Annotated in this window: 49 protein-coding genes and 1 pseudogene (2 of these 50 cut by a window edge); 25 read left to right on the forward strand and 25 right to left on the reverse strand. The window is 70.6% G+C overall.

Translation table 11 applies throughout. The features are described from left to right. A protein-coding gene (locus AB0D59_RS02945; RefSeq protein WP_362559965.1) for an extracellular solute-binding protein crosses the window boundary here: on the reverse strand, window positions 1-830 show its 5' portion. Its footprint begins 658 nt before the window's first position; 830 of the gene's 1,488 nt are visible here — the first part of the coding sequence; the start codon lies at window positions 828-830; its stop codon lies off the left edge, out of view. Between the two features lie 304 nt (window positions 831-1,134). Between AB0D59_RS02945 and AB0D59_RS02950 the strand changes: the two genes are divergently transcribed. Both AB0D59_RS02950 and AB0D59_RS02955 read left to right on the forward strand, forming a co-directional pair. Continuing rightward, window positions 1,135-2,169 carry a LacI family DNA-binding transcriptional regulator gene (locus tag AB0D59_RS02950; RefSeq protein ID WP_362559968.1) on the forward strand — a complete coding sequence of 345 codons (1,035 nt, stop codon included), beginning with the start codon at window positions 1,135-1,137 and terminating at the stop codon, window positions 2,167-2,169. Further along, window positions 2,166-4,127: a DUF2264 domain-containing protein gene (locus AB0D59_RS02955; protein ID WP_362559971.1), complete on the forward strand. Its 1,962-nt coding sequence runs from the start codon at window positions 2,166-2,168 to the stop codon at window positions 4,125-4,127. Before AB0D59_RS02950 ends, AB0D59_RS02955 begins: the two co-directional genes overlap by 4 nt. A gap of 34 nt (window positions 4,128-4,161) precedes the next feature. Here the strand turns inward: AB0D59_RS02955 and AB0D59_RS02960 are convergent, their stop codons facing one another. Both AB0D59_RS02960 and AB0D59_RS02965 read right to left on the reverse strand, forming a co-directional pair. Further along, on the reverse strand, window positions 4,162-5,151 hold the full coding sequence (locus AB0D59_RS02960; RefSeq protein WP_362559974.1) for a glycoside hydrolase family 6 protein: 990 nt from the start codon (window positions 5,149-5,151) through the stop codon (window positions 4,162-4,164). 113 nt (window positions 5,152-5,264) lie between these two features. Further along, window positions 5,265-7,484 (reverse strand): glycoside hydrolase family 9 protein, encoded by a 2,220-nt coding sequence (locus tag AB0D59_RS02965; RefSeq protein WP_362559977.1) that lies wholly within the window; start codon window positions 7,482-7,484, stop codon window positions 5,265-5,267. Window positions 7,485-7,788: 304 nt separating this feature from the next. Here AB0D59_RS02965 and AB0D59_RS02970 point away from each other — a divergent pair, with 304 nt between their 5' ends. From AB0D59_RS02970 to AB0D59_RS02985, 4 genes are all read left to right on the forward strand, one after another. Further along, the gene (locus AB0D59_RS02970; RefSeq protein ID WP_362559980.1) at window positions 7,789-9,129 is read left to right on the forward strand and encodes a GH1 family beta-glucosidase; all 1,341 of its coding nucleotides are present in this window, start codon (window positions 7,789-7,791) and stop codon (window positions 9,127-9,129) included. 63 nt (window positions 9,130-9,192) lie between these two features. Then, window positions 9,193-10,194, forward strand: a complete 1,002-nt coding sequence (locus tag AB0D59_RS02975) for a LacI family DNA-binding transcriptional regulator (RefSeq protein WP_362559983.1) — start codon at window positions 9,193-9,195, stop codon at window positions 10,192-10,194. A 113-nt stretch (window positions 10,195-10,307) separates the two neighbouring features. Then, on the forward strand, window positions 10,308-10,775 hold the full coding sequence (locus AB0D59_RS02980) for a hypothetical protein (protein ID WP_362559986.1): 468 nt from the start codon (window positions 10,308-10,310) through the stop codon (window positions 10,773-10,775). A gap of 656 nt (window positions 10,776-11,431) precedes the next feature. After that, window positions 11,432-12,247: an SAM-dependent methyltransferase gene (locus AB0D59_RS02985; RefSeq protein WP_362559989.1), complete on the forward strand. Its 816-nt coding sequence runs from the start codon at window positions 11,432-11,434 to the stop codon at window positions 12,245-12,247. Window positions 12,248-12,279: 32 nt separating this feature from the next. Here the strand turns inward: AB0D59_RS02985 and AB0D59_RS02990 are convergent. Continuing rightward, window positions 12,280-12,450, reverse strand: a pseudogene (locus tag AB0D59_RS02990) (DUF2637 domain-containing protein); the annotation flags it as partial. Between the two features lie 198 nt (window positions 12,451-12,648). Next, window positions 12,649-14,037 carry a glycoside hydrolase family 43 protein gene (locus AB0D59_RS02995; RefSeq protein ID WP_362559992.1) on the reverse strand — a complete coding sequence of 463 codons (1,389 nt, stop codon included), beginning with the start codon at window positions 14,035-14,037 and terminating at the stop codon, window positions 12,649-12,651. Window positions 14,038-14,262: 225 nt separating this feature from the next. Between AB0D59_RS02995 and AB0D59_RS03000 the strand changes: the two genes are divergently transcribed. The 3 genes from AB0D59_RS03000 to AB0D59_RS03010 all read left to right on the forward strand — a co-directional run bounded on the left by AB0D59_RS03000 (window position 14,263) and on the right by AB0D59_RS03010 (window position 17,815). After that, window positions 14,263-15,687 carry an amidase gene (locus AB0D59_RS03000; RefSeq protein ID WP_362559995.1) on the forward strand — a complete coding sequence of 475 codons (1,425 nt, stop codon included), beginning with the start codon at window positions 14,263-14,265 and terminating at the stop codon, window positions 15,685-15,687. A 285-nt stretch (window positions 15,688-15,972) separates the two neighbouring features. Beyond that, window positions 15,973-16,191, forward strand: coding sequence for a hypothetical protein (locus AB0D59_RS03005; protein ID WP_351744060.1), 219 nt, complete (start codon window positions 15,973-15,975; stop codon window positions 16,189-16,191). Between the two features lie 133 nt (window positions 16,192-16,324). After that, entirely contained in the window at window positions 16,325-17,815 is a 1,491-nt protein-coding gene (locus AB0D59_RS03010; protein WP_362559998.1) for an SPFH domain-containing protein, read from the forward strand. A 78-nt stretch (window positions 17,816-17,893) separates the two neighbouring features. Here AB0D59_RS03010 and AB0D59_RS03015 read toward each other — a convergent pair whose 3' ends face one another. Continuing rightward, window positions 17,894-18,307, reverse strand: coding sequence for a helix-turn-helix domain-containing protein (locus AB0D59_RS03015; protein ID WP_362560000.1), 414 nt, complete (start codon window positions 18,305-18,307; stop codon window positions 17,894-17,896). A 62-nt stretch (window positions 18,308-18,369) separates the two neighbouring features. Here AB0D59_RS03015 and AB0D59_RS03020 point away from each other — a divergent pair, with 62 nt between their 5' ends. After that, complete coding sequence (locus AB0D59_RS03020) at window positions 18,370-19,170, forward strand: alpha/beta hydrolase (protein ID WP_362560003.1); 801 nt, start codon at window positions 18,370-18,372, stop codon at window positions 19,168-19,170. 20 nt (window positions 19,171-19,190) lie between these two features. Further along, window positions 19,191-19,640 carry a type II toxin-antitoxin system PemK/MazF family toxin gene (locus tag AB0D59_RS03025; RefSeq protein WP_351744070.1) on the forward strand — a complete coding sequence of 150 codons (450 nt, stop codon included), beginning with the start codon at window positions 19,191-19,193 and terminating at the stop codon, window positions 19,638-19,640. An 11-nt stretch (window positions 19,641-19,651) separates the two neighbouring features. On the opposite strand, the gene AB0D59_RS03030 is transcribed toward AB0D59_RS03025, so the two are convergent. After that, entirely contained in the window at window positions 19,652-20,479 is an 828-nt protein-coding gene (locus AB0D59_RS03030) for a TIGR02452 family protein (RefSeq protein WP_362560006.1), read from the reverse strand. Window positions 20,480-20,757: 278 nt separating this feature from the next. Here AB0D59_RS03030 and egtA point away from each other — a divergent pair, with 278 nt between their 5' ends. Genes egtA through egtD form a run of 4 tightly spaced genes read left to right on the forward strand, consistent with a single transcriptional unit; the run spans window position 20,758 to window position 25,161 of the window. Then, complete coding sequence (egtA, locus tag AB0D59_RS03035; protein WP_362560009.1) at window positions 20,758-22,086, forward strand: ergothioneine biosynthesis glutamate--cysteine ligase EgtA; 1,329 nt, start codon at window positions 20,758-20,760, stop codon at window positions 22,084-22,086. After that, complete coding sequence (gene egtB, locus AB0D59_RS03040; RefSeq protein ID WP_362560012.1) at window positions 22,083-23,411, forward strand: ergothioneine biosynthesis protein EgtB; 1,329 nt, start codon at window positions 22,083-22,085, stop codon at window positions 23,409-23,411. The genes egtA and egtB overlap by 4 nt, the downstream gene beginning before the upstream one ends. Next, window positions 23,411-24,202 carry an ergothioneine biosynthesis protein EgtC gene (gene egtC / locus AB0D59_RS03045; RefSeq protein WP_362560014.1) on the forward strand — a complete coding sequence of 264 codons (792 nt, stop codon included), beginning with the start codon at window positions 23,411-23,413 and terminating at the stop codon, window positions 24,200-24,202. Before egtB ends, egtC begins: the two co-directional genes overlap by 1 nt. Beyond that, entirely contained in the window at window positions 24,199-25,161 is a 963-nt protein-coding gene (gene egtD, locus AB0D59_RS03050) for an L-histidine N(alpha)-methyltransferase (RefSeq protein ID WP_362560017.1), read from the forward strand. Before egtC ends, egtD begins: the two co-directional genes overlap by 4 nt. Before the next feature lies 1 nt (window position 25,162). Here the strand turns inward: egtD and AB0D59_RS03055 are convergent, their stop codons facing one another. Further along, entirely contained in the window at window positions 25,163-26,425 is a 1,263-nt protein-coding gene (locus AB0D59_RS03055; RefSeq protein WP_362560020.1) for an extracellular solute-binding protein, read from the reverse strand. Between the two features lie 135 nt (window positions 26,426-26,560). Next, entirely contained in the window at window positions 26,561-27,052 is a 492-nt protein-coding gene (locus AB0D59_RS03060; protein ID WP_362560023.1) for an FBP domain-containing protein, read from the reverse strand. A gap of 71 nt (window positions 27,053-27,123) precedes the next feature. On the opposite strand from AB0D59_RS03060, the gene AB0D59_RS03065 reads away from it, so the two are divergent. From AB0D59_RS03065 to AB0D59_RS03075, 3 genes are all read left to right on the forward strand, one after another. Beyond that, window positions 27,124-27,693, forward strand: a complete 570-nt coding sequence (locus AB0D59_RS03065) for a WHG domain-containing protein (protein ID WP_362560026.1) — start codon at window positions 27,124-27,126, stop codon at window positions 27,691-27,693. A 72-nt stretch (window positions 27,694-27,765) separates the two neighbouring features. After that, entirely contained in the window at window positions 27,766-28,944 is a 1,179-nt protein-coding gene (locus tag AB0D59_RS03070; protein ID WP_362560028.1) for a GDSL-type esterase/lipase family protein, read from the forward strand. Window positions 28,945-29,081: 137 nt separating this feature from the next. Further along, window positions 29,082-29,297 (forward strand): dodecin, encoded by a 216-nt coding sequence (locus AB0D59_RS03075; protein WP_089106102.1) that lies wholly within the window; start codon window positions 29,082-29,084, stop codon window positions 29,295-29,297. A gap of 27 nt (window positions 29,298-29,324) precedes the next feature. Here AB0D59_RS03075 and AB0D59_RS03080 read toward each other — a convergent pair whose 3' ends face one another. Then, a complete protein-coding gene (locus AB0D59_RS03080; protein ID WP_362560031.1) occupies window positions 29,325-29,816 on the reverse strand; it encodes a hypothetical protein in 492 nt (163 codons plus the stop codon). Window positions 29,817-29,949: 133 nt separating this feature from the next. On the opposite strand from AB0D59_RS03080, the gene rpmF reads away from it, so the two are divergent. After that, window positions 29,950-30,120: a 50S ribosomal protein L32 gene (gene rpmF, locus AB0D59_RS03085; RefSeq protein WP_362560033.1), complete on the forward strand. Its 171-nt coding sequence runs from the start codon at window positions 29,950-29,952 to the stop codon at window positions 30,118-30,120. A gap of 43 nt (window positions 30,121-30,163) precedes the next feature. Next, complete coding sequence (locus AB0D59_RS03090; RefSeq protein ID WP_362560036.1) at window positions 30,164-31,162, forward strand: LLM class flavin-dependent oxidoreductase; 999 nt, start codon at window positions 30,164-30,166, stop codon at window positions 31,160-31,162. Here AB0D59_RS03090 and AB0D59_RS03095 read toward each other — a convergent pair whose 3' ends face one another. Then, a complete protein-coding gene (locus AB0D59_RS03095; protein WP_362560039.1) occupies window positions 31,163-33,637 on the reverse strand; it encodes an AAA family ATPase in 2,475 nt (824 codons plus the stop codon). A 163-nt stretch (window positions 33,638-33,800) separates the two neighbouring features. On the opposite strand from AB0D59_RS03095, the gene AB0D59_RS03100 reads away from it, so the two are divergent. From AB0D59_RS03100 to AB0D59_RS03110, 3 genes are all read left to right on the forward strand, one after another. Next, a complete protein-coding gene (locus AB0D59_RS03100) occupies window positions 33,801-33,995 on the forward strand; it encodes an antitoxin (RefSeq protein ID WP_362560041.1) in 195 nt (64 codons plus the stop codon). 69 nt (window positions 33,996-34,064) lie between these two features. Then, a complete protein-coding gene (locus AB0D59_RS03105) occupies window positions 34,065-36,401 on the forward strand; it encodes an excinuclease ABC subunit UvrA (RefSeq protein WP_362560044.1) in 2,337 nt (778 codons plus the stop codon). A gap of 43 nt (window positions 36,402-36,444) precedes the next feature. Continuing rightward, a complete protein-coding gene (locus AB0D59_RS03110) occupies window positions 36,445-37,833 on the forward strand; it encodes a DUF3500 domain-containing protein (protein WP_362560046.1) in 1,389 nt (462 codons plus the stop codon). Here the strand turns inward: AB0D59_RS03110 and AB0D59_RS03115 are convergent. From AB0D59_RS03115 to AB0D59_RS03135, 5 genes are all read right to left on the reverse strand, one after another. Further along, window positions 37,788-38,651 (reverse strand): lysophospholipid acyltransferase family protein, encoded by an 864-nt coding sequence (locus AB0D59_RS03115; RefSeq protein WP_362560049.1) that lies wholly within the window; start codon window positions 38,649-38,651, stop codon window positions 37,788-37,790. The two genes, AB0D59_RS03110 and AB0D59_RS03115, sit on opposite strands and share 46 nt — an antisense overlap. After that, window positions 38,651-39,415 carry a GNAT family N-acyltransferase gene (locus AB0D59_RS03120; RefSeq protein WP_362560847.1) on the reverse strand — a complete coding sequence of 255 codons (765 nt, stop codon included), beginning with the start codon at window positions 39,413-39,415 and terminating at the stop codon, window positions 38,651-38,653. Before AB0D59_RS03120 ends, AB0D59_RS03115 begins: the two co-directional genes overlap by 1 nt. Before the next feature lie 318 nt (window positions 39,416-39,733). Beyond that, window positions 39,734-40,483, reverse strand: coding sequence for a succinate dehydrogenase/fumarate reductase iron-sulfur subunit (locus AB0D59_RS03125; protein ID WP_362560051.1), 750 nt, complete (start codon window positions 40,481-40,483; stop codon window positions 39,734-39,736). After that, entirely contained in the window at window positions 40,480-42,429 is a 1,950-nt protein-coding gene (locus AB0D59_RS03130) for a fumarate reductase/succinate dehydrogenase flavoprotein subunit (protein ID WP_362560053.1), read from the reverse strand. The genes AB0D59_RS03125 and AB0D59_RS03130 overlap by 4 nt, the downstream gene beginning before the upstream one ends. Before the next feature lie 2 nt (window positions 42,430-42,431). Then, window positions 42,432-43,103 carry a succinate dehydrogenase gene (locus tag AB0D59_RS03135; RefSeq protein WP_362560850.1) on the reverse strand — a complete coding sequence of 224 codons (672 nt, stop codon included), beginning with the start codon at window positions 43,101-43,103 and terminating at the stop codon, window positions 42,432-42,434. Window positions 43,104-43,222: 119 nt separating this feature from the next. Here AB0D59_RS03135 and AB0D59_RS03140 point away from each other — a divergent pair, with 119 nt between their 5' ends. Beyond that, on the forward strand, window positions 43,223-44,107 hold the full coding sequence (locus AB0D59_RS03140; RefSeq protein ID WP_362560055.1) for a LysR substrate-binding domain-containing protein: 885 nt from the start codon (window positions 43,223-43,225) through the stop codon (window positions 44,105-44,107). Window positions 44,108-44,228: 121 nt separating this feature from the next. Here AB0D59_RS03140 and AB0D59_RS03145 read toward each other — a convergent pair whose 3' ends face one another. The 6 genes from AB0D59_RS03145 to AB0D59_RS03170 all read right to left on the reverse strand — a co-directional run bounded on the left by AB0D59_RS03145 (window position 44,229) and on the right by AB0D59_RS03170 (window position 52,968). Further along, window positions 44,229-45,146 (reverse strand): carbohydrate ABC transporter permease, encoded by a 918-nt coding sequence (locus AB0D59_RS03145; protein WP_362560056.1) that lies wholly within the window; start codon window positions 45,144-45,146, stop codon window positions 44,229-44,231. Beyond that, the gene (locus tag AB0D59_RS03150; RefSeq protein WP_362560058.1) at window positions 45,143-46,069 is read right to left on the reverse strand and encodes a sugar ABC transporter permease; all 927 of its coding nucleotides are present in this window, start codon (window positions 46,067-46,069) and stop codon (window positions 45,143-45,145) included. Before AB0D59_RS03150 ends, AB0D59_RS03145 begins: the two co-directional genes overlap by 4 nt. Beyond that, window positions 46,066-47,469: an extracellular solute-binding protein gene (locus AB0D59_RS03155; protein WP_362560061.1), complete on the reverse strand. Its 1,404-nt coding sequence runs from the start codon at window positions 47,467-47,469 to the stop codon at window positions 46,066-46,068. Before AB0D59_RS03155 ends, AB0D59_RS03150 begins: the two co-directional genes overlap by 4 nt. Window positions 47,470-47,494: 25 nt before the next feature. Then, window positions 47,495-48,592 carry an enolase C-terminal domain-like protein gene (locus tag AB0D59_RS03160; protein ID WP_362560064.1) on the reverse strand — a complete coding sequence of 366 codons (1,098 nt, stop codon included), beginning with the start codon at window positions 48,590-48,592 and terminating at the stop codon, window positions 47,495-47,497. Between the two features lie 49 nt (window positions 48,593-48,641). Continuing rightward, window positions 48,642-51,851 (reverse strand): discoidin domain-containing protein, encoded by a 3,210-nt coding sequence (locus tag AB0D59_RS03165; protein ID WP_362560852.1) that lies wholly within the window; start codon window positions 51,849-51,851, stop codon window positions 48,642-48,644. A 289-nt stretch (window positions 51,852-52,140) separates the two neighbouring features. After that, window positions 52,141-52,968, reverse strand: a complete 828-nt coding sequence (locus AB0D59_RS03170; protein WP_362560067.1) for a FadR/GntR family transcriptional regulator — start codon at window positions 52,966-52,968, stop codon at window positions 52,141-52,143. Between the two features lie 246 nt (window positions 52,969-53,214). Here AB0D59_RS03170 and AB0D59_RS03175 point away from each other — a divergent pair, with 246 nt between their 5' ends. Beyond that, entirely contained in the window at window positions 53,215-53,538 is a 324-nt protein-coding gene (locus tag AB0D59_RS03175; protein ID WP_362560070.1) for an L-rhamnose mutarotase, read from the forward strand. 25 nt (window positions 53,539-53,563) lie between these two features. Here the strand turns inward: AB0D59_RS03175 and AB0D59_RS03180 are convergent, their stop codons facing one another. The 3 genes from AB0D59_RS03180 to AB0D59_RS03190 all read right to left on the reverse strand — a co-directional run. Further along, window positions 53,564-55,708: an EAL domain-containing protein gene (locus tag AB0D59_RS03180; RefSeq protein WP_362560073.1), complete on the reverse strand. Its 2,145-nt coding sequence runs from the start codon at window positions 55,706-55,708 to the stop codon at window positions 53,564-53,566. After that, window positions 55,705-56,517, reverse strand: coding sequence for an SAM-dependent methyltransferase (locus AB0D59_RS03185; RefSeq protein ID WP_362560076.1), 813 nt, complete (start codon window positions 56,515-56,517; stop codon window positions 55,705-55,707). The genes AB0D59_RS03180 and AB0D59_RS03185 overlap by 4 nt, the downstream gene beginning before the upstream one ends. Window positions 56,518-56,866: 349 nt before the next feature. Beyond that, a protein-coding gene (locus tag AB0D59_RS03190; protein WP_362560079.1) for an SCO0930 family lipoprotein crosses the window boundary here: on the reverse strand, window positions 56,867-56,900 show its end. It continues 935 nt past the right edge of the window; 34 of the gene's 969 nt are visible here — the last part of the coding sequence; the start codon falls outside the window, past its right edge; its stop codon occupies window positions 56,867-56,869.

The raw sequence follows: 56,900 nt of genomic DNA on the forward strand, positions 1-56,900 counted from the left end.
TTGGGGTGGAAGAAGCCGCGCTTCTTCCATTCGACGAACAGCTCCAGGAAGTCTGCGTACGAGCGGTCGGTGCCGAACGTCCACTTGCCGACGCGGTAGTCCATGCCGGTTCCGGCGCCGGTGGGGGCGCCGCCGGGTGCGCCGGCGCCGCGTACGAACAGGTCCAGCCACCAGGCGAGGACGCCGATGCCGTCGGCGTTGCCGAAGCCGAGGCCGTACGACGTGCCGCCGCTCTTCTTGGTGATCGTCTGGGCGGCGCTGGTCACCTCGTCCCAGGTCCTGGGTATCTTCACGCTCCCGTCCGGGTTCGTCAGGCCGACGGACCTGAAGACGCCGTGGTGGATGTAGAGCTGGTACAGCGGGCCCGAGCCCTTCAGCGGGGCCGAATAGACCTTGCCGTCAAAGACGTTGGCGCCTTCCAGGAAGGTGCCCTCGGGGAAGCGCGACTGCCACTTCGGTGTCGCCCACTCGTCGAGCGGCCGCAGCCAGCCCTTGGCGACCTGCTCGGCGACGCTCGGCACCTGCGGGATCATGAAGACGTCCGGCGGGTTGCCGCTGCGGTTGGCGAGCGCGACCAAGTCGGCGTACTTGGCGTTCTGTTGGGTGGTTTTCTTGACGCTGACGCCGCTGTCGCCCTTCTGGAAGAGCGCTATCTCGTTGTCGACCCAGGGGGCTTGGGTGACGTACCAGTCCCAGTAGGTGAGCGCGTCCGCCGACGAGGAGGGGGAGCCGGAGCCGCATGCGCTCAGGCCGCCGCCCAGTGCGAGGGTGCCGGCGCCGAGTGCGGCGGTGCGCAGGAGGCCGCGTCTGGAGACGTTCGACGATGTCATCTGGTGTTCCTCCGAGGCGGAGAAGGGGATGCCGATCGGCGTGTAACGTTCAGTGAACCGTTTACAGTAACCGGGACGCTAAGGGTGCATGTCACGACCGTCAAGAGGTTCGACGATGCTTGACGAGTCGATCCTCGCGGCGCCAGATGCCCGGCGGGCCTGACCTCTGCCAGGGCATAGAGAAACTCCGACAAGTTGTGTAACTTTTTCATCGGTGTTACTTACATCGGCTGTTCACCGGGGCGAGGAGAGGCAGAGCATGGCTCAAGGTCGGGGTTCCGCAGGGCGGGCGACGATTCGTGACGTGGCGTCGCGCGCGGGCGTGTCCGTCGCCACCGTCTCGCGGATCCTCAGCGGGGCGTACACGGCGCCCCCGGCGACGCACGAGCGGGTCATGCAGGCCGCGCGCGACCTCGACTACGTGGTCAACGCCAACGCCCGTTCCCTCACCACGGCTTCGGGGATGGTCGCGATGGTGGTCAACGACATCACCTCGCCGTTCTTCATGAACGTCGCCTCCGGGGTGGAGGAGCAGGCCGTCGCCGACGGCCGGGTCTGCCTCGTCTGCTCCACCCAGGGTGTCCCGGAGCGCGAGCTGTCGGTGATCAACCTGATGCGTCAGCGCGGCGCGGAGGCGATCATCCTGGTCGGCGGCATGGCCGAGACCGAGGAACATCTCGCCCAACTCGCCGCAGCCGCCCAGGGGATGGACCGGGTAGGCGCCCGCCTGGTGCTCTGCGCCCGGCCGTGGAAGGGCGCGAAGGCGCCGGTGGACGTGGTGGAGTGCGACATGGAGAGCGGCGCCTTCGCCGCCACCAGCCACCTGCTCTCCGCCGGCCACACCCGGGTGGCCCACCTGGCGGGTCCGCACGAGTTCAGCGTGGCGGGCCAGCGCCTCGAAGGGTACGAACGGGCGCTGCGCGCGCACGGCATCAAACCCGACCCGGCGCTCGTCGCCGAGACCGACATGACGCGCGAGTCCGGATACGAAGCGGCCTGCCGCCTGCTCACCGGCACCGACGCCACCGCCATCTTCTGCGCCAGCGACATGAGCGCCGCCGGCGCCATCGCCGCCGCCCGCGACCTGGGCCGCTCGGTCCCCGACGACCTCTCCGTGGTCGGCTTCGATGACATCCCGCTCGCCGAGGACCTCTACCCGCGACTGACCACCGTGCACGTCCCCCAGCAGGAACTCGGCCGCTCCGCCACCCGCCTCGCCCTGCACCGCCGCCCCACCGATCCGCCGAGCCGCCGTGTGGTGCTCGGCTCGCACGTCGTCGTACGCCAGTCGGTGGCGCCCCCCGCCCGCCTCAACACCGTCGGAAAGGCGGACAGTTGATACCCGAAGACCGGTTCCTCTCCCCGTACACCGGCTGGACGCGTGCGCACTGGGAGGCGCTGGCCGACGCGCAGCTGGCCGCCGTCCGCCCGTACGCCACCGACCGGCACGCCCTGCTCCATCTGCCCGGCCCCGCCAGCCGCAACGGCCGGCACAGCGACGGCCTCGAAGGATTCGCCCGCACCTTTCTGCTCGCCGGCTTCCGGCTGGCCCAGTCCGGCGACAACGACTTGGGCGACCACGCCAGTTGGTACGCCGAGGGCCTGACCGCCGGCACCGACCCGAGCTCCCCGGAGCGCTGGCCGAGCCTGCGTGAGTGCGGGCAGGCCAAGGTGGAGTGCGCGTCGGTGGCGATCGCGCTGCACGAGACGCGGCCGTGGATCTGGGACCGGCTGGACGACGGCGTACGGCAGCGGATCGTCGCCTGGATGACGGACCTGCTTCGCAGCGACGTCCCCGACAACAACTGGGTCTGGTTCCGGGCGATCACGTCGGCGTTCCTGCGCTCGGTCGGCGCGCCATGGAGCGCACCCGACATCGACCATGCGATCGCACGGACGCAGGAGTGGTACGCGGGCGACGGCTGGTACGCCGACGGGGGCGGCACCGGCGGCGCGCTCCGGCACTTCGACTACTACTCGGGCTGGGCCATGCAGTACTACCCGCTGTGGTACTGCCGCATCTCCGGCACCGACGCGGACCCCACCCTGCTCCCCCGCTACCGTGCCCGGCTGCGCCGCTACCTCGACGACGCCCAGCACCTCGTGGCGGCCGACGGCGCCCCGCTGTACCAGGGCCGCTCCCTCACGTACCGCTACGCGATGCTGTGCCCGCTGTGGACCGGCGCCGTCTTCGACGCCACTCCCCTGCCGGCGGGCCGCACCCGCCGCCTGGCCAGCGGGGTGCTGCGGCACTTCACCGAAGCCGGCTGCTTCGACGGGCGCGGGCTGCAACCGCTGGGCTGGCACGGGGAGTTCCCGGCCATCCGGCAGCCGTACTCCGGGCCGGGCTCGCCGTACTGGTCGAGCAAGGGCTTCGCCGGACTGGTGCTGCCAGCCGAGCATCCGGTGTGGGCGGCGAAAGAGGAGGCGCTGCCGATCGAGACCCGGGACGTGCGGCGGACGCTGACCGCCCCGGGGTGGCTCGTCTCCGGCACTGCCATCGACGGGGTCGTACGCGTTGTCAACCACGGCAGCGACCACGCCGTTGGCGACGGCGTCGACGCCGAGGCGGACGACCCGGCCTACGGCCGCCTGGCCTACGCCTCCCACGCCGCGCCCGACAGTACGGAGGCGAGCCTGAACGACCCGCTCGACTCGCACGTCGCCCTGCTCGACGCCGACGGGCGGCCCTCCCACCGCCGACCACTGACCCGGTTGCATCTCGGGGTGCGTACCGCAGTCTCCCGCCACCGTGCCCACTGGCCGCTCGGCCCGGTACCCGCCCCGTACGCCCACGACCCCGCGCCCTCTTTCCGTACGGGCCCGTGGATCACGACGGCGTCCATGCTGAACGGCCCACTGGAGGTACGGCTCGCGCGCGTCGACGGCCCGGTTCAGGAACCGCTGCGGCTACGGCTCGGCGGCTACTGTCTGGCCGCCGCCGAACCGCCGCTCGGGTACGAGGAGACCGGGCCTGTCGCCTGGGTGCGGCGCCCAACCGGCTTGTCCAGCACGGTGGTTGCGCTGCGCGGTTTCGACCAGGCGGGCATCGCCACCGCGCGGGACGCCAACGCCTTCGGCCCGCACTCGGCAACGCCCTGGCTGGCTACGGCCGCGGAGGTCGAACCGGGCGCTGTGTACGCCGCGTTGATCTGCCTCTCCGGAACGGTCGAGGGGGCGTGCGCGGCCGACGGCGTACGGCTGGAGGTCTGTCACGACGGTGACGGCACCGCGCTCGCCTCCGTCACCTGGCCCGACGGCACCCAGGACAACGTGCGCCTGGAGCCGCCGAGTTGACCTGCAGGTCGCGATCAGGTGCCGTACGCCCGAATCACGTGCCGTCGATGAGACGGACGGCGATCGCGGGACTGAACTGCCCGGCGGGGACCGTCGGTGCGATGCCGCACTGTCCGTCGGAGTTGCCCGGTGTCTTGACCCACAGCAGCAGGTCCTCGCCGCCGCCCACGCGCGCGGTGACGCCGAGTTTGCGCCCGGCCGGATTGCACCATTCGCCGTTGGAGCCATTGCCGTTGCGGCTGGTGTCGACGACGAAGTGGGAGCCGCCGCCGAGCGCCGAGTTGATCGAGTTGCCGTAGGTCTCCGAGGACGAGGTGGTGTAGAAGTTCGAGACGTTCAGGGAGAAGCCGCGGACGTTGGCCACGCCCGCGGACTTCAGCCGGCTCGCCATGGTCGCGGGGGCGACCCAGTTCGTGTGTCCGGCGTCCAGGTAGGCCCAGGTGTTGGGTGCCTTCTGCTGGAACATCTGGGCGGCGTAGGCGAGCATCGCGAGGCGGTCGCTGGTCTGCGCGCTGGTCAGGCAACTGAAGTCCGACAGGGCGTCCGGCTCGATGACGACCACCGCGGGGCGGTCGCCCACCGCTGCCGCGAAGGTCGAGATCCAGGTGCGGTACTCGGCCACGCTGCCCGCGCCGCCGGACGACTCGCCGCCGCACGCGTCCCGGAGCGGGATGTTGTACGCGACGAGAACCGGCAGCTTGTCGTGGCTGTCGGCGGCACCGACATAGCCGGCGACGGCCGGTCCGATGCCCCCGCTCTCGGCGGCGAACCAGCGGGCGATCGGCTGGGAGGCGATGGCCGACTGAATGCGTGCGGTACGGGTGTCGGAGGGGTTGTTGCGGACCCAGACGGCCGGGCCGGAGTCGGGGTTGGAGTAGAAGCCGCTCGTCAGGGAGATGGGGTCGGCGGCGGCCGCCGGACCGGCCGCCAGGAGCGGCGTCGGTGCAACGAGCAGGCAGATCAGGGCGGTTCGGAGCGTAACGGTTTTGAGTGAGGCGGTTTTGAGCAGGGCTTTCCAGCGCATGGTGAGTCCCTCTCTCTGGGGGCGGGGCTGCCGTGGCCCCTCGGCTCGGCCCCGTCCGCGCTCGTCCGAGCGCGGACGGAGCCACGGCGGTACGTGCGTTCAGGCAGCGGTGCTCAGCGCGCGGAGTCGGCGGCGAAGGTCGCCACCCAGGCGAGCGCGGAGTTCCAGTTGATGGCGATCTCGTTGGTCGAGTACGAGTAGATGTCGTCGATGTAGCAGGTGGCGGGGGCGCAGCCGACCAGGTTCTGTTGCGCGACCGGGTCCTGGAGGGCGGAGTCGGGGCCGCCGGCCAGTGAACCGGGCGGCGGGCTGGGCAGCCTGGGGTCGATCTGGTGGGCCCAGATGCGGTTGTGCTGGTTGTGGCTGGCCTGGGTGCCGTAGCCGGTGACGAAGGACTGGTTCAGGGCGTTGCGGCCGAGGAGGTAGTCCAGCGACTCCAGGGCGGCACTGCGGTAGGTGTCCCGGTGGGTCAGGTCGTAGGCGGTCGCGATGACCATGGCGTCGTTCGCGGTGACGCTGTTCGAGCCCCAGACGTAGGCGCCGTCGGTGGGCAGGTTGGGGTTCGGGTAGCCCTGCGACCGCTCGTCCCGTACGAACCCGTCCGCGACGGCGAGGACCCGCTTGCGGGCGGCGGCGACCATGCGGTGGGGGAAGCGGCCCGGCAGCCGGACGACGGTGAGATCGGCGAGCGCGCCGGTGTCGCGCCAGGAGAACCCGGCCGAGGTGATCTGCGTATCGATGTGGGACAGGTAGGCACGGTCGCGCGTGGTGGCGTACAGCTCAGTGGCGGCCCATGAGAACTCGTCGGACACGTCCGTGTCGGCGTACGCTCCGCCGCCGACGCTGTCGCTGCTCGGGGCGTACACGTCCGGATGCGCGAGCGCGGCCTTCCAGGCGGTCTCGGCGGCGGTCAGGCACTTGCGCGCGAAGGCCGCGTCGTAGCGGGCCCACACCCGGGCGCACTGGGCGGCCGCGGCGGCCAGGTTGAGGGTGGCGGCCGTGGACGGCGGGTGCAGGTAACGGGGTTGGGAGTCCTGGTCGGGTTGGGTGGGCAGGGCGCTCCAGGCCAGGTCGTGGACCTTGTGGTGGGCCATGCCGGCCAGCGGCTGGCCCGCCGGCACCTGCATGCTGAGCAGGAACTCGGTCTCCCAACGGGACTCGTCGAGTACGTCCGGGTCGCCGTTGTGGTTCTCGGGGATGCTCAGCAGTCCGTCGTGCAGGCCGGCGGTGTCGCCCTCGGCGCGCGAGCGTTCGTAGGAGTCCATCAACTGCCAGGCGGCCAGCGCCCCGTTGACGACGTACTTGCCCTGGTCACCGGCGTCGTACCAACCGCCCCGGACATCCAGGGAGTAGTCGCACGTGCCGGGCAGACACGGCACGTCGGTGTCGCCCTTGTTGGGTACCACGCCGACGTGTCCGGCGGGCCGGGCGTAGGCGTCACCGGCGTACCGGGCTTCGATGGGCGTGCCGCTGCGGACGGCGTAGAAGTAGCCGAGTGCGTCCTTGCGCAGGGTCGTGTAGGGGTTGTCCGCGATGGCGAACGGATAGCTGGTCGCCGTACCGACCGCGAGCGTGTATCCCGTACCGGCCGTATGGACCGAGCTGAAGTCGGCGATGTGCACATGGTCGCCGGAGGCGGCGTCCGTGCCCTGGACGTGGGTGCGTCCGGTCTTCACGACCGCGCCCGAGGCGTCGAGCAGGTGCCAAGGCACGGGCGTCGCCGAGGCGTCGACGATGGACGCCTTCTTGGGACCGTGGACGGCGTAGCCGTACTGGTTCGTACGCACCGGGGAGCCGAAGTCGCGCCCGCCGCCGGGTGGTGTCGCGCCGCCGGTGAGGGAGACGTCGTCGAGGCACAGGGTGAACGGCTGGGTGGCGCCGCCCTGTTGGAAGGACAGCTGGGCGTGCAGGTCGGCGCGGGTGGAGGTGCCGGTGAATTGGAAGGTCTTGGGTGTGGTGGTGACGGCGGCCGTCTTGTTCAGGGCGGTCGTGACCGGAGCGGTGGGCACCTGCAGTACGGCGTGGATCGACACGTCCCGGGTGGCGGAGGCGGTGAAGCGCAGCGTGTAGGGCCGACCGGCCTCCAGGGGGATGTCGTTCTGGCCGATCATGGAGTCCCACACGTTGACGGTCCCCGCGGGGACGTCGGCGCACAGCCGGCCGAGGTCGATGGTGGACGGCGTGTTGGCGCTGCTCCACCAGGGGGTCTTCACGCTGTCGAACGTGCCGTTGAGCACCCGTTCGTAGTCCGCGGCGTGCGCGGGCGTCGCGGCCAGGGCGACGGTCAGGACGGGTGCGAGGACGGCTGCACCCCATCTGGCTCTGTGGGACATACCGGGCCCTTCTCGATCGCAGGGTTCCCGGCTCGGTGCGGCGTCAGTGCCAGATGTTCGGTGGGGGCGCCGAGGCTGTCAAGCCTTCGAACACAGGAGTCTTTTCTGTGTTCGAACACTTCACAGGCCGAACGTGCCGCTCCTAGTCTGCGACTGTAAGCGCTTCCAGTTTTCTCTGGAAGTATCGCGCAAGCACCGGCCGAGCTGCGGCGTCAACCCAGTTCAGAGGTGTGGTACGCACCAAGAGCGACAGCATTCCGATTGTTATCGCTCTCAATTTCCCGCAGATGGAGGTTCAACTCCAGTGAGCACGTTCGATCCCGGCTTCCTGTGGGGCGCCGCCACGTCGAGCTATCAGATCGAGGGCGCGGTCGCGGAGGACGGGCGGGGTCCCTCCATCTGGGACACCTTCGCTGGCACCCCGGGCGCCGTCCGGGACGGTGACACCGGAGCCGTCGCGGCCGACCACTACCACCGCTTCCCCGGGGACATCGCGCTGATGGCCGAACTAGGCCTGCGCGCCTACCGTTTCTCCCTCGCCTGGCCCCGGATCCAGCCCACCGGCTCCGGCCCGGTCAACCAGCGAGGCCTCGACTTCTACCGTCGCCTGACCGACACCCTCCTCGACCACGGCATCGAGCCCTGGCCCACCCTCTACCACTGGGACCTGCCCCAACCGTTGGAGGACGGCGGCGGCTGGCCGGTCCGGGACACCGCCGAGCGGTTCGCCGAGTACGCCGCTCTCACGTACGCGGCGCTGGGCGACCGCATCACCCACTGGACCACTCTCAACGAGCCGTGGTGCTCGGCCTTCCTCGGCTACGCCACCGGCCGCCACGCCCCCGGCCGCCGCGAACCCGCGGCCGCCGTACGTGCCGCCCACCACCTGCTGCTCGGACACGGCCTGGCCGCGGAGGCCCTGCGGGGCGAGGCCCGCGTCGGCCTCACGCTCAACCTCACCCACGTCACCCCGCTTCACGCCGAGCCCGCCGACCTGGACGCCGCCCGCCGCGTCGACGGCATGCAGAACCGTCTCTTCCTCGACCCGCTGCTGCGCGCCACCTACCCCGACGACGTGCTCGACGACCTCCACGAGGTCACCGCCTTCGAGCACATCCACGACGGCGACCTGAAGAGGATCGGGGCTCCGCCGGACTACCTCGGCATCAACTACTACGCACCGTTGCTGGTCGCCGCCGGCTCGACGCCGACCCGATCCGCCTATGTGGGCTCACCGTTGGTCCGGATCGCCGACGGCGGCCGTCCGAGAACCGCGATGGGCTGGGAGATCGACGAGAGGGGACTCCTGGATCTCCTCCTGCGCCTCAAGAACGACTACCCGGCCATCCCCCTGTACATCACGGAGAACGGTGCCGCCTTCGACGACGTGGTCCAGCACGACGGGGTGCATGACACGGACCGGATCGCCTACCTGGACGGCCATCTCCGCTCCTGCGCACAGGCGATCAGCCGTGGCGTGCCGCTGCGGGGCTACTTCGTCTGGTCGCTGCTGGACAACTTCGAGTGGTCCTTCGGCTACGCTCCCCGCTTCGGCATCGTGCACGTCGACTACGCGACCCAGCGCCGCACGCCCAAGGACAGCGCCCGCTGGTACGCCGAGGTCATCCGCCGCGGCAGCCTGTGACACCGTTCGCGCTTACAGTGCTGCTACTCGCCACCCCGTCCGTACGAACAGGAGCAGCCCCACATGACCAGACGGCCGCCGACGCTCGACGAGGTGGCGCTGCGCGCCGGGGTGTCCGTCGGAACCGTCTCGCGCGTGATCAACAACCGCCGGCACGTCAGCACGAAGGCACGGCAGGCAGTGGAGAGCGCCGTGGCGGAGCTGGGCTATGTGCCCAACGTCGCGGCCCGCTCGCTCGCCTCGCAGCGCCGCGGCGCGGTGGTGCTGGCGATCTCCAGCGACGACCCCGCGCTGTTCGCCAACCTCTTCTTCGCGGAGGTGATCACCGGCGTCAACGCGGTCATCGAGGAGACGGACCTGGAACTGCTGCTGGTCCTGGCCGCCTCGGAGCGGGGCCGGGCCCGGCTCGCCCGCATCCTCCAGTCCCGGGGTGCGGACGGCGTCATGCTGCTGGCCCTGCGCGAGAACGATCCGCTGGCCAAGGTGGCCGAGGCAGGCGGCGTCCCCGTCGTACACGGAGGTCGGCCCCTGGACCGGGCCCCGCGCTGGTACGTGGACGCCGACAACCGGGGCGGGGCCCGCCAGGCCGTGGAGTACCTGATCTCGACGGGCCGCCGCGCCATCGCCACCGTCACCGGCCCGCTCGACATGCATGCCGGCGTCTCCCGCTACCTGGGCTTCCGCGAGGCGGTCGCCGTGGCCGGCCTGACGGACCACCGCGTGGCCCACGCCGACTTCAGCGAGGCGGGCGGCGCCGCGGCGACTGCCCGCCTGCTCGACGAACACCCGGACCTGGACGCGGTGTTCGTCGCCTCGGACGCCATGGCGGCCGGCGCCCTGCGCGTCCTGCGCGAGCGCGGCCGCGCCGTCCCCGAGGACGTCGCGGTCGTCGGGTTCAACGACATCCTCACAGCCCAGCACACCCAGCCGGCCCTGACGACGATCCACCAGCCCATCGTGGCCCTCGGCCGCGAGATGACCCGCATGCTGGTACGCGTGCTGAGCGGCGAGGAGCCGACGCCTCTCATCCTGCCGACGGATCTGGTCATCAGGGGATCCGCGTAGCACGGCTGTCCGTACCTGTGGGAGCGCGCGGCAGAGGTCCGCGATCGGTACTGCCGCCGGTAAAGGACTCCTTAGGGCGCAGTGTTCTCGGGATGTACGTGGCGCAACAGGTTATGGACGAGAAGACGGCGGAGGTGCTTTCCAGGCTAGCGCCGGTCCGTGAACTCGCCAACACGTCACAGGACATGACGGTCTCCGAGCTACGAGACCTGCGCTCCATGAGGTTGATGCAGGAACTGTTTCCGGTGGATCCGCGCAAACGTCACCTATTGCGGCGCGCGCTAAGCGAGAACCCACCATCCCCGCTCAAGTCAGGAGAAATCAATCAGCGGGCGCGCACGTGGTCCGCGCCGACCTCCGAGAGCTACCCGGCACCATGGAACCCACGTGTGAGCGAGGTCTTTTCGACCCGGGCCCGGGAGGGAATCGTCCTCTCCGGGCGCAGGCTGCCAGATCTACTCGCCACCGCGGACACCGATGACGCCACCTTCGACGAACTGGTGTCCTATCGGGCGGCGCACTGGCTGGCCGCCTTCGCGATCTTCGAGGCCGACCGAGGCTCTCTCAATAGACGCTGCTGATCAGACGAGCGTCAGCGGCCGGGCACCCTCGGCCCACCCTGCAAGGAGGTCGTCTAATGCAAGAGGACGGTACGTGATCTGATGTCCGTTTTCCTGTTTCGGGAGGGCAAGCTTGCTGGCCTCGGCGTCGTCGGGCGGCTACGGCCGCGCGCGACCCGCCTCCTGCACCCTGCTCGTTCTGACGAACCTCGAAAGTCAACCGCTGACAGGTGATCCACTCCGCGCTCAGTCACCGACAACCAGCGTGAGCACCCCGTACATCGGTCACACCAGCCCTTTGATCTGCGACTTCAAGTTGACGGAGGCTGGCGGCCTTGCGCAAGATGCGCCACCAGCCTTCCTGAAGATGGAGTCAGCAGTCGCAGGAGGACACGTTGTCGGTGACGACGTAACTGCCCCCATCCGGATTGGCCATCTCGATCTTCTGAAGAGACTTCTGGTAGAAGGCACTGTTGCGGGAGGAGGTCGTCATGGTGACCTCGTGTCCGTCCCGCACCCGCAGACCGCCGTGGACCCAAGTCCTCTCCGGCCCGCCTGTTCCGGGACGCGACGATGGCGGTGTGCGGCAGAATGGCGCCCACCGAAGTGCCGTAGCGCAGCTGTGACCGCAAGTGCACGATTCCATGCGGTCCTTGGGCGTGCGAGGAGAGGAAGACGTGAGCGAGAACCAGAGCGCCGACGCCGCAGTGCAGCGACTCGATACTGGGACGGCGCACAACGCTCGCGTCTGGAACTACTGGCAGGGCGGCAAGGACAACTACGAGGTCGACCAGCAGGTAGGCGATCACGTTGCCGGAATGATCCCCGTCATCCGCGACATCGCGCGCGCCGACCGGGAGTTCCTTGGCCGCGCCGTGCGCTGTCTGGCAGAGGAGCACGGCATCCGTCAGTTCCTCGACATCGGCACGGGCCTGCCGGCCCTGGAGAACACCCACGAGATCGCCCAGCGGATCGCCCCCGAGTCGCGGATCGTGTACGTCGACAATGACCCCATCGTGCTCTCGCACGCCCGCGCCCTGCTGACCAGTGCCCCGGAAGGCGCCACCGACTACATCGACGCCGATGTGCACGACCCGGACACCATTCTGCGCATCTCCGGACGGACACTCGACTTCACCAAGCCCACCGCGCTGATGCTGCTCGGCATCCTCAACTTCGTCCTTGACGGTGACGAGGCGCGGGCCATCGCACGTCGGATCGTGGAGGCGCTGTCCCCCGGTAGCTTCCTCGTACTGACCCATCCCACCACGGAGCCCGAACTCGGCGGCGACCTCCAGCTTGAGGCGATGGAGTTCTGGAACGCCAACGCCAAACCGCCGGTCACCGCCCGCAGCAGCGAGGAGGTCGCCCAGTACTTCGACGGGCTCACGTTCCTGGAGCCCGGGCTCGTGTCCTGCTCGCTGTGGCGGCCGGAGCCCGGCGAAGAGCCCACGGTCGTACCCCAGCTGGGAGCCGTGGCACTGAAGCCGTGATCTCTCGCTTCACCTCGCCGCCGCCGCATGATCTCCTGCTTCAGCAGGCCTAGCGTCGACAACAGCAGCAGCCCGTCCACCGGCAACGGCCACAACGACGCGCTCACCCGGTCCACCCCGCCCCGCAGAGCGAACGACCGCTGATGAACATATGACGCATAAGCGGCAACTCCTGCCACAACCAGCGCGCCCAGGGGCCGCACCCACGCCTCGACGTCGAGCGCCCGGCGAGCGATCTACTGCTCGCCAGGCCCTTCCCACCTGGTCACCCGGCCCGCCCCCACCCCGCGCCCAGTGCACAACCAGTGCACATTTCCGCGGGAGATCCCGGGAAATCGAGGGAACTCGCGGAACTGGTGACGGGCCGCCAGAACGTCCGACCAGGTCAGCAGCAGCGCAGGTCAGGCCCAGGATGTCACCGGGACGAAGGAACTGTCCTGGCGGAACAGGTCCGTGCCGTCCGTGAGGGACACGCGGAGTTGGTAGTTGTAGTGGCGCAGGTAGTAACCGGGGTAGTTGTACGACTCGAAGCGCACCGAGCCGCTGGTCGTGCCCGTGCGGGCGAGGAACGTGGCGTCCCGCGCGAACGTCGTCGTCCCGTCGTTGGCATCGAATCGGCCGCGGAAGTCGTAGTGCCGCAGATAGTTGCCCGACGCGTCACGGAACGAGTAGCCATTGGCGTCCGCCAGGCCCGCGACGACCGTGAAGGTGGCCGCCTGCTTGTCGGCGGCGGTGCTGGAGCCGGTCACGACCGGGAGGTTGAGGAGGGCGGACTGCTCCTCCCAGCACCTCGTCGTGTAGTTGACGGACTGGAAGGAGCGGGTCGCGTTCTTCGTCACCGATGCGCCGCCCACCACCGTCTCCTTGATCACCGTGAAGTGGCGGGCCGTGCCGGAGAGCGTGGGCAGGGCGGCGGGCGTGCTCCAGGTCGCGAACGTGTCGTAGCTGTCGCTGGAGTAGTAGGTGCCGTCGCCGTAGCCGTCGAAGAAGATCCGCCAGCCGCCGTTGTCGAGCTGGATCACGGACGGGCCCTCGCGGTAGCTGCCCCAGCCCGCCCAGTCGCCGGTCCTGGAGATCGTGTAGGGCCCCTTGAGGCTGGCGGCCGTGCCGTACTCGATGTACTTCGCCGTCTCGTTCTTCGTGAACGCGTGGTAGGTGGAGCCGACCTTCACGATGTACGTGTCGATGTGGTTCGAGCCGATGCCGGACAGGGCGACGGGCGAGGTCCAGGCCGTGAGGGCCGAGTTGGTGGCCGTCAGGACGTACGGGGTGAAGATCCACTCGTCGTCCGTCGTCGAGCAGGAGACGATGACGTTGACGCTGCCGTCGCTGTCCACGAACCACTCCGGCGCCCAGGCACGGGACAGGTCGGTGATCGGGACCGTGTAGTCGTACAGGAAGGTCCAGTTGACCCGGTCGGCGCTGCGGGCGAAGCCGATGGTGGTGCTGACGTCCTCCCAGGTGTGGGTGGTGTAGGTCAGGTAGTAGTAGCCGTTCGTGTGCTTGAAGATGCTGGCGTCGCGGATGCGGTTGCTCGGCGGGGTGTAGGCCGAGGACTGCAGGAGGCGGAAGTCGGCCGCGTCGTCGGACTGGTAGACGTTCACCGTGCCGTCGTCGCTGTTGAGGAACGGGACGATCGTGTAGCGGGTGGCGTAGCCGCTTGCGGGCGCGGCGGCCTCGGCGGTACCGAGCAGTCCGGGCAGTTCGCCCAGGACCAGGGCCGACGCGGGCAGGGCGGTCAGCGCGCGGAGCAGGGTGCGGCGGGACGGGGTGGGGGGACGTGTGGTCACGGGCGGCTCTCCCTGGGCTTGGCGCGGACGCGGGTACACCCCGACGTCCGTCATCTCGAACACGGTTCGAGAATGCGAGCAGAAAGTAGGAGGAGTAGCAGGTTCACGTCAATGACTTGAACGGGACTGGGGCGTGACTGGGTGCCGGCTGTGCGGAATCCGTACTGCGTGACCCGACTCGACGTTACTCTCCGGTAAGCACCATGATTCCGGAGGTGGGTTCTCATGCCGTACGACCGTTCACCGGGCCTTGCCGAGTCCGTACGCGCCCTGGCGGCCGGTGAGTTGACTTCCCGTCAGCTTGTCGAGGAGTGTCTCGCGCGGATCGAGGCCACCCAGGGTTCCCTCAACGCCTTCCGGATCGTCCGCACATCCGCCGTGCTCGCCGAAGCCGACACCGCCGACCGGGAGTTGGCCGACGGGGTACGCCGTCCGCTGCTCGGGGTGCCGGTCGCGGTGAAGGACGACACGGACGTGGCCGGCGAACCGACCGCCTTCGGCTGCCGGGGCGACTTCCCGCCGGTGGCGAAGGACGGGGAAGCGGTACGACGGCTGCGCGCGGCCGGGGCGTTGATCATCGGCAAGACCAATACCTGTGAGCTGGGACAGTGGCCGTTCACCGAAGGGCCGGCCTTCGGCGCCACCCGTAATCCCTGGCATCCGCGGCACACCCCGGGCGGGTCCTCGGGCGGGTCGGCGGCGGCCGTCGCGGCGGGGCTCGTCCCGGCCGCGCTCGGCTCGGACGGCGCCGGATCCGTGCGCATACCCGCCTCCTGGACTCACCTCGTCGGCATCAAACCCCAGCGTGGCCGTATCTCCACCTGGCCGCGCGGCGAGTCCTTCCAGGGCATCACCGTCAACGGCACCCTGGCCCGCACGGTCGCCGACGCCGCCCTGCTGCTGGACGCGGCGAGCGGCAACCATCCCCAGGACCCGCACCGGCCCAGGGAGTTGACGGTCTCCGACGCGGTCGGCCGCGACCCCGGGCGGCTGCGGATCGCGCTCTCCCTGAAGCCGCCGTTCACCGCGCTGCCCGCCCGTCTCCAGCCGGACGTCCGCGCCCGGATCCTCGAACTCGCCGAGAGACTCGCCGCGTTGGGCCACACCGTCGAGGAGGCCGACCCGCCCTACGGCCAGATCGGACTCACCTTCGTTCCGCGCGCCACGGTCGGGATCGCCGAACGCGTCCGCGAGGTACCGGTGCCCGGCCTGCTCGACCGGCGCACCCTGGAGGCGGCCCGCCTGGGCCGCCTGCTCGGCGGGGCCCCGCTGCGGGCCGCCCGGCGCGCCGAGAGCGCCCTGCGGCACCGGATCGGCGGCTTCTTCGCGTCGTACGACGCGATCCTCGCGCCGACCACCGCCGCTCCCCCGCCCCGCGTCGGCGCCATGCTGGAGCTGGGTCAGTTCGCCACCGACCGGGCGATGATCGCCGCCTGCCCCTACGCCTGGCCGTGGAACGTCCTCGGCTGGCCAGGGGTCAACGTGCCCGCCGGGTTCGTGGGGGACGGGCTGCCGGTGGGCGCGCAGTTGCTCGGCCCGGCCGACAGCGAGCCCCTGCTCGTGTCCGTCGCCGCCCAACTGGAGGCCGAACTGCGCTGGCACGAACGCTGGCCGGCCCCGGCCATGGTCACGGACCCACCGGCCGCATGACGGAACTGCGGCGCACGACCGCGCCCGACGACCCGCGGCTGACGGCCCGCGCCCGCCCACGACCCACGCCCTGCGACTGACGGCCCGCGCACGCCCCACGACCCACGCCCTGCGGTTGACGGCCCGCGCACGCCCCACGACCCACGCCCTGCGGTTGACCGCCCGCGCACGCCCCACGACCCACGCCCTGCGGTTGACCGCCCGCGCCCGACGACCCGCGGTCCACGACCCACACCCGACGGCCCGCGGCTTTCCCGTGGCTTGACCGGGCCGTACCCTCTGACCATGGACGATGCGTCGATGGTCGGGCTCATGGGGCGGGTCACCGGAACGATCGGGCCCGGGCTCGTCGGCGAGGTGATCGTCCGGGTGCGCGGGGGCGCCGAGCACTTCCTCGCCTACTCCGCCGACGGCGGCACCCGGATCGAGCCGGGCACGGTGGTGATGGTGGTCGAGTACCTTCCGCCGAGGACGGTCTACGTCACGCCCGCATACGACAGTTGAGCAAGCGTAGCCCCAGGTGAGGGGTGTATGCGTCAAGATTGCAACAAGGATCCGTCAGCGTCTTCACCCCGCGCTTGCACGGGCGCACACTCCCTTCGTTCGGTGCCGAAAGGGCACCATGCAAAGGGGGCGTATGCCGATGGTTGTCGGCGTCGTTGCGGGGGTGGCGGTTCTCGCCGTTCTCGTGTTGATCGGTGTGTTCAAGATGATGTGGCGGGTCGCCGAGCCGAACGAGGCGCTCATCATCTCCGGTTCGAAGCATCGGACCGAGGGCCTTGAGGAAGGCATGGGGTTCCGCATCGTCACGGGGCGCGGCACGCTGGTGCTGCCGGGCGTGCAGGCGGTGCGCAAGCTCTCCCTGGACCTGAACGAGACCGAGTTGTCGGTGGACTGCGTGACCCAGCAGGGCATTCCGCTGCGGGTACGGGGCGTGGTCATCTTCAAGGTGGGCGACGACTTCGTGTCGATCGCCAACGCGGGCCGCAGGTTCCTGGACCAGCAGAAGATGATGTCCGAGCGGGTGCACAACGTGTTCGCCGGTCATCTGCGGTCCATCGTGGGCGGGTTGACGGTCGAGGACATGATCCGCGACCGCGAGAAGCTCACCGGACAGACCCGGGCCGCCTGCGGCACGGAGATGGAGAAGCTGGGGCTCATCGTCGACTCCCTGCAGATCCATGAGATCGAGGATCCGACCGGGTACATCAAGAACCTGGCGATGCCGCACGCGGCCGCCGTCCAGCGGGACGCGCGGATCGCGCAGGCAGAGGCGAATCGTCTCGCCACCGAGGCGGAGCAGGCGTCGTTCGCCCGGATGGCGGAGGCCACCCGGGACAGCGAGATCCTCCAGGCCGGCTACCAGGCCGAGCGCGACAAGGCGGCGGCCCAGTCCCGCCAGGCCGGTCCGCTCGCCGACGCGGCCGCCCGGCAGGAGGTCGTCGTCCAGGAGACGCGGGTCGCCGAGCTGGAGGCGCACCGGCGCGAGCAGCAGCTCCAGGCGGACGTCCGCAAGCCGGCCGACGCCAAGGCCTACGAGAAGCGCACGCTGGCCGAGGCCGAGCGTGACGCGCGTATCTCGGGGGCCCAGGCCAAGGCGAAGGAGACGGAGCTGGCGGCGGCGGCCGAGGCGACCCGGGTCAAGGCGGCCGCGGGCGCCGAGGCCGAGGCCACCAAGGCCCGGGGTACGGCGAGCGCCGCCGCGACCCGCGCCACGGGTGAGGCCGAGGCGGCCGCCGCACAGGCCAAGGGTCTGGCGGAGGCCGAAGCGGCCAAGGCCAAGGGCCTCGCGGAGGCGGAGGCCATCAAGGCCCGTGCCGCCGCCCTGGCCGAGAACCAGGAGGCGGTCGTCGCCCAGCAACTCGCCGAGAACTGGCCGGAGATCGTCAAGGCAGGCGCTTCGGCCTTCGGCAACGTCGACAACATGGTGCTGCTCAACGGTGCCGACGGGATGGGCGAGATGTTCGCCAAGGCGCTCACGATGGGCGGTACGGGACTGGGACTGGCCCGCCAGCTGCTGGCGTCGATGAACCAGAACGGGCAGACCTCGACCGGGACTTCGCCGATTCTCAACGGGGTCACGGCCCCGAAGACGCAGAAGGTGCCGGTGGAGCAGGACGGCGAGTAGCCGAGAACGGAAGACCGGCGAGTAGCCGACAGCGGTGGACAGGAGGTGCCCCCGGCCGGACCGGGGGCACCTCCGTGTTCACTCCTGTTCGTTGAGCCGCCGCAACAGCTCCAGCAGGGTGGTCCGCTCCGCGGCCGTCAGATTCGCGAAGCATCCGGCCAGTACCTCGCCCGCCACCCCGTGCCCGGCCGCCAGCATCCGCTCGCCGTCCGGGGTCAGATGGTGCTGGAGGCGCCGCCCGTGGCCCGGCCGCCGTTCCACCAGGCCCTGCGCGGCCAGGCGGCCCACCAGCGTGCCGAAGGCCTGCTCGCTCTGGAAGGTGGCGGCGGCCAGCTCGCGCGCCGAGGCGCCCGGCGACCGGTCGATGGCGCGCAGCGCGTCCCACTGCGCGAGGGTGGTGCCGACGGCCGACAGCGCGCTGTCCAGCGCCCGGTGCTGCCGGTACTGGGTCTGTTTCACCGCTCTTCCGAGAACTTGCAGCTCATCGTGCATGGGCCAAGTCTAACCGATGACTAAGCTTGTTTATATAAAGATGTTTAGTTAGAGTCCTCGGCATGACGACGAACCGCACCGCCCAGGTGTATCCCGACCTGCCCATCTCCCTGACCGAGGCCGGTTCCGGCCGCCCGGTGCTCGTCCTGCACGGAGGCGGCGGCCCCGCGACCGTCGCCGGTCTCGCCGGCCGCCTCGCCGAGTCCGGCCGCGTCCTCACCCCGGTCCACCCCGGCTGGGACGGAACCCCCCGCCCCGGCTGGTTCACGAGCGTCGACGACCTCGCCGTCGCCTATCTGCACCTGCTCCAGGACAGCGAGTTGAGCAACGTCCTGGTGGTCGGCTCCTCGCTGGGCGGCCAGCTCGCCGCCGAGATGGCGATACGCGACACGGCCGGGCTGATCACCGGCCTGGTCCTGATCAACGCGGTCGGCGCGGGCATCGAGGGCGAGCAGGTCACCGACTTCTTCGCGCTGGATCCGCGCGCCCAGGCCGAGCACTCCTGGCACGACCCGGACCGCTTCTACGTCGACCCGGCCACCCTCCCCGCCGCCGAACTCGCCCGCCGCCAGGCCAACATGGCGACCATGCGGCTGCTCACCGACGGCGGCCGGATGACCAGTGCGAAGCTGCTGCCCCGGCTGGGCCGGGTGCCGCAGCCGGTGCTGGTGATCTGGGGCGAGAGCGACCGTGTCGTCACCCCCGCCTACGGAGCCGCCTACGCGAAGGCCTTCCCCCAGGGCCGGTTCGAGCCGATCCCGGGTGCCGGCCACCTTCCGCACATCGAACGCGCCGACGTCACCGCCGAGTTGGTCGAGGCGGAGCTGCGCCGCACCGGTACCCCGTCTGTTCTCGCAGGCTGAGGCCCCCTTAGGGTGCCCTCGTGACTGCGCTTACCGACGACGAGAACATCCCCGGCCGTTACGGCCCCACCGCGACCACCGAGGCCGACCCGCACGAGGTCGGCAGGGTGCGCACCGAATACTCCCCCGCCCACGACGGCGACCCCGATCCCGGCGAGATCGTCTGGACCTGGGTGCCCTTCGAGGAGAACGACGGGCGGGGCAAGGACCGGCCGGTACTGGTCGTCGCCCGGGAGGCGGCCGGCACGCTGCTCGCCGTACAGCTGTCGAGCAAGCGGCACGACAACGACCGTGAGTGGGTGGCGATCGGCAGCGGCCCCTGGGACCGGTCGGGGCGCGACTCCTGGGTGGACGTGGACCGCGTGCTGCGGCTCCACGAGGACGGCATGCGCCGGGAGGCGTGCGCGCTGGACCGGGGCCGCTTCAACCTCGTCCGCAACCGGCTGCACGAGCGCTACGGCTGGAAGTGAGCCGCTAGGCGCTAGGCGTCGAGGGCGGCTTCCCGGAACACCTCGGTGAAGGCCGCCAGGACCACCGATCCCGGCGTACGGTCCAGGACCCCGAACACCACGTGCTCGAAGGTCCGGGCGAACCGTCCACCGGGGCCCAGCAGCCCCCGGAAGGCCCCCGCGACCTGCCGGGGGTCGTTCTGGAAGACCCCGCAGCCCCAGGCGCCGAGGACCAGCCGCCGGTAGCCGTGCGCGGCGGCCACCTCCAGGACCCGCTCGGCCCGGGCGCCGAGGGCGCCCGGCAGCTCACCGGTGCGTTCCGGCGTCGTACGGCGGATCACGCCCGCGTTGGGCGCGGCGGACGTCAGGAAACCGGCGCGGTAGGGCTCCGTGAGGAGGCGGCCGCGGTCGTCACGGAAGACCGGGACGGCCGGGGAGTGGATCACCCGGTCCGAGTAGAACGGGTCGCGGTGGGCGCGGTGGTGGTCGTAGAAGGCTCTGGCGTGCAACTGGCAGGCGTAGAGCGCGGAAGCACGGCACAGGGCCTCCTCCTGCGCCTGGGCGCCGTTCAGATAGCCGCCGCCCGGGTTTCGGGCCGAGGCGAAGTTCAGGACCGCGACCGGGGCGTCGGCCAGCCGGCGGGCGGCCTCCAGGCTGCTCTCGCCGGTGACCTCGACGACCGTCCGCACCGGGGTGGTCGCCGGAACCGGCACCGGTTCCGGGCCGTGGATCCGCGTCCCGGCCTGTGCGGCCGCGATGTCGGCGGCCAGGAGGACCTCCCGGCCGTCGGGGGTCCGGTAGGCCCCCGCCGCCACGATCTGTTCGGTCTCCTGGGCGATCCCGCGCAGGCGCGCGCTCATGGCGCCACCCCCGTGGGCGCCACGACCGCGGCCCGCGCGGTCTCCCCCGTCGTGCTCATGTACGCATCCTGGGTGATGCTGGTGATGCGGTGCAACGGAGTTTCCCGCGCCCGAAACGGTTCCGGAACGTGCAAGGAAGCAGAGGTTACCGATCTGGAACGTCCCGATAGGTGCCCTTGTGCGAATCGGCGTGAAGGTCTTGGGTGGGACGGACGTGCCGTCCCGGACCCATCCACGGCCGGGCCGGCGGCATGGTGGAATCTCAGGAGGATCCCGACATGTCCGACTCGATATCCGACGGCGGCGACTGTACCGACGGGTCGGTGAAGACCGACTTCTCGGACGACCGTACCGCTGTCACCGAGGCCGAGGTGGAGGCCCTGGTCAAGGGCATCTGCTTCAAGACCGGCCCACCCCGCACGCTCGGGGTCGAAGTGGAATGGCTGGTCCACGAGCTGCGGCAGCCGCAGCTCACCGTCACACCCGAACGACTCGAAGCGGCCTACGCCGCACTGCGCACGGTGCCCCTGGGGTCGGCGCTCACCGTCGAACCCGGCGGTCAGCTGGAGCTGAGCTCGCCGCCCGCCGCCTCCCTGATGGAGTGCATCGGCACCGTCTCCGCCGATCTGGACGCCGTACGGGCGGTCCTGGCCGAGCTGGGTCTCGGTCTCGTCGGCGCCGGCCACGATCCCTGGCATCCGCCCCGCCGCTTCCTGCGCGAGCCGCGCTACGACGCGATGGAGGCCTGCCTGGACCGGACCGGCCCGGCCGGCCGGCACATGATGTGCGCCTCGGCCTCCGTACAGGTCTGCCTGGACGCCGGTCAGGAGGAGCCCGGCCCGCTGGGGCACACGCGCCGCTGGTGGCTGGCCCATCAGCTGGGCCCGGTCCTGGTGGCCGCCTTCGCGAACTCCCCCCTGGTGGGAGGCCGGCCCACCGGCTGGGTCTCCACCCGGCAGCTGCTGTGGATGGAGATCGGCGCGGGCCGCGCGGGAGCGCCCCCGCTGGCCGGCGACCCGCGCACGTCCTGGGCCCGGCACGTGCTGGACGCCCCGGTGATGTGCGTACGGCGGGACGGCGGCCCCTGGGAGGTGCCCGACGGGCTCACCTTCCGGGAGTGGACCCGGTCGGGGTCGCCCACCGGCGCGGATCTCGCGTACCACCTCACCACGCTGTTCCCGCCGGTCAGGCCGCGCGGCCATCTGGAACTGCGGATGATCGACGCGCAGCCCGGCGACGACGGCTGGATCGTGCCGCTGGCGGTGACGGCGGCGCTGTTCGACGACCCGGAGGCCGCCGAGACGGCGTACCGGACGGTGAAACAGCTGGCCGAGCGGGCGGAGCCGCGACCCGCCCCGCACAATCCGCTGTGGATCGACGCGGCCCGGACCGGGCTCGGCGACCCGGAGCTGCACGAGGCCGCCGTCGCCTGTTTCGCGGCGGCGCTGGAGGCCCTGCCCCGGCTGGGCGCGACCCCCGAGGTCGTGGCCGCCGTGGCGGCGTACAACCACCGGTACGTCCGCCAGGGCCGCTGCCCGGCCGACGACCTACTGGACCCCCTGCGCGGCACATCGGGCCGCGCCCACGGGAAGGACATCCCCGCATGACCGCCCCCGAGACCGACATCGACATCGAGACCCTGCGGGACCGGGCCCTGAAGTCCCTGATCACGGCCCGGGACCGCACCACGCTCCTGACCAGCTGCGTGGAGGAGCCGGACCTCACCGCCCAGCACTCCCCGCTGATGTCCCCGCTGGTCTGGGACCTGGCGCACATCGGCAACCAGGAGGAACTCTGGCTGCTGCGCAACGTCGGCGGCCGGGAGGCGATGCGCCCCGAGATCGACAGCCTCTACGACGCCTTCGAGCACCCGCGTTCCGAGCGGCCCACGCTGCCGCTGCTGCCGCCCGCCGAGGCCCGGCGCTACGCGGCGGAGGTGCGCGGCCGGGCCCTGGACCTGCTGGAGGGCTCGGCGTTCAGCGGCGGCACCAGGCTGACCGAGGCGGGGTTCGCCTTCGGGATGATCGCCCAGCACGAACAGCAGCACGACGAGACGATGCTGATCACGCATCAGCTCCGCAAGGGCCCGCAGGCCCTGACCGCCCCGGACCCGGACCCGGCGCCGCCGTTCACCGGCCCGGCCGAAGTCCTGGTCCCCGGCGGCCCGTTCACCATGGGCACCTCCACCGAGCCGTGGGCGCTGGACAACGAACGCCCCGCGCACCGGCGGGAGGTGGCGCCCTACTGGATCGACACCACCCCGGTGACCAACGGCCGGTACCTGGCGTTCATCGAGGACGGCGGCTACCAGAACGAGCGCTGGTGGACACCCGAGGGCTGGGCGCACATCCGGCAGCACTCGATCGTCGCCCCGCACTTCTGGCACCGTGAGGGCGACCAGTGGCTGCGGCGCCGGTTCGGGGTCACGGAGGTCGTGCCGCCCGAGGAGCCGGTGCTGCACGTGAGCTGGTACGAGGCGGACGCCTACGCCCGCTGGGCCGGCCGCCGGCTGCCCACCGAGGCCGAGTGGGAGAAGGCCGCACGGCACCACCCCGGCGAGAACCGGTCCCGGCGCTACCCGTGGGGCGACGCCGAACCGGCACCGGCGCACGCCAACCTCGGCCAGCGGCATCTGCGCCCCGCCCCGGCGGGCAGCTATCCGGAGGGCGAGTCGCCGCTGGGCGTACGGCAGTTGATCGGCGACGTCTGGGAGTGGACGTCCAGCGACTTCCTCCCCTACCCCGGCTTCAGCGCCTTCCCGTACAAGGAGTACTCGGAGGTGTTCTTCGGCCCCGAGTACAAGGTGCTGCGCGGCGGCTCGTTCGCCGTGGACTCGGTGGCCTGCCGGGGGACGTTCCGCAACTGGGACTACCCGATCCGGCGGCAGATCTTCTCCGGCTTCCGCACCGCCCGTACCGCGGAGACGGTCTGATGTGCCGTCACCTGGCGTATCTGGGCCCCGAGGAGCCGCTCGGCCGGCTCCTCGTGGAGCCCGGGCACTCCCTGTACCGGCAGTCGTGGGCGCCCCGGCGGCAGCGGTACGGGACGGTCAACGCCGACGGTTTCGGGGTGGGTTGGTACGCCCCGCAGGATCCGCAGCCGGCCCGCTACCGTCGGGCCGGGCCGATCTGGGCCGACCAGTCCTTCGCCGACCTGGCCCGGGTGGTGCGCGCCGGCGCGCTGCTGGCCGCCGTACGGGACGCGACCCTGGCGGGCGCGGACGCGGAGGCCGCGGCGGCGCCGTTCGCCGCGGGCCGCTGGCTGTTCAGCCACAACGGGGCGATCCCCGGCTGGCCGCAGGCCGTGGCGTCCCTCCTGCCGCTGCTGCCTCCGGCCGACCTGCTGTCGATGGAGGCGCGCACCGACTCGGCGTTCGTCTGGGCACTGGCCCTGCACCGGCTGCGGTCCGGGACACCGCCGGGCCCCGCCCTGGCCGAAACGGTTCTCCAGATCGCCGAGGCGGCCCCGGCCGCCCGGCTGAACCTTCTGCTCACCGACGGCGAGACCATCGCCGCCACCGCCTGGGGCGACAGCCTCTGCTACCTCTCGGAACCCGGCCACCGCACCGTCGTCGCCTCCGAGCCGTACGACGACGACCCGCGCTGGCGGGAGGTCCCCGACCGCACGCTGCTCATCGCGAGCCGCCGGGGCGTCACCCTCGCCCCGGTCGAGAACCCGGTCGAGGCCCCGGCATCCGTATCCCCGAAGGAGCCCTGTACGTGAGTCCCCTCCGTGTCACCCGCACCCTTCCCGAGGACGCGACGGACGCCGCGCTGCGCGCCGATGTCCTGAACGGTCTCACCACCACCCCCAAGACACTGCCGCCCAAGTGGTTCTACGACGCCCGGGGCAGCGAACTCTTCGAGCAGATCACCGAGCTGCCCGAGTACTACCCGACCCGGGCCGAGCGGGAGATCCTGCTCGATCGGTCCGGCGAGATCGCCGCCGCGAGCGGTGCCCGCACCCTGGTGGAGCTGGGCTCCGGCTCCTCCGAGAAGACCCGCCTGCTGATCGACGCGCTCACCTCTCTCGAGGTGTACGTGCCGGTCGACGTCAGCGAGAGCGCGCTGACCCAGGCCGGCCAGGCGCTCATCGAGGAGCGGCCGGCGCTGTCCGTGCACGCCCTGATCGCCGACTTCACCGGCCGGATGAGCCTGCCCGAGACCCCGGGGCCGCGGCTGCTGGCGTTCCTCGGCGGCACGATCGGCAATCTGCTGCCCGCCGAGCGGGCCGAGTTCCTGGCCTCGGTGCGCAGGCTCCTCGCGCCCGGTGACGCGCTGCTCCTCGGCACCGACCTGGTCAAGGACGAGGACGTTCTGGTCCGGGCGTACGACGACGCGGCCGGGGTGACGGCCGAGTTCAACAAGAACGTCCTGGCCGTCGTCGACCGGGAGCTGGGCGCCGACTTCGACCCGGACACCTTCGACCATGTCGCCCTGTGGGACGCGGACGAGGAGTGGATCGAGATGCGGCTGCGCTCCCGGGTCGCGCAGACCGTGAAGGTGCCCGCGCTCGACCTGGCGGTGGACTTCGCGGCGGGCGAGGAACTGCGCACCGAGGTGTCGGCGAAGTTCCGGCGGGACGGAGTGACCGCGGAACTGGCCGCCGCCGGGCTTGAGTTGACCAACTGGTGGACCGACGCGCAGGGTCGCTTCGCGCTCTCCCTCAGCGTCGCACGCTGACTCACCCGAAGTCCGGCGCGAGCAGTTCGGTGATCCGCCGGGAGGCGCGGCGAGCCTCGGTCACGGGGTCCGCCCCGCTGAGCACTTTGGTCATGTAGCCCTTGATCGGGTTGTCGGCCTCGACCGCCGGCCAGTCCGGGGTGTGGGGGGTCGCCCGTCCCTGCGCGGCTCCCGCCGCCATGGCGGCGACCCCCTCCGACCCGGCGACCGCGCCCGCCAGCGTGGTCTTGTTGGGCACGTAGTTCATCGTGCGGGCCAGTTCGGTGTCCCACTTGGCTCCCGCGAGGGCGCCGACGACGGCGGTCGCGTCGTAGGGCCGGTCGGTGTTCTGCGGTACGACGAGGTCGGAGCCGCCGGTGAAGACGGCCCCGGGGTGGTCGGCGGTGCGGCCCGGTACCGGGAAGTAGCCGATCTCGTCCTTGAGTTCGGGGTTCTCCTGCACGATGGACTGGGCGAGGCCGGGCACCGCGACGAGCTGCGCGACCTGACCGCCCGCGAACACCTGGGCCTGGGGCGGGTGTTCCTCGTCGGCGTCGACGGGTCCTTTGCCGAGGGCCTGGAGCCGCCGGTAGAAGTCCATCCCGCGCAGCGCGGCCGGGCTGTCCAGGGCACCCTTCCAGCCGGCGTCCGTCTCCTCGGCGAGATCGCCGCCCTCGTCCCAGACGAACCCGGAAAGTGTGTACCAGTCCTGTCCGGCAAGGTAAATCCCCTGGTTCCCGCCCGAGTTGAGCTTCTCGGTGTCGGCCAGCCACTCGTCGCGGGTCTTCGGCGGGGAGGTGATGCCGGCCTTCTCGAAAAGGTCCTTGCGGTAGATGACGACGCGGTTGGCGGCGTACCAGGGGATGCCGTACTGCCGCGATTCGTCCCGGCCGGGTTCTGCGAGGCCGGGCAGCCAGTGCTCCTTGCCCCAGTCCCGCATCGACTCCAGGGTGAGGTCGGTGAGCCGGCCGCCCTCGACGTACTGCGGTACCTGGGTGTTGCCGACCTCGATGACGTCGGGAGCGTCCGCGGAGTCGGACGTGAGCGCCGCCTGCACCTTGTCCACGACCCCGGTCCACTGCTGGATACGGATGTCGAGGCGGATGTCCTTGTGGGTGCGCTCGAAGTCCGCGGTGAACCGGCGCAGGAACTCCGGCGACGCGCTGTTCTGCATCAGCCACACCGTGACGGTGTGCCGCCCGCCCGATCCGCCCGGCAGGACGCCACAGGCGCTGAGCAGCGCGGCGGACACACAGACGAGGGCGAGCGGGCGACGACGTCTCACGAGGGGTTCCTGTTCTGTCTGGCGGACAGGGGAGAAGGCCCGACGTGGGGGAACGAGCACGGGTGCTCGTACGGGTGTAGCGGATTTTGGTATGGACCAATGCGCAGGGTCAAGGGCGCAGGCCCAATGGCCGACTCAGGCGGTGACCCTGGCGACGAACGCCGCGAGGTTCGCGACGGTCCGCTGGATCTTCTCCTCCAGGGTGAGCGACTCGGGCAGGCGCGCGCCGACGCCCGCGTCCTTCCTGCCCCGTACGTACAGCGGGCAGGCGAGGTCGCTGCAAATGTAGACGCCCACGGAGTTTCCCTGCTGCCCGGCCTTGCCGGCTTTCGCGGCGACCATCAGCGAGACGCCTCCGGTGTGGGTGGTCAGGCACACCGAGCACATGCTGCGCCGCGTCTGCCAGGACGTGGTGCCCGAGGAGCGCAGGGCGAGTGCCACCGGGCGGCCCTCCAGCTCGACGGCGAGGTAGGCCCTGTCGGGCGCCTGGGGGTCCCGCCAGCCGAGGAAGTCCAGGTCGTCCCACGGCCGGTCGGCCAGGTCGTGGGGGACGGACAGGCGCTTGGCCTCGCCCTTGGTGCAGTTCACGAAGGCAGCGCGGATCTCCCGCTCGTTCAGGGGTCTCATGTGCCGTAGGCTAATTTGCCTAAACCTTTTAGGCAAACGCGTTATTGTTGTCGCCAGACAGAAGGAAGGCTATGGCTAGAGCAGGGCTGACCCCGGAGCGACTGACCGTGGCGGGGGCGGAGCTGGCCGACGAGGTCGGCTTCGACCAGGTGACCGTCTCGGCACTCGCCCGGCGGTTCGACGTCAAGGTCGCGAGTCTGTACTCGCATCTGAAGAACTCCCAGGAACTCAGGACCAGGATCGCCCTGTTCGCGCTCGAGGAACTCGCCGACCGGGTCGCCGACGCCCTGGCCGGGCGGGCCGGCAGGGACGCCTTGGCCGCCTTCGCGGACGCCTACCGCGACTACGCCCGGGAGCACCCCGGCCGGTACGCCGCCGCCCGGCTGCGGCTCGATCCCGAGACCGCGGCCGCCAGTGCCGGGGTGCGGCACGCCCAGATGACACGGGCGATCCTGCGCGGCTACGAGCTGACGGAGCCGGACCAGACGCACGCGGTCCGGATGCTGGGCAGCGTCTTCCACGGCTACGTCAGCCTGGAGCTCGCCGGGGGTTTCGAGCACAGCGCCCCCGACGCGCGGGAGTCGTGGGCCTGGATCGTGGACTCTCTCGACGCTCTCCTGCGGAACCGCGCCACATCCTGACCGGCGGCGGTGCGATGCGCCGCGCGCCTCCCCGCTGAACCATCCGGACCTATTGATCAACAGGCTGAGGCGATGAGCACCGAACACGACTGGATCACCACACCTGTCACCGTGGACATCCTGCGCGGCTTCCTCGACGTGGAAGCGACCGCGCACGGTCTGCTGCCGCATCGGCTGCCCGCCCGGGCACGCCGGCAGATCCCCGACAACCAACTGGCCCTGGCCGAGGCCCAGCCCTCCGGCGTGCGGCTGGCCTTCCGCACCCGGGCCACCACCGTCGAACTGGACACGCGGCCCACCAAACGGGTGTACCGCGGGTTCCCGGCCCCGGCGGACGGCGTGTACGACCTGCTGGTCGACGGCCGCCTCACGGCCCAGGCCACGGTGGCCGGCGGCAACGTGCACACGATCACCGACATGTTCACCCAGTCCGCCGAGCTGACAGAGGGCCCGGCCGCCACCGCCCGGTTCACCGGTCTCCCCGCCGGTGACAAGGACGTCGAGATCTGGCTCCCGCACACAGAGATCACGGAGCTGATCGCCCTGCGCACCGACGCCCCCGTCGAGCGGGCGCCGGAGAGCGGGCGAAGGGTGTGGCTGCACCACGGCAGTTCCATCAGCCACGGCTCGAACGCCACGCATCCGACCGCCATCTGGCCGGCCCTGGCAGCCGCCCAGGGCGAAGTGGAGCTGGTCAACCTGGGGTTCGGCGGCAGCGCGCTGCTCGACCCGTTCACCGCTCGTGCGATGCGGGACACCCCCGCGGACCTGATCAGCCTCAAGATCGGCATCAATGTCGTCAACTCCGACGCCATGCGCCTGCGTGCCTTCGTCCCCGCGGTGCACGGCTTCCTCGACACCCTGCGCGAGGGGCATCCGACCACGCCTCTGCTGGTCGTGTCCGCCCTGCTGTGCCCGGTCCAGGAGGACACTCCCGGACCGCTCGCGCCCGACTTCGACGGCCGAACCCTGCGGTTCAAGGCGACCGGCGATCCGGCCGAACGCGCCGCCGGGCGCCTGACGCTCAACGTCATCCGTGCCGAACTCGCCCGGATCGTCGAACAGCGGGCGGCCGACGACCCGAACCTGCACTACCTCGACGGCCGTGACCTGTACGGCGAGCAGGACTACGCGGAGTTCCCGCTGCCCGACGAGGTCCACCCCGACCAGGCCGGCCACCGGCGCATCGCCGAGAGCTTCGGGCGGCTCGCGTTCGGCTCCGGCGGCCCCTTCACCGTCGAGACCGGCTGATCGGCCGATCGGCTGACCGGCCGATCGGCGACCGGCGACCGGCGACCGGCGACCGGCGACCGGGGTCACGATCACCGACGCCTCGCGCTCCGCTCCCGGATGCGGCACCTTGGAGGGACGACGAGAGGAGCATCCCGATGCCGAACCACACCTACCGGGTCACCGAGATCGTCGGCACCTCGCACGAGGGCATCGACCAGGCCATCCGCAACGGTGTCGCACGCGCCAACCAGACCCTGCGCAACCTGGACTGGTTCGAGGTGACGCAGGTCAGGGGCCAGATCGAGAACGGGCAGATCGAGCACTACCAGGTGGGCCTGAAGGTGGGCTTCCGCATCGACGACGAGGGCTGACGACCGCCGGACCCGTGCCGGGCGGGCTCAGGTCCGACCCTCCCCCTCCTGGGCCTGCTCCAGCGCGGCCGAACGGTCGGCCCAGCGGGCCCGCACCACGGTGAACCCGGCCCGTTCGGCGTCCTCGCACACCAGCTCGTCGTCGTCGACCAGGACGCGGACCTCACGCCGTTCGGCGAGGCGGCGCAGGATCTCCAGCTTGGTGTGCCGGGCGGGCCTGCGATCGGCGTTGCGCCGCATGTGCACACGCCCCTCGGGCAGCCCATGGGCGGCGAGCCAGTCCAGGGTGTCGCGCCGACAGCGGTCGGGCCGCCCGGTGAGATAGACGATCTCGCACTCCTTCGCGGTCGCCACGGCCAGCGCGATCCCCTCGGCGAGCGGCGGATCGTGCGGCGCGGCCGCGAAGAACGCGTCCCAGTCCCGGGGCTTGCGCTCCAGGAACCGCTGCCGGTGCCCGGTGTCGGCGAGGGTGTTGTCGATGTCGAACACGGCGATCGGACGCTTGCTGCTGTCGGTCACGCGGTAACCCTAGTCGGGCACCGGCATCGGCCCTGGGCACCGGACCGGCCAATTGCTTATGGGATCCATTTTCATATAGCGTCCTCGGTGTCGTCCGGACGGCACCACCACAGCAGCACCGAGGAGGATCCCCATGGCCGTACCCAAGCGGAAGATGTCGCGCAGCAACACCCGACACCGCCGTGCCCAGTGGAAGGCGAGCACCCCGGCGCTCGTCCCGGTGACCGTCGGCGGTGTCCGCCACCTGGTTCCGCAGCACCTGGTCAGGGCCTACGAGCGCGGTCTGCTGCGCCCCGGGGACTGACCGGCGGCGGGAATCCTGGGGCCGCTTTGGTGTTGAACCCTCTGTGAACGCGCTGATCGCCGGGACCCGGTTCTCCGTCCTCGACCGCTCGCGCACCCGGGAGGGACACACCCCCGGTGCGGCGCTGCGGGACACCGTGGCGCTGGCGCGCGAGGTGGAGGCGCTCGGCTATCACCGGTTCTGGGTGTCGGAGCATCACGGGGTGCCCGGGGTCGCCGGTTCGGCGCCGACCGTGCTGGCGGCAGCCGTCGCTGCCGCGACCCGCACCGTCCGGGTCGGCACCGGTGGTGTCATGCTGCCGAACCACCGGCCCCTGGTCGTGGCCGAGCAGTTCGGGGTGCTGGAGTCGCTGTTCCCCGGGCGGATCGACATGGGGCTCGGCCGGTCGGTGGGTTTCACCGACGGGGTCCGCAAGGCGCTGGGCCGCGACAAGGACGACGCCGAGGACTTCGCGGCGCAACTCGGCGAGCTGCTCGGCTGGTTCGAGGGCACCTCGCCGACCGGGGTGCGGGCCCGCCCGGCTCAGGGGCTGCGGGTGCCGCCGTTCGTGCTGGCGATGGGCGAGGGCGCCGACATCGCGGCCCGCGCCGGACTGCCGATGGTCATCGGCGATCTGCGCAACCGGGAGAAGATGCGACGCGGCATCGACCACTACCGCGACCGCTTCCGCCCCTCCCCCTGGGCGGCCGAGCCCTATGTCGTGATCTCCGGAACCGTCGCCGTCGCCGGTACCCCCGAGGCGGCCCGTCGGCTGCTCGTCCCCGAGGCTTGGTCGATGGCGTACTCCCGCACCCACGGCACCTTCCCGCCGCTGCCCCCGGCCGAAGCGGTCGAGAGCAGGGCGATGACCGTGAAGGAGCGCGGCTTCTACGAGTCCGGGCTCACCGGACACCTCGCCGGTACCGAGGAGCAGGTCGCCGACGAGCTGGCGTCGGTCCTGAAGGAGACGGCCGCCGACGAGGTCCTGGTCACCACGAGCAGCTACGACCGCCCGGCCCTGCTGGACTCCTACCGGCGGCTGGCCGCGTTGGTGCGGGCCTGATCAGCCGACCTCGGCCGGCTTGTCGGACCTGATCACGATCTGGCCGCCGGCCGCGTCCACCACCGCCCGGTCGCCCGCCGTGAGCTGGCCGGAGAGCAGCAGGTCGGCGAGGCGGTCGTCGACCTCGCGCTGGATGGTGCGGCGCAGCGGGCGGGCACCGAAGTCGGGTTCGTGACCGAGGTTGGCAAGCAGCCCCGCGGCCGGGTCGGTGACTTCGAGGCCGACCTCCTGGGCGTGCAGGCGGCGCCGGGTGTGCTCCAGCAACAGGTCCACGATCTGGCGCAGTTGGGTGCGGTCCAGGCCGCGGAAGACGATGATCTCGTCGATGCGGTTGAGGAACTCCGGCCGGAAGTGCTGCTGAAGGGCCGGCATCACGGCCTCACGGACCTTGGTGTAGTCCTCGGTGCCGGCGGCCAGGATGCGGTCGGCGCCGATGTTCGACGTCATGATGACGACGGTGTTCTTGAAGTCGACGGTGCGGCCCTGGGAGTCGGTGAGCCGGCCGTCGTCCAGCAGCTGGAGCAGGGTGTTGAAGACGTCCGGGTGCGCCTTCTCCACCTCGTCGAGGAGCAGCACGGCGTACGGCTGCCTGCGCACCGCCTCGGTGAGCTGGCCGGCCTCCTCGTGGCCGACGTATCCGGGCGGGGCGCCGACCAGCCGGGAGACCGTGTGGCGCTCCTGGAACTCGCTCATGTCGAGGCGGATCATGCGGGCCTCGTCGCCGAAGAGGGCGGCGGCCAGGGCGCGGGCCAGCTCGGTCTTGCCGACGCCGGTCGGGCCGAGGAAGAGGAAGCTGCCGACGGGGCGGTTGGGGTCGCTCATGCCGGCCCGGGCACGGCGGACCGCGCGGGCGACGGCGGTGATCGCCTCGTCCTGGCCGACGACCCGCTCGTGCAGGTGCTCCTCCAGCTTCATCAGCCGCTCCCGCTCCTCCTCGGTGAGCTGGGCGACCGGGATGCCGGTGGTACGGGAGACGACCTCGGCGATGTCCTCGGCGGTGACCTTGGGCGCGTGCTCCTCGGCCGTGCCCGCCTGTTCCAGCTCGGCCTCGGTCTCCCTGATCCGGTCGCGGAGTTCCCTGGCGCGCTCGTACTCCTCGTCGGCGACGGCCTGGTCCTTCTCCCGGTTCAGGGCGGCGATCCGGTCCTCGATGTCCCGGGTGTCGGTGGGTGGGGTCTTCGAGCGCAGCCGGACCCGGGCGGCGGCCTGGTCCATCAGGTCGATCGCCTTGTCGGGCAGGAAGCGGGAGGTGATGTACCGGTCGGAGAGCTCGGCCGCCGCGACGACCGCCTCGTCGGTGATACGGACCTGGTGGTGGGCCTCGTAACGGTCGCGCAGGCCGCGCAGGATCTCGATGGTGTCGTCGACCGTGGGCTCACCGACCAGGATGGGCGCGAACCGGCGTTCCAGGGCCGCGTCCTTCTCGATGTGCTTGCGGTACTCGTCGATCGTGGTCGCGCCGATCAGGTGCAACTCGCCGCGCGCGAGGGCGGGTTTGAGGATGTTGCCCGCGTCCAGGGACCCGTCGCCGCCCCCGCCGGCGCCGACGACGGTGTGCAACTCGTCCAGGAACAGCACCAGCCCGTCGCTGTGCTCGCGGACCTCGTCGAGGAGTTTCTTCAGCCGCTCCTCGAACTCGCCCCGGTACTTGGTGCCGGCCACCATCCCGGCCAGGTCCAGGGAGACCAGCCGCTTGCCCTCCAGGGTCTTGGGCACGTCCCCGGTGACGATCCGCTGCGCGATGCCCTCGACGATGGCGGTCTTGCCGACGCCGGGGTCACCGATCAGGACGGGGTTGTTCTTGCTGCGCCGGGAGAGCACCTCGATGGTCTGCTCGACCTCGTCGTCCCGCCCGATCACCGGGTCCAGTCGCCCGGCCCGGGCATCCTCGGTGAGATCACGGCCGTACTCGTCGACGGTCGGCGTGGTGCTGGGCTTCTTCCGCTCCGCCGCGCTCTCGACCGGCATCCGGGTCGGCTCCCAGCCGCTCTCGCCGAGCGTCCGTCCGGCCGTCGACTCCGGGTTCGCGGCGAGCGCGCGCAGCAGGTGTTCGGGGCCGATGTAGGAGGCACCCTCGGCGCGGGAGATCTGGTAGGCGTCGAGCAGGGCGCGCTTGGCGGCCGGGGTGAGGGTGGCGGGCTCCGTCTTCTCGCCGCCGCCGTGGCCTGCGGTGAGTCGCTCGCGAAGCTGGTCGGGGTCCGCGCCGGCCTCGGTGAGCAGCCGCCGGGTGGAGTCGTGCGTGGTGGCCGCGGCCAGCAGGTGCCTGGCGTCCAGCTCCTCGCTGCCCTCGCCGGCGGCGAGGCCGCGGGCCTCGGCCACCAGCTCGCGCGCCCGCTCGGACAGCAGGCTGCCGATGTCGACGCGCTGCGGGCGGCGGGCCGGTGCGCCCGGTCCGGATCCGCCGAAGAAGCGGGACATCAGCTCGTCGAAGTCTTCGAAGGGACTGCGTCCGAATCCGAAACCGGGAGTGCTCATGGGGCCCGGGCCTTTCTGCGGTCAGCTCTGCGCTCAGCGGGATTCCGCGGCTTCCAACCTCGCACAGGCACGCCGGGCCCGCATGGGGACGCCCGCCGAGATGCGAACCGGGCCGAAGCCGGTGACGCTGGTGGGGAAACCTCAACCAGCGAGGAGGGCTGCCATGTCCATGCTGGACAAGCTCAAGGGGATGCTCAAGGGCCACGAGGACCAGGCCAAACAGGGCGTCGAAAAGGGCGGCGACATGATCGACCAGCGGACCGGGAACAAGTACCAGTCCCAGGTCGACATGGGCCAGAAGAAGGCCGACGACTACCTCGACCAGGAGCGGAACCGGAACAACCCTCCGCATCCCTGACGGACCGCACGGGCTAGACTCGCGGGGTTTGTCCCTGCCCGGCGAGTCGTCCGTACGGAGCCTCCCCCGATGCACAGCCCCCACGATCCGTACGTCCGCGTCCGTGCCGCCCGTGAGCACAACCTCAAGGGCGTCGACGTGGACATCCCCCGGGACGTGCTGGCCGTCTTCACCGGTGTGTCCGGCTCGGGGAAGTCGTCCCTGGCGTTCGGCACGATCTACGCCGAGGCCCAGCGGCGCTACTTCGAGTCGGTCGCACCGTACGCGCGCCGACTGATCCACCAGGTCGGGGCGCCGAAGGTCGGTGAGATCAGCGGGCTGCCGCCGGCGGTCTCGCTCCAGCAGCGCCGCTCGGCCCCGACCTCCCGCTCCTCGGTCGGCACGATCACCAACCTCTCCAACTCCCTGCGCATGCTCTTCTCGCGTGCCGGGGACTATCCACCGGGCGCGGAGCGGCTCGACTCCGACGCGTTCTCCCCGAACACGGCGGCAGGCGCCTGCCCGGAGTGCCACGGCCTGGGCCGGGTCCACCGTGCGACGGAGGAGTCGCTGGTCCCCGACCCGTCGCTGTCGATCCGGGACGGCGCGATCGCCGCCTGGCCGGGTGCCTGGCAGGGCAAGAACCTGCGGGACATCCTCGACGCGCTCGGCCACGACGTGGACCGGCCCTGGCGCGAACTGCCGGCCGAGGAACGGGAGTGGATCCTCTTCACGGACGAGCAGCCGGTGGTCACCGTGCACCCGGTCCGGGACGCCGACCGCATCCAACGGCCCTACCAGGGCACGTACATGAGCGCCCGCCGGTACGTCATGAAGACCTTCTCGGACTCCAGGAGCCCGGCGCTGCGGGCGAAGGCGGAAACCTTCCTGACCAGCGCGCCCTGTCCGGTGTGCGGCGGCAGGAGGCTGCGGCCGGAGGCTCTCGCCGTGACCTTCGCGGGCCGTACGATCGCGCGACTGGCCGGGCTCCCCCTGACCGAACTGACCGGACTGCTCGGCGGCGGCTCCCCGTCGGAGACCGCGCGGGTGCTCACCGAAGATCTCACCGCCCGCATCGCGCCGGTCGTCGAACTCGGCCTCGGCTATCTGAGCCTGGACCGGGCGACCCCCACACTCTCGGCGGGCGAGCTCCAACGCCTGCGCCTCGCGACGCAGTTGCGCTCCGGGCTGTTCGGTGTCGTGTACGTCCTGGACGAGCCGTCGGCCGGGCTGCACCCGGCGGACACCGAGGCGCTGCTCACGGTGCTGGCGCGGCTGAAGGCTGCCGGGAACTCGGTGTTCGTGGTGGAGCACCACCTGGACGTGGTGCGCGGCGCCGACTGGCTGGTGGAGGTGGGGCCGGGCGCCGGTGAGCACGGCGGCCGGGTGCTGCACAGCGGGCCGGTGGCGGAGCTGGCCGGGGTCGCCGAGTCCGCCACCGCCCGCTACCTGTTCGCGGCGGAGCCCGCCCCGGCACGTCGACTCCGCTGTGCCGACGGGTGGTTGAAGGTCGGCCCGGTCACCCGGCACAACCTGCGCGCGGTCACCGCCGAGTTCCCGCTCGGTGTCCTCACCGCCGTCACCGGAGTCTCCGGCTCGGGCAAGTCGACGCTGATCGGCGAGATCACCGAGGAACTCGACGGGGTCGGCCGGCTGGTCTCCGTCGACCAGAAGCCGATCGGCCGCACCCCGCGCTCCAACCTGGCCACCTACACCGGCCTGTTCGACGTCGTACGGAAGGTGTTCGCGGCCACCGACCGGGCGCGGGAGCGTGGTTACGGCGCGGGACGGTTCTCCTTCAACGTGGCCGGAGGGCGCTGCGAGACCTGTCAGGGCGAGGGTTTCGTCAGCGTGGAGCTGCTGTTCCTGCCCAGCACCTACGCGCCCTGCCCGGACTGCGGCGGGGCCCGCTACAACCCCGAGACGCTCGAAGTGCCGTACCGGGGCCGGAACATCGCCCAGGTGCTGGACCTGACCGTGGAGAGCGCGGCGGAGTTCCTCGCGGACATCCCGGCCGTGGCGCGCAGCCTGCGCACCCTGCTCGACGTGGGGCTCGGCTATCTGCGACTGGGCCAGCCGGCCACCGAGTTGTCCGGTGGCGAGGCCCAACGGATCAAGCTGGCCAGCGAGTTGCAGCGCGGCCGACGCGGTCACACCCTCTACCTCCTGGACGAGCCGACGACGGGACTGCATCCGGCCGACGTCGAGGTGCTGATGCGCCAGTTGCACGGGCTGGTGGACGCCGGGCACACGGTCGTGGTGGTCGAACACGACATGGCGGTCGTGTCCGGCGCGGACTGGGTGATCGACCTGGGGCCGGGCGGCGGGGACCGGGGCGGCCGGATCGTCGCGGCGGGCCCGCCGGCGGACGTCGCGCGGACCGCGGGCAGCGTCACGGGGCCCTATCTGTCCCGGTGCCTCCCCTGATGATCTTCAGGAATGCTTCAGGTTGCCCCTGGAGTTTGGGCGTATGCATGGACACCACCCCCGCACCCCCGAAGCCGAGCGCACCCGCCGCTGGTTCATGAACAAGGCGTTGCTCGTCGGCGGTGCCGCCGCGCTGGCGACCATGACCGGCTGCTCCACCGGCTCGTCCGACACGTCGAGTTCGGCCTCCGGCGCGCCCAGCGGCGGTATGCCCTCCGGCGGCCCCGGCGGTGCCGGCGGCATGGGCCCCGGCCAGTCCGAGGTCAAGTACAAGGACTTCGTGGGCCTCACCACGGACGGCAAGGTCGTCGACGACCTGTACTCCATCCACTCCACCGACGTCTCCACGGACAAGGTCGTCAAGGCCGCGCAGGCGTTCCTCGACGGGCTCAGCCAGAAGGAGCGCAAGTCCTCCACCTTCGACGTGGCCGACGACGAGTGGCTGGCCTGGAGCAACGTCGACGGCTATGAGCGCAAGGGCGTCCGGATGGGTGACATCGCGGACGCGAAGCGGGAGTTGGGCTACGCGCTGCTCGGCGCGGCGCTGTCCGCGAAGGGGCTCACCCAGACCCGCAACATCATGAAGCTGAACGCGTTCCTGGGCGACTACAACGGCGGCAACCGGGAGACGCTCACCGAGGGGGCCTACTTCTTCACCTTCATGGGCACCCCGTCGACGAGCAAGCCGTGGGGTTTCCAGTACGAGGGCCACCATGTGGCGATCAACTACTTCGTCCTCGGCGACCAGGTCGTCATGACGCCGACCTTCATGGGTTCCGAGCCGACCTCGGCCACCTACCAGGGCGAGAAGATCACCCTGTTCAAACCGGAGACCAAGGCCGGTCTGGCCCTGCTGCGCTCCCTCACCTCGGCCCAGCGCGGCAAGGTGATCGACGCGGAGGTCAGCAAGTCCGGCACCGACATGAAGGCGGGCGCGGGCGCCGACAACCTCAAGCTCGCCTACCAGGGCCTGCCCGGCTCCGAGCTCACCTCGGCCCAGCGGGACAAGCTCCTCGACCTGGTCGGCGTCTACGTCGGCTACATGGACGACGGCCACGCCGGGGTGAAGATGACGGAGGTGGAGAAGCACCTGGACCAGACGTACTTCTACTGGCTGGGCGAGACCAAGGACACCTCGGCCTTCTACTACCGGGTGCACAGCCCGGTCGTCCTCATCGAGTACGACGCCCAGTCGCCGCTGGCCTACGGCACCACGACCGGCGGAGGCGGCCAGCCCTCGAGGCAGCCCACGGGTCAGATGACCGGGCAGCCCACCGGTGGCATGCCCACCGGCCAGCCGGGCGGCGGCGGTGGCATGGGCGGCCCGGGCGGCACGCCGACCCAGCAGCACATCCACACCGTCATCCGCACGCCCAACGGCGGCGACTACGGCGTCGACCTGCTCAAGCTCCACTTGGAGACCGACCACTGAGAGCCCTTGCCCGGGCTCACCAGAGCCGCGTGCGTCCAGGCCGGCCCGTGGGTCACCGGCTGGGCGGCGCGGGCGAGGGTGCGACGGTCCGGGTGGCGGCCGGCCGGTATCAGCGGCCGTATGTCCACCTCGGCCACCAGGCCGCGGGTCGACACCACTCGCCACAGGGAGGCCAGCAGCGTGTCCTCGCCGACATAGGCGGGCACGGTGCTGGCCTCGCCGGCTTCCAGCCGGTAGTGCAGCCGCACCGGCTGCACGGGCGCGCCGGCGTCCAGGGCGGCCTGGAACACGGCCCGGCGGAACCGGCCCTGGGCCCGGCCGCACCAGGTGCTGCCCTCCGGGAAGGCGACCACCGCGGCGCCCTCCCGCAGCGCGCCCGAGATCCGGCCGACCGTGTCCGGCAGCGCGCGCAGCCGGTCCCGGTCGATGAACAGCGCCCCGGCGCCGGCCACCAGCGCGCCGGCCACCGGCCACTCGCGGATCTCCCTCTTGGCGAGCATCCGCGCGGGCCGTACGGCGGCCAGCAGCGGGATGTCCATCCAGGAGATGTGGTTGGCGACAAGGAGCACCCCGCCGCTGTTCGGCGCATGGCCGGTGGTCCGGACCCGGACGCCGGCGGCCCGGACGACCAGCCGGGAGAACCGGCGTACCCACTCGGTGGGGATCCGCCCACCAAGCGGCAGCAGCATGATCGCAACCAGCATCAGGGCCACGACCGCGGCGAACCGCAGCACGGCGCGGGGAACGACCATGAGGGACCCCGCGGACTCCACGCACGCGCCGGGGGTGCAGGGCGCGCTGGGCAGCCAGACGCTCATCAGGCCGGGACGAGCGAGAGGAAGTGCCGCAGATAGCGCGCGTTGACCCGGCGCATCGACAGCAGGACGTACATGTCGGCGACCCCGAAGTCGGGGTCGTGCGCGGGCTCGCCGCACACCCACGCGCCAAGGCGCAGGTAGCCGCGGAGCAACGCGGGCAGTTCGGTACGGCCCTCCGGGGCCGGCCCCTCAGGCACCCAGGGGCGCAGCGGTCGTACCCGCAGTTCCTCCGGGGCGAGGTGCTTGGCCTGCACCCGCTCCCAGGTGGCGGCCGCGAGAGCGCCGCCGTCAGCGAGCGGGACGGAGCAGCAGCCGGCCAGCCACTCGTGGCCGCGGTCCACCATGTACCGGGCTATGCCGGCCCAGATGAGGCCGATGACGGCGCCGTCGCGGTGGGCGGGGTGCACGCAGGAGCGGCCGACCTCGACCAGTCCGGGGCGGATGTCGGCGAGCGGGCTCAGGTCGAACTCGCCCTCGGAGTACAGGCGGCCGGCGACCGCGGCGCGCTCGGGCGGCAGCAGCCGGTAGGTGCCGACGACTTCGCCGGTGAGGGCTTCCCGGATCAGGAGGTGGTCGCAGAACGCGTCGAAGGCGTCCACGTCCAGACCGGGTTCCGGCCCGTCGAGCCGGGCGCCCATCTCTCCGGCGAACACCTGGTAGCGCAGTCGCTGCGCGGCCCGGACGTCGTCCTCGTCACGGGCGAGCTGCACCAGATAGCCGGAGTCCCCGGGCGGGGCGGCGAGAGCAGGGGGTGAGGCGGGCATGGCGGTCATGGAGGTCTCCTGCGCCGAGCGGTAGCTGAGGAAATCTGCACCTGCTTTCTTCCTTGGCAGGCTGGACTCGGCGTGACGTGCGCGGGACCCGTGGATGTGCGGCTGCTGAATGCCGGGATTCGGTGGCTGACTCACCCCCGCGCGTGTGCCTGTGGACGCGCTGCAGCAACGCTACCGTGACCCGGCCGGGACGTTGCGCGCCCTTGGCGCGACGGTTGGCGAACGACGAAACGGGGCCGGGGAGCACCAGCCCCGGCCCCGCCCGTCCGCACTTGTCGGCGAACGTTCATCTACGCGCCTCCTACGGCGCTACCGCTTTCCCGCCTTCCGGGTGGCCCGCAGCCACTCCTTGTTCATGCTCGTGATGGACACCAGCGGGATCCCCTTCGGGCAGGCCGTCGCGCACTCCCCTGTCAGCGTGCACCCGCCGAAGCCCTCGTCGTCCATCTGGGCCACCATGTCCAGCACCCGCGTCTCCCGCTCGGGCGCCCCCTGCGGCAGTACGTTCAGATGGTTGATCTTGGCGGAGGTGAACAGCATCGCCGCCCCGTTGGGGCAGGCCGCCACACACGCCCCGCACCCGATGCACTCCGCGTGCTCGAACGCGAAGTCGGCGTCGGCCTTCGGCACCGCCGTGGCGTGCGCCTCCGGCGCGGCCCCGGTCGGCGCGGTGATGTAGCCGCCGGCCTGGATGATCCGGTCGAACGCGGACCGGTCGACCACCAGGTCCTTGATCACCGGGAAGGCGGACGCCCGCCACGGCTCGATGTCGATCGTGTCGCCGTCCTCGAAGGACCGCATGTGCAGCTGGCAGGTGGTGGTCCGCTCCGGACCGTGCGCGTCCCCGTTGATCACCAGAGAGCACGCGCCGCAGATCCCCTCACGGCAGTCGTGGTCGAAGGCGACCGGATCCTCGCCGCGCAGGATGAGTTCCTCGTTGAGGGTGTCGAGCATCTCCAGGAAGGACATGTCCGACGAGATGCCGTCCACCTCGTACGTGGACATCGCTCCGTCGGCGTCGGCGTTCTGCTGCCGCCAGACGCGCAGGGTGAGCTTCATGCGTAGCTCCGCTGGGTGGGGTGGACGTACTCGAAGACCAGGTCTTCCTTGTGCAGCACCGGGGCGTCCCCGGTACCGGTGAACTCCCAGGCGGCCGCGTAGGAGAACTCGTCGTCCCTGCGGGCGGCTTCGCCGTCCGGCGTCTGGGACTCCTCGCGGAAGTGACCGCCGCAGGACTCGGCGCGGTGCAGCGCGTCGAGGCACATCAGCTCGGCCAGCTCCAGGTAGTCGACGATGCGGTTGGCCTTCTCCAGGGACTGGTTGAACTCCTCGCCGGTCCCGGGCACCTTGACGCGCCGCCAGAACTCCTCGCGGATCTGCGGGATGCGCTCAAGTGCCTTGCGCAGCCCCGAGTCCGTCCGGGCCATACCGCAGAACTCCCACATCACTTCGCCGAGTTCACGGTGGAAGGAGTCGGGGGTGCGGTCGCCGTCGACGGAGAGCAGCAGGTTCAGCCGGTCCTCGGTCTCCGCCAGCACCTCCTGTACGACGGGGTGTTCGGGCGTCACCGGGTCCTGGTGGGGGTTGCGGGCGAGGTAGTCGTTGATGGTGGCCGGCAGTACGAAGTAGCCGTCGGCCAGGCCCTGCATCAGCGCACTCGCGCCGAGCCGGTTCGCCCCGTGGTCGGAGAAGTTGGCCTCGCCGACCGCGAACAGCCCGGGGACGGTGGTCTGGAGGTCGTAGTCGACCCACAGTCCGCCCATCGTGTAGTGCACGGCGGGGTAGATCCGCATCGGCACCTGGTACGGATCCTCGTCGGTGATCCGCTGGTACATGTCGAAGAGGTTGCCGTACTTGGCCTCGACGGCATTCCGCCCCAGCCGCGCGATGGCGTCGGCGAAGTCCAGATAGACGCCCTGTCCGCCGGGCCCGACGCCCCGCCCCTCGTCGCAGACGTTCTTCGCGGCCCGGGAGGCGATGTCACGCGGGACGAGATTGCCGAAGGACGGGTAGATGCGCTCCAGGTAGTAGTCGCGCTCGTCCTCGGGGATCTGGTTGGCGGGCCGGGTGTCGCCCTTGGCCCTGGGCACCCAGATCCGGCCGTCGTTGCGCAGCGACTCGCTCATCAGGGTGAGCTTGGACTGGTGGTCGCCGGTGCGCGGGATGCAGGTGGGGTGGATCTGGGTGAAGCACGGGTTGGCGAAGTAGGCGCCGCGCCGGTGCGCCCGCCAGACGGCGGTGGCGTTGGAGTTCATGGCGTTCGTCGACAGGTAGAAGACGTTGCCGTAGCCACCGCTCGCCAGGACGACGGCGTCCGCGAAGTAGGTGTCGATCTTCCCGGTGATCAGGTCCCGGGCCACGATCCCGCGCGCCCGCCCGTCGACCACGATCACGTCGAGCATCTCGGTACGCGGATGCATCTCCACGTTCCCGGCGGCGATCTGCCGGCTCAGCGCCTGGTAGGCGCCAAGGAGCAGCTGCTGGCCCGTCTGGCCGCGGGCGTAGAAGGTGCGGGAGACCTGGACACCGCCGAAGGACCGGGTGTCGAGCAGACCGCCGTACTCGCGGGCGAACGGCACGCCCTGGGCCACGCACTGGTCGATGATCTCGACGGAGATCTGCGCGAGCCGGTGGACGTTGGACTCCCGGGCCCGGAAGTCGCCGCCCTTGACGGTGTCGTAGAACAGCCGGTGGACGGAGTCGCCGTCGTTGCGGTAGTTCTTCGCCGCGTTGATCCCGCCCTGCGCGGCGATGGAGTGGGCGCGGCGCGGGGAGTCCTGGTAGCAGAACTGGACGACGTGGTAGCCCTGTTCGGCGAGCGTGGCCCCGGCGGAGCCGCCGGCGAGACCGGTGCCGACGACGATCACGGTGTGCTTGCGCCGGTTGGCGGGATTGACCAGCTTGGCCTCGAAGCGGCGGGTGTCCCAGCGCTCGTTGACGGGGCCGGAGGGGGCCTTGCCGTCGGCGACGGCTTCGCCGGTCGTGTAGTTCACGTAGTCGGTCATGTTCAGCTCACCACTCCGGTCATGACACCCACGGGTACGGCGATGAAGCCGGCCGTGAGCAGCAGCGCGAGGACGTTGGCCGTGGCCTTGAGGACGCGGTCGCGGGTGCGGCTGCCGACGCCGAGGGTCTGGGCGGCGCTCCAGAAGCCGTGCCGGACGTGCAGGCCGAGCGCGAGCATCGCGACGATGTAGATGACGTTGCCGTACCAGGTGGAGAAGGTGTCCACGACGTTCTGGTACGGGTGGCCCTCCTGGAAGCCGCCGGAGTGCACGGTGCCGGTGGTCAGGTCGAGGATGTGCCAGACGATGAACAGGGCGAGGATGATCCCGCCCCAGCGCATGGTGCGGGTGGCGTAGCCGGCCCGGGGCCTGCTGTGCACGTACTTGGTGGGGCGCGCCCTGATGTCACGGCGGCTGAGCTGGTAGGCGGACGTGGCATGCGCGACCACGGCGACGACCAGGACGATCCGGATGAGCCAGAGCGTCCACTCGTAGTGCATGAAGGGTTCGCCGATGGTGCGCAGCCAGTGGGCGTAGTGGTTGAACTCGCCCGCCCCGAAGTAGATCTTCAGGTTGCCGATCATGTGCACGACCAGGTAGAGCAGCATGATCAGGCCGCTGACGGCCATCACGGTCTTCTTGCCGACGGAGCTGTCCCACATCGTGCGTGCCATGGACGGCCGTCGGTCCGTCCGCGTTGCCAGAGCCATGTTCAGGACGGTAGAGCCCGGACACCCGATCGGTCCAAGACATGGTCCGGCTCGATTCCATAGCCAGAAGCTATCGTGTCACCATGCAGTTCCAGCAGCTTCAGTACTTTGTCGCCGTCGCCGAGACCCGGCACTTCACCCGGGCCGCCGAGCTGGTCCATGTCGCCCAGCCGTCGCTGTCCCAGCAGATCAGGGCGCTGGAGCGGGAGCTGGGGGCGGATCTCTTCCTGCGGGCGAGGGGCAACATCACCCTCACCGACGCGGGCGAGGCCCTGCTGCCGCTGGCCCGGCGGATCCTCGCGGACGCGGACACCGCCCGGCACGAGGTGCAGGAGCTGGTACAGCTGCGGAGCGGGCGGGTGCGGCTGGGGGCGACGCCGAGCCTGTGCACCGGGTTGCTGCCGGACGTGCTGCGGGCCTTCCACGACCGGTATCCCGGGATCCAGCTGCTGATCGAGGAGGGCGGCTCCCATGACCTGGTTCGGGAGCTGGCGCGCGGGGCGCTGGATCTGGCGCTGATCGTACTGCCGCTGCCGCCGGCGTCGCCCGCGCTGACCACGGTGGAGCTGTTGCGGGAGGACCTGGTGGTGGTGTCCTCGCCCGAGGCGACGGTGCCCGGGCGGGGGCGGGGCGGGGTGAAGATCTCCGACCTGGAGGGGGAACGGCTGGTGATGTTCCGGCACGGGTACGACCTGCGGGAGCTGACCGTCGCGGCGTGTCGCTCCGCCGGCTTCGAGCCGGGTTTCGCTGTTGAGGGGGGTGAGATGGACGCGGTGCTGGGGTTTGTGCGGGCGGGGCTCGGGGTGGCCGTGGTGCCTCGGATGGTTGCCGCTCGTTCGGGGCGGGGGTTGCGGGTGACGCCCTTGGCACGGCCGGGGTTGCATCGGACGATCGCGTTGGCGCACCGGAGTGATGTGGCTCCGCCTCGGGCGGCGCGGGAGCTTCAGAGGATGCTGTTGGAGAGGTGACGGAGCGTGGTCGGGTGCGGGTGCTTCGTGGCTGGTCGCGCCCACGCGGCGGAGCCGCATGTTGATACAGCCCCGCGCCCCTTACGGGGCGCTGTGGGCGGCGTGCCTTTCCAGGCGCCGTTCATTCCTTGGTGGCCCCCGCGAGCATCCCCGACACCAGTGTGCGCTGGGAGAAGAGGAAGAGGACCAGGACCGGCAGGATCGCGATGATGATCGCCAACGCCAGTTCGGGGATGGTGATGTTCAGGCCCGCCCCGGCCACCGGGTTGAACGACGGGGTGGAGGTGAGGAGTTGGTTGAGGCCTACCTGGACCGGGAACTCGTTGCTGTTCGGGAGGACCAGGTAGGGGAGGAAGAAGTTGTTCCAGTTGCCTACGAAGCTGAAGAACGCGACCAGGCCGATCACCGGCTTCGCGAGCGGTAGCGCTATGCGGGAGAAGAGCTGCCATTCGGTGCAGCCGTCGATCCGCGCCGCCGACAGCAGGTCCCTGGGCAGGCTGCTGCCGAAGTAGATGTACACGAGGTACACGCCGAACGGGTAGAAGGAGAAGGGCAGGATCACCGACCAGACGGTGCCGATGAGGTGGAAGCGGTTGAGCTCCAGGAAGACCGGCAGCACCAAGGTGGCCTGCGGCATGATCATGGTGACCAGGGTGATCACGAGGAGCGTCTTGCGACCCCTGAACTTCGTCAGGGCCAGCGCGTAGCCGGCCGGGACGCTGACGGCGAGAGTCAGGACGAGTGAACCGCCCGAGTAGATCGCCGAGTTCTTCAGCCAGGTGAGCATCGCGCCGTCCTGGAAGGAGAAGAGATGGTGCCAGGCCGCACCGATCTGCCCGAACGATCCGAAGGACAGAGGATTGTTCCGGACCATCTCCCCCGCCGTCTTGGACGGGGCGAGCAGCAGCCAGACCACCGGCAGGACGAAGAACACCAGCAGGAAGGCCAGCAGCAGGGCCACGACCAGGAAGGAAAGGGCTCGGGACGGCCGGACGACGCGTCGGGGCGCCGCTGCCGGGGGCAGAGTTGATTGCGTCATGACTCATCCAACTTGAACAGGTTCGAGCGGGCGACCAGCAGGCCCGCGGCCAGGAGTCCCACGGCCAGCAGGACGACGGAGATGGCGGCGGCGCCGTTGAAGTCGCCCTGCTGGAAGGCGTACACGTAGGCGAGCTGGTTGGGCGACCAGGTGGGGCTGACCCGGCCGAGGCTGGCCGTCTGGAGCAGCTGGGGTTCGACGAACAGCTGGGTGCCGGTGGCGAACGCCATGATGGTCATGTAGACGATCCACTGCCGGATCATCGGGATCTGGATGTGCCAGGCGGTCCGCCAGGGTCCCGCGCCGTCCATCCGGGCGGCTTCGAGGACCTCGTCGGGGATGTTGTTGAGCGCCCCGTACATCACCACCATCCAGCCGCCCGCGCCGGTCCAGAAGGCGATGAGCATGAGGATCCACGGCAGGTTGGCGGGGGCGAGGACGGCCGCGAAGGTCTGCATGCCCATGCTCTTCAGCAGCCAGGACACCGGGCTGACGTCGGGATCCAGCATGAACAGCCAGACCAGGACGCTGGCCACCCCGGCGAGGGCGCCGGGAATGTAGTAGAGGAAGCGGAAGAGGGCCGAGGTACCGGGGCGGACCCGGCCGCGCAGGATCACGGCGACCAGGACAACCAGGACCACGAGCGCGGCCAGCCACAGCAGCAGGTAGATCAGCATGTGGGTGAAAGCCGGCCCGAAGCGGTAGTCCTGGACCACCTTCACGAACTGGTTCAGGCCGGTGAACTGGCCCCGGTCGTTGGTGAACGCCAGGTAGAAGGAGTACGCGGTCGGCACGATACCGAAGGCGAGCAGCAGCAGCGCGTAGCCGGCGACGAAGAAGTAGCCCGCGCGGCCGCTGCGCCGCGGCGGGGTGCCGCGACGCAGCGGGGAGACGGCGACGCGCTCGGTCTCCAGCAGGGTCACTGGTTCTCCACCTTGTATCCGTGTGCCTTCGCCTCGTCGCCGATCTCCTTCTGCCAGGCCGGGAGCGTGTCGGTCAGGCTCTTTCCGGCGGTCAGCGCGGGCAGGACGACACTGGACCAGGCGGTGGCGTCCGAGAACCTGGTGTTCGACCAGCCGGTCCACACCTCGTCGGCGGCCTGCTCGAACGCCTCGCTGACATCGTCGGCGAAGTAGTCGCTGTTGGCGGGGTTCTTCAGCCACGCCTCGGCCGCCTTGGTGTAGGCGGGGTAGGTGGGCGCCGACGCCTGGTTCTCGTCGGAGGTGGTCAGCCAGGTGACCAGGTCCGTGGATGCCTTGAGGTTGGCGCTGTGCGAGGACACCAGCCAGACCCCGCCGCCGACGTTGCCGGTGGCCGCCTCGGTCTCACCCGCCCAGGTGAGCGGGGGCGCCGCGGCGATCTGCTTGGCCGGGGTGTTGAAGGCCGCCTTGAAGAGGTACTGGCCGTACCAGGACGGGCCGTACGCCATCAGGACCTTGCTGCCGCTCTCCTTGGCGAAGCCCTGGCTGAAGAAGCCCTTGGTGGTGACGGCCTTGGCGTCGATCAGGCCGTCCAGGAGCTCGGCCGTGCGGGTGCAGTTCTGGTCCTGGAGGTCGGTACGCAGGGTGTCCGGCTTCACCAGGTCGAACGCCGGGCACTGGCCGGACCAGAAGTACGACTCGTGGGAGTTGGTGTCGCCGACCGAGCCGACGAGGTAGCCGGGGTGCTCCTTGGCCACCTTCTTGCCGAGGGCCTCGTACTCCTCCCACGTGGTGGGGACCTGGTAACCCCACTTGTCCATGAGGGACTTGTTGTACCAGAGGACGACCTGCGCGATGTCGTTGCGCAGGCAGTAGGTGTGGCCGTTGAACTGGCAGGGGGTCAGGGAGCCCTTGGCGAAACCCTTCAGCGTGCTCTGCGGGACGAGCTTGTCGTCCAGCGGGGCGGCGAACGGCTGCGCGCCCGGCTTGGTCGGCTCGGAGGCCCAGGTGACGTCGGTGGGCGAGCCGAACACCACGTCCGGCCAGCCGCTGCCGGTCCGGTCGAAGAGCTGCACCTTGGACTGGAGGTAGGTCGAGCCGTCGGCGCCGCCGTCGTACGTGACGATGTCCATCTTCACGTCCGGGTGGGCCTTCTGGTACTTCTGCACCGACGGCAGGCGGGTGGAGTCCGTCCACACCGTGATCTGCGAGCCGTCCTGCTGCGTGGCCGGCTTGAACGTCGACCGGTCGGAAGGGGAGGACTGGGCGGTGGTGTCGGCGCTGGCGCAGCCGGCCAGCAGCGCCGCGGTGGACAGGGCGAGCGCGGCGGCCGCGGTGCGCAGAGCGGTGCGGTGGCGGCCCGGTCTCGGGGCCCCAGTTCTCATGGACGTGGAAGACCTCATCGTCTTGCCTTTCTGTTCTTGCCGGTCAGCGCGGCTGTTCCACGAACGGCAGGAGTTCGCTGCCGTAGCCGAGGTCGAGGGGAAGGGCGATGCCGGGTCCCGTGGGGGCGTGGACCAGGCCCCGGTCGTCCACGTGGCGTTCGCGTACGACCGTGGTCGCGGTCACCAGGGACTCGTAGTAGGTGGTGTTGGAGATGGCCATGCACAGGTGGTGGTTGGGGATGTCCGAACCGTGCACCTCGGCACGGAGCCGGTAGGCGTCGGCGAGGTGGGCGGTGCGCATGGCGCCGGTGATGCCGCCCCGCAGGGTGGTGCCGGCCCGGACGCCGAAGGTGGCGGCGCCGGCCCGGATGAAGTCGGCGGAGTTCATGTGGGCCCCGTCGGAGGTCTCGGCGACCAGCAGCGGGACGTCGACGGCCGCGGCGAGCTGCTGGTAGGCGGAGACGCTGAACTCGCGCATCGGCTCCTCGTACCAGAGGTAGTCGGCCTCGGAGAGGGCCCGCCCGAGGCGGATCGCGTCGGGCAGGTCGAAGCCGGCCGAGCCGTCGTACATCAGGGGCACGTCCGGGCCGACGTGCGCGCGCAGGGCGAGGCAGAGCGCGGCGTCGCGGCGGGCGTCGCCCCAGGCGTGCAGTTTGATGCCGCGGTAGCCCAGGTCCAGGCACTGGTCGGCGACGTCGAGGAACTCCTCGGTGGTGGCGAACGTCGACGTCGAGGCGTAGGCGGGGATGGCTTCGCGGAAGCCGCCGAGCAGTCGCCAGACCGGCTGGCCGTGGTAGCGGCCGGCCAGGTCCCACAGGGCGATGTCGATCAGGCCCAGGGTGGGGAGCGGGAGTTCGTGGATACGGTCCAGCTCCCACACCCGGTGCCACAGCCACTCCCGCTGGAACGGGTCGGCCCCGACCAGTTCCTCGCGGAAGACCCGGTCCACCAGCTCGGTGAGCGTGGTGAAGGCTCCCGGGCGGGCGAACAGGGCCACTCCCTCGACCCCCTCATCCGTGCCGATGCGCAGCACCGCGCCGTCGCCGACCGGAGCGCTGCCGCTCAGACCCTCCCGCCAGCGGAAGGGCGGGCTGGCCGCCGGAACGTCGATCCGGTGTACTTCGACATGGGTGATCTTCATCCTGGCTTTCGTTTTCTGTGGGTGCGGGGACGGCGCTTCGGCTGACCGCTCAGAAGCCGCCGTAGGCCTGGAGCTCGTAGACGCTGCCGCCGTTCCAGCTGGAGCCGGTGACGGTCAGGCGCAGATAGCGGGCGGTGACGGGCTCGTCGGCGAAGGAGTAGTCGGTCTGCGTGACGGTGTTGTCCGCGGTGTGGTCCTCGAAGGTCGACCACTTCTCGCCGTCGGTGGAGTACTCCAGGCGGTACCGGTAGCCGCTCGCCTTCTCGAAGGTGGTGACCACGGCGGAGACGCTGGTGTCCTTGCCGAGGTCCACCTGGAGCCAGGACGGGTCGGGCAGGCCGAGGCCCTGCGCCCAGCGGGTCGTCAGGTCGCCGTCGAACGCCTTCGCGGGAGCGTATCCGTCCGAGTCGGAGGACGCTGTCGCCGTCCTGTCCAGGGCCAGGTCGTCGTCGGGCGGGGTGGTGACCTCCACCGCCGGGCCGGGGGCGGAGGCGTTGAGCTCGGCGTCGCGGGCGACGACGGTGAAGGCGTACTTCGTCCCGGGCTTCAGGCCCGAGACCCGGTACGTCGTGTCACCGGTGACACCGATCCGCGTGCCGTCCTGGTAGACGACGTAGCTGGTCACCCCGGTGTCGTCGGAGGCGGCCGGCCAGCTGACGTCCACCAGGCTGGGCAGCAGCGCCTTGGCGGTCGGCTGTCCGGGGCTGCTGGGGGCGGTGTGGTCGGAGCCGGGTGCGCGGGCGGTGCCGTAGACCTGGAAGTCGTAGATGCTGCCGCCGTTGCCGCTGGAGCCGGTCACGGTCAGTCGTACGAAGCGGCCGGTGACCGGGGTGTCGGTGTGGGCGTAGTCGGTCTGCGCGGTGGTGTTCTGGGTGGTGTGGTCCGCGAGGGTCCCCCAGTGGACCTCGTCCGGTGACACCTCGATGCGGTACTTGTAGCCGCTGCCCTTCTCGAAGGTGGTGATCGCGCCGCTCACGTCGTACGACGCGCCGAGGTCCACCTGGATCCAGGACGGGTCGGGCAGGCCGAGGCCCTGCGCCCAGCGGGTGGACAGGTCGCCGTCGACCGCCTTGGCCGGGAGGTTCCCCTCCGAGTCGGAGGACGCGGTGACCGGCTTCTTCAGCGCCAGGTCCGCGCCGTCGGGCATCGTGACCTCCAGCGACCTGCTCGGCGCGGACTCGTTGCCGGCGGCGTCGCGGGCGGTGACGGTGAAGGTGTACGTCCGTCCCGCCGTGAGGCCGAAGACGCGTACGGAGGTCTTGCCGGAGGCGTTGACCAGCTTGCCGTCCTGGAAGACCGAGTAGCCGGTGACGCCGGTGTCGTCCGTGGCCGCCGTCCAGCTGAGGTCGGCGACGGTCGGGAAGTCGGTGACCGAGGTCGGGTCGCCGGGTGCGGTGGGCGCCTGGTGGTCTGTGACCGCGGGGTCCGGGTCGAGGTGCTGGTAGGCCTTCTCCAGGCCGGCGTTGTTCACGATCGAGGCGGGCAGCTGGTCGCAGGAGCCGACCGTGATGTTGCCGCCCACGTCGTTGTTCTGGCTCAGGTACTGGACGCTGAAGGCGGGCTGGGTCGTGTAGTTGCCCCGGGCCGTGTTGTCCTGGGCGTGGTTCATCAGCAGCCACTGGAAGGCGACGTCGCAGAACGCGTTGCCGGTGTTCTCCCAGTGCCGGCTGCCCTCGTCGTGGTAGACGGCGCCGTAGGCGGGGGCCGGGACGCCGTGGATGTAGTTGCCGGTGACCTTGCCGCCGGGGTCGCTGCTGAGCGTGTAGATCGCTCCGCCGTCGGCCTGCGACTTCATGATGTCGCTGATCTCGTTGTCGCTGACGACGTTGTCACGGCTGATGGTCGGGGTGTCGGAGACCGGGACGCCGGCGTTGCCCGGGTAGGCCGAGTTGCCGCCCTGGTCGGTCAGGCCCCAGCCCCAGCCGACGGAGATGCCGCTGTAGGGGAGGTCGTAGACCTTGTTGTGGGTGATCACCGTGGAGTCGGTGTAGCCGGCCAGGATGCCCAGCGAGCCGTTGTACTGGTCGGCGGCCTTGGTGACCACGTTGTCCTCGACCAGGGTGTCCTTCGTGATGTCACGGGCGTCGTCGGGGTGGGCGTCGCCCCAGGTGACTCCGCCGATCTGGATGCCGGTCGAGGCGATCTGGCGGAAGACGTTGCCGATGATCGTGGTGTGCTGGGTGCCGGTGTTGAGGTTCAGGCCGACGGCGCCGAGGTGCGTGAAGGTGTTGCCGGTGAACTCGATGCCCTGCCCGTGGCTGACGTTGACGGCTCCGGGCGTCTTCTTCCAGTTCAGGCGCGTGGAGTCGAAGGTCGGGTTGTCGTCGCCGACCATCCGGAAACCGGCCTGCCCCTCGATGAGCCCGTCGGCCGAACTCGGTTCGAGCCAGGTGGAGTAGGAGAAGGTGATGCCCTCGAAGGACACGTTCGCGACGGGGTGGTCACGGGTGCCGTTCAGGTCGACCAGGTCCTGCACCACGGGGACGGTGACGTCCGCGGTCTTCATGTTCTCGCCCTGCTCGGGCATGTAGTAGATCTCGCCGGCGCCCTTGTCCAGGTACCACTCCCCCGGGCTGTCCAGCAGCTCGCGGGCGTTCTCCAGCCAGGTCGGGGTCTGGATCTCCTGGCCCTGCTGGAGGTTGGCGTTGTGCCAGCAGGGCTGACGCACCGTCATCGTGGTGCCGGAGATCGACGCCACGGGGCAGCGCATCAGCTTCCAGCCCCAGGAGCTGACGACTTCGAGGTCCGCGGGGTGCTTGTAGGTGCTGATGCCGGCGTCGGTGAAGGTGTAGCCGGTGGCCGTCTTGGTGAAGCCGGCCGGGTTCTTCCCGCTGCGGGCGCGGGTCCTCAACTCGCCGTTGACATAGAGCTGGCGGGTGTCGAGGCCGGTCAGCTTCGCCTTGTAGACCTTGCCGTCGGCGTCGGCCCTGGTCCAGCCGGTGACCTGCTTGCCGCCGCTGACGACCGGGTGCGCGCCGGGCGCGGCCTCGTAGACGATGTGCTGCCCGTCCCGGCCGGAGTCCTCGGCGGTGAGGGCGAAGGTACGGCTGAGCCGGTACGTGCCGGACTGCAGCCGGACATGGATGTCGCCGTCGACCTTGCTCTTGGCGTCGCGCACGTAGTCCCGTGCGTGTTCCAGTGTCTTGAAGGGGTGGTCGGCGCTGCCCCGGCCGGTGTCCTTGCCGGTCGGGGAGACGTAGACGGTGAGTCCGGACGCTTTCGGGGCCGCCTGGGCAGGGGCGACGGCCAGGGGGGCCATCGCCAGGGCAACGGGCAGGGCGGCTATGAGGGTTCTCGGCAGGGGCACGGCTCTGCCCCTGCGCACAGACAGAAGAGACACAAAGATCCAATCGCCTGGTGGGATGGAGCACGGAACCGGGTCGTCCGCCCGGTTCCCGGGGTGCGGGCCTTCGTCGTACGGGTGCGGGCTTGTGGGGGCTGGTCGCGCCCACGCGGCGGAGCCGCATATTGATACAGCCCCGCGCCCCTGAAAGGAGCGCGGGGAACTGCGCGAGCAACCACCCACGGGCCGCACCGCGCCGACCGGCCTACGACACCGATGTCTGCGGCGGAAGGCCGGAGTCCCCGGGACCGCTGTCCGCCGGCGGCCGCGCGGGTGCCCCGGGGGCGGCGCGCTCGCCGAGGTTGAACAGTCGGTCGCGGATCTTCCGCTCGAACTGGCTCTGGGTGGTGGCGATGTGCTCCACCATCAACTCGCTCGCGAGATCGGCCTCCCCCGCGGCGACCGCCTCTGCGATGGCGAGATGCTGTCGTGCGGCGACCTCCAGCGAGCCGGGGGCGTCGCCGTGGAAGAGCAGCACGTCGGACTGGGACGCGAGGCGCCGTACCCCGGCGACGCTCGACCGCAGGAACACGTTGTGCGAGGCCGCGCCCACCGCGTCATGGAAGGCCTCGTCGGCCCGGGCGAAGGCATGCCCGTCGTTCTGCTGGGCCGCCGTCAGTGAACTCCGCGCGCCCTCCCGGATGGTGCGGACCTCGATGGGGGTGGCGAGGCCGGCGGCCCGGCGGGCCGTCTGCGACTCGATCACCGTGCGGTAGTCCAGCAGCATCAGCACGTCTTCCATGCTCGTCGGCCGGAAGTGCGACAACGGGTCGTCCACCAGCCCGCCGGACACCTCCGCGACGAAGATGCCGGCACCCCGCCGCACGCTCAGCCGGCCGATGGCGGCCAGGACCTTGACGGCCTCACGCGTGACGTTGCGGGACGCTCCCAGGATCTCGGCCAGGCCCGCCTCCGTGGGGAGCCGGTCGCCCGGTCGCAGGTTCTGCTCGGCGATGTGCTCCAGGAGTTGTTCGGCGACCAGTTCGTACCCCGGCCGGTAGGGACCGTCGGAGACCGGTGACGGATCGGCCACGGTGTACCACCTCATCGATGTTCGGATTAATCAGGTTCATCGGCGGTGGTCACTATGACATCCGCGTTACACGGAGGGAAGATGCCGGACGGAACTGGTTTCAAGTGCCGGATGAGGCAGGGGAATACCGCCCGTAGGCGACATCTCTGAGAACCATTGCGCGAGAAGGATCAGATCCTTAGGGTCCTGCCCATCAGATGAAACTTATTCTTCGCCGCTCGTCCCTCAGGAAGGAAGGTGAGCCCGATGCAGCGCTTCGCCGCCGTCATCCGGTTGCGCCCGGAGAAGGAGTCGGAGTACCGCGCACTGCACGCCGCCGCGTGGCCGGGCGTGCTGGCGGCACTCAAGCGTGCCGGGATCGGCAACTACTCGATCTTCCTGCGGGACGGGCTGCTGTTCAGCTACCTCGAATACTCGGGGACCGACTACGCCGCCGACACCGCGGGGATCGCCGCAGACCCGGTGACACGCGAGTGGTGGGCGCTGACCGACCCCTGTCAGCAGCCGCTGGACACCGCCGCCGAGGGAGAGTGGTGGGCCCCCGCCGAGGAGGTCTTCCACCTCGACTGAGGGCCCACGAAGGGACGCCGGGTCGTCAGCCCGTCGCGTCCACCAGCGCCAGGTCGTGCAGGCGCTCCGGTGGGCCCGGACGGGCGTAGTACCAGCCCTGGGCCGTGTCGCAGCCCAGTATCCGGAGTTGTTCCGCCTGGGCACCCGTCTCCACGCCCTCCACCGTGACCGCGAGGTCCAGGCTGTGGGCCAGGGAGACGATGCCCTCCACGATCTTGAGGTCGACCGGGTCCGCCGGGAACTGCTGCATGCTCTGGGTGAAGGAGCGGTCCAGTTTGAGGATGCTCACCGGGAGGCGGCGGAGGTTGGCGAGGTTGGAGTAGCCCGTGCCGAAGTCGTCCAGGGCGATGTCGACGCCCATCTCGGCGAGCCGGCGCAGGGGCTTGAGGAGGTCGTCGTCGGCGCCGATGAGCGCCGACTCGGTGACCTCCAGGCAGAGCGCCTCGGGGGCCACTCCGGTCCGCTCCAGGATGTCCACCGTGTCCTGGACCAGGCCGGGGTGGGAGAGCTGGCACGGGGACAGGTTGACGTTGATCCGCAGCGGGCCGGCGCTGGTCTGCTCGCCGTACCGTTCTCGCCAGTCGCGGGCCTGACGGATCGACTCCTCCAGGACCCAGCGGCCGAGCGGCACGATCAGGCCGGTGTGTTCGGCGAGCGGGATGAACCGGTCGGGGCCGAGGACGCCGTGCTGCGGGTGCAGCCAGCGGACCAGCGCCTCGGCGCCGCGCACGCTGCCGTCGCCGAGGTGGACCAGCGGCTGGTACTCGATGAAGAACTCGTTGCGGTCCAGGGCGGCGGGCAGCGCCGTGGTCAGGCCGTGCCGGGTGATGGCGCGGGCGTCGGCCTCCGGGTCGGCCAGCTCGAAGCGGTTGCCGCCCGCCGACTTGGCCCGGTACATCGTGATGTCGGCGCTGCGCAGCACCTCAGCCGGGGTGCGCTCGCCCGCCGGGCCCTCGACGATGCCGATGGAGCCCCGGACCATGAGTTCACGGCCGTCGACGCTGATCGGGGTCACCAGGGCGTTCATGATGCGGTCGGCCAGGTCGTCGACCTCGCGTTGGGTGGCCGGTCCGGTGGTCAGCGCCACGAACTCGTCGCCGCCGAGCCGGGCGACCATCTCGCCGGGTGCGGTCGCGCAGGACTGCAGCCGGTCGGCGACCTCCACCAGCAGCCGGTCACCCGCCGAGTGGCCGAGGCTGTCGTTGATGGTCTTGAAGCCGTCCAGGTCGAGGTAGCACAGCCCGAAGCGCTGGCCCTCACCGGCGGCCAGGGCCTTCTCCAGGCGCTCGAAGAACAGCGTGCGGTTGGGCAGGCCGGTGAGCGCGTCATGGGTGGCCTCGTAGCGCAGCCGCAGGTTGAGCAGCCGGCGCTCGGTGGTGTCCTCCATGAGGGCCAGCTGGTACTGCGGGTCGCCGTCCGGGTCCCGGAGCAGGGAGACGGTCAGGTTGGTCCACAGGACCGTTCCGTCGGAGCGGTTGAACGCCTTCTCGACGTGGTAGTGCTCGCGGTCGCCGCGCACCAGCTCCTCGTAGAGCCGCCAGGTCTGCGGCGCGTCCTCGGGATGCGCCCACTCCATGACCTTGCGGCCGCGCAGGGTCTGCTCGGAGCCGCCGAACATGCGCAGCAGCGCACCGTTGACCTGGAGGACGTTGCCCTCCAGATCGGCGATGCAGATGCCTATCGCCGCGCCCTCGAAGACGGCGCGGAAGCGGGCCTCGCTGGCGTGCAGCGCCTGCGCGACCACGCCCTGGGCCCGCAACGCGGCCTGCGCGATGGCCTCCTGCTCGGCCAGCGTACGCTCACGGAGCGCCTGGGCGAACCCGGCGGCCATCGCGTGCTGGATCCGCGAGGAACGCATCCGCAACTCGTCCTGGGGGCCGTCCCCGCCGCAGTACAGGGCCAGATAGGCGTCGACGCAGTCGAGGGTTCGGGTGAGCGCCTCGGGGTCGGTGCAGTGCGCGTCGATCAGCGCGGCCCCCACCTGCCGGGTCTCCTCGGCGTCGAAGCCGTGCGCCAGCAGCACCTCGCTCAACCGGCGGGCCAGCGGGAGGAGTTGCTCCTCGAACTCCGGCCGGGTCAGGGACGTCGAGGTCACCGGGAACACCGCCCGGCTCCAGATCGTCGCGAACCGGCGCAGTCTGTCCTCCGGGCCGTCCGGCTCCGCGATCACGCCGCGATCCCCACGCCGGCGAATCCGGAGAAGGCATACGGATCCTCGTCCTCCGGCGCCGACTCCGGCCGCCAGAGCGGCATCGGCACCAGTCCGGGTTCCACCATGTCGTACCCCTCGAAGAACCTTGCGATCTCGTCGCGCGAGCGCATGACGAGCGGGTTTCGAATGTCCTTGTATACGTCCACCGCGCTCTCGGCCCGCTCGGGTGACAGCGGGATTCCCTCGTACGAGGCATGCGTGAGGATCAACAGGCTGCCGGGCGCGAGTGCTTCGCGCAGCTGTGCCACTGTCTCGTACGGGTCGTCCGTGTCTTCCACGAAGTGCAGTATGGCAACGAGGAGCAAGGCGACTGGCCGATTCAAGTCGATGAGGCTGCTCACCTGAGGGCTCGACAGGATCTCCTGGGGCTTGCGGAGGTCCGCGGCGACCACGTCCGCCGCCTCGTTGCCCGCGAGCACGGCCTGGCTGTGGGCCACGGCCACCGGGTCGTGGTCGACATACACCACCCGTGCGCCGGGGTGCGCCGTCTGGGCCACCTCGTGGACGTTGCCGAAGGTGGGGATGCCGGAGCCGATGTCCAGGAACTGGTCGATGCCGGCTTCCACCGCGAAGCGGACGGCGCGCCGCATGAAGGCACGGTTGGCCTGCATGATCTTCGGCAGGCCCGGCAGGTACGTCATCGCCTTGCGGGCCGCTTCCCGGTCGACCTCGAAATTGTGCGAACCGCCCAGGTAGTAGTCGTAGATACGCGAAACGCTCGGCACCGAGATGTCGATGCTCCGTGGGGCCCAGGCGGGACGCTCCATGTATCTCTCCAAGGCTCAGGCGATCCGGTGTTCGAGCAGAGGCTACTGATCGCCCGCGAACTGGGCGAGTGGAACCGGAAATTGACCGTCCGTTCCCGGTCATCACCTGGGAATTCCGTGTGCGCTTTGGGGGTGTTCGGGCAGTCCGTCGGATGCGGGTGCGATGCAGGGCACATACGGGTGCGACACAAAGCACAGGAGCCCGCCCCCTCCGTGCGGTGTGGAGGGGGCGGGCGGTCGTGCGCCGTTGTGTCGTCCTCCGGGACTCTCGCTGGCCTCTGCCCTCCCTTCCGCGATGCGCGAATGTGGACTTGGGCGGGGCGATCAACCCTGGGGAGGTGATCCCTTACTAGCTCGGCGCGCCGACCAGCTTTCCTTCGGGC

The organism is Streptomyces sp. NPDC048417, from assembly GCF_040651615.1.
In the GTDB taxonomy this organism is placed as follows: Bacteria; Actinomycetota; Actinomycetes; order Streptomycetales; family Streptomycetaceae; genus Streptomyces.

Excerpts from the sequence above, each read along its gene's own strand:
- AB0D59_RS03115 (WP_362560049.1), bottom strand. The coding sequence starts at position 38,651 with ATGAGCGTCTGGCTGCCCAGCGCGCCCTGCACCCCCGGCGCGTGCGTG.
- AB0D59_RS03070 (WP_362560028.1), top strand. The coding sequence starts at position 27,766 with ATGAGCACCGAACACGACTGGATCACCACACCTGTCACCGTGGACATC.
- AB0D59_RS03060 (WP_362560023.1), bottom strand. The coding sequence starts at position 27,052 with ATGAGACCCCTGAACGAGCGGGAGATCCGCGCTGCCTTCGTGAACTGC.
- AB0D59_RS03145 (WP_362560056.1), bottom strand. The coding sequence starts at position 45,146 with ATGACGCAATCAACTCTGCCCCCGGCAGCGGCGCCCCGACGCGTCGTC.
- AB0D59_RS03065 (WP_362560026.1), top strand. The coding sequence starts at position 27,124 with ATGGCTAGAGCAGGGCTGACCCCGGAGCGACTGACCGTGGCGGGGGCG.
- AB0D59_RS03155 (WP_362560061.1), bottom strand. The coding sequence starts at position 47,469 with ATGAGGTCTTCCACGTCCATGAGAACTGGGGCCCCGAGACCGGGCCGC.
- rpmF (WP_362560033.1), top strand. The coding sequence starts at position 29,950 with ATGGCCGTACCCAAGCGGAAGATGTCGCGCAGCAACACCCGACACCGC.
- AB0D59_RS03110 (WP_362560046.1), top strand. The coding sequence starts at position 36,445 with ATGCATGGACACCACCCCCGCACCCCCGAAGCCGAGCGCACCCGCCGC.
- AB0D59_RS03160 (WP_362560064.1), bottom strand. The coding sequence starts at position 48,592 with ATGAAGATCACCCATGTCGAAGTACACCGGATCGACGTTCCGGCGGCC.
- egtB (WP_362560012.1), top strand. The coding sequence starts at position 22,083 with ATGACCGCCCCCGAGACCGACATCGACATCGAGACCCTGCGGGACCGG.
- AB0D59_RS03175 (WP_362560070.1), top strand. The coding sequence starts at position 53,215 with ATGCAGCGCTTCGCCGCCGTCATCCGGTTGCGCCCGGAGAAGGAGTCG.
- AB0D59_RS03000 (WP_362559995.1), top strand. The coding sequence starts at position 14,263 with ATGCCGTACGACCGTTCACCGGGCCTTGCCGAGTCCGTACGCGCCCTG.
- AB0D59_RS02965 (WP_362559977.1), bottom strand. The coding sequence starts at position 7,484 with ATGTCCCACAGAGCCAGATGGGGTGCAGCCGTCCTCGCACCCGTCCTG.
- AB0D59_RS03100 (WP_362560041.1), top strand. The coding sequence starts at position 33,801 with ATGTCCATGCTGGACAAGCTCAAGGGGATGCTCAAGGGCCACGAGGAC.
- AB0D59_RS03135 (WP_362560850.1), bottom strand. The coding sequence starts at position 43,103 with ATGGCACGCACGATGTGGGACAGCTCCGTCGGCAAGAAGACCGTGATG.
- AB0D59_RS03120 (WP_362560847.1), bottom strand. The coding sequence starts at position 39,415 with ATGCCCGCCTCACCCCCTGCTCTCGCCGCCCCGCCCGGGGACTCCGGC.
- AB0D59_RS02975 (WP_362559983.1), top strand. The coding sequence starts at position 9,193 with ATGACCAGACGGCCGCCGACGCTCGACGAGGTGGCGCTGCGCGCCGGG.
- AB0D59_RS02960 (WP_362559974.1), bottom strand. The coding sequence starts at position 5,151 with ATGCGCTGGAAAGCCCTGCTCAAAACCGCCTCACTCAAAACCGTTACG.
- AB0D59_RS03140 (WP_362560055.1), top strand. The coding sequence starts at position 43,223 with ATGCAGTTCCAGCAGCTTCAGTACTTTGTCGCCGTCGCCGAGACCCGG.
- AB0D59_RS03030 (WP_362560006.1), bottom strand. The coding sequence starts at position 20,479 with ATGAGCGCGCGCCTGCGCGGGATCGCCCAGGAGACCGAACAGATCGTG.
- AB0D59_RS03130 (WP_362560053.1), bottom strand. The coding sequence starts at position 42,429 with ATGACCGACTACGTGAACTACACGACCGGCGAAGCCGTCGCCGACGGC.
- AB0D59_RS03005 (WP_351744060.1), top strand. The coding sequence starts at position 15,973 with ATGGACGATGCGTCGATGGTCGGGCTCATGGGGCGGGTCACCGGAACG.
- AB0D59_RS03075 (WP_089106102.1), top strand. The coding sequence starts at position 29,082 with ATGCCGAACCACACCTACCGGGTCACCGAGATCGTCGGCACCTCGCAC.
- AB0D59_RS03165 (WP_362560852.1), bottom strand. The coding sequence starts at position 51,851 with ATGGCCCCCCTGGCCGTCGCCCCTGCCCAGGCGGCCCCGAAAGCGTCC.
- AB0D59_RS03125 (WP_362560051.1), bottom strand. The coding sequence starts at position 40,483 with ATGAAGCTCACCCTGCGCGTCTGGCGGCAGCAGAACGCCGACGCCGAC.
- AB0D59_RS02980 (WP_362559986.1), top strand. The coding sequence starts at position 10,308 with ATGGACGAGAAGACGGCGGAGGTGCTTTCCAGGCTAGCGCCGGTCCGT.
- egtA (WP_362560009.1), top strand. The coding sequence starts at position 20,758 with ATGTCCGACTCGATATCCGACGGCGGCGACTGTACCGACGGGTCGGTG.
- AB0D59_RS03185 (WP_362560076.1), bottom strand. The coding sequence starts at position 56,517 with ATGGAGCGTCCCGCCTGGGCCCCACGGAGCATCGACATCTCGGTGCCG.
- AB0D59_RS03095 (WP_362560039.1), bottom strand. The coding sequence starts at position 33,637 with ATGAGCACTCCCGGTTTCGGATTCGGACGCAGTCCCTTCGAAGACTTC.
- AB0D59_RS03015 (WP_362560000.1), bottom strand. The coding sequence starts at position 18,307 with ATGCACGATGAGCTGCAAGTTCTCGGAAGAGCGGTGAAACAGACCCAG.
- AB0D59_RS03105 (WP_362560044.1), top strand. The coding sequence starts at position 34,065 with ATGCACAGCCCCCACGATCCGTACGTCCGCGTCCGTGCCGCCCGTGAG.
- egtC (WP_362560014.1), top strand. The coding sequence starts at position 23,411 with ATGTGCCGTCACCTGGCGTATCTGGGCCCCGAGGAGCCGCTCGGCCGG.
- AB0D59_RS03020 (WP_362560003.1), top strand. The coding sequence starts at position 18,370 with ATGACGACGAACCGCACCGCCCAGGTGTATCCCGACCTGCCCATCTCC.
- AB0D59_RS03010 (WP_362559998.1), top strand. The coding sequence starts at position 16,325 with ATGCCGATGGTTGTCGGCGTCGTTGCGGGGGTGGCGGTTCTCGCCGTT.